This is a genomic window from Micromonospora sp. NPDC126480 (assembly GCF_040302465.1).
Lineage (GTDB): Bacteria > Actinomycetota > Actinomycetes > Mycobacteriales > Micromonosporaceae > Micromonospora.
In genome coordinates, this window is sequence record NZ_JBEORU010000001.1 from 223,796 (window position 1) to 281,466 (window position 57,671).

The 57,671-nt window shown below is 67.9% G+C and carries 41 protein-coding genes and 2 pseudogenes (1 of these 43 cut by a window edge); 27 read left to right on the forward strand and 16 right to left on the reverse strand.

Annotated features, from left to right (window positions below; translation table 11 throughout):
* Positions 1 to 264 precede the first annotated feature (264 nt).
* Both ABTW87_RS01115 and acs read right to left on the reverse strand, forming a co-directional pair.
* On the reverse strand, positions 265 to 3,051 hold the full coding sequence (locus ABTW87_RS01115) for an immune inhibitor A domain-containing protein (protein ID WP_350647309.1): 2,787 nt from the start codon (positions 3,049 to 3,051) through the stop codon (positions 265 to 267).
* Positions 3,052 to 3,324: 273 nt separating this feature from the next.
* A complete protein-coding gene (gene acs, locus ABTW87_RS01120) occupies positions 3,325 to 5,313 on the reverse strand; it encodes an acetate--CoA ligase (protein ID WP_350647311.1) in 1,989 nt (662 codons plus the stop codon).
* Positions 5,314 to 5,574: 261 nt separating this feature from the next.
* Here acs and ABTW87_RS01125 point away from each other — a divergent pair, with 261 nt between their 5' ends.
* Positions 5,575 to 6,321, forward strand: coding sequence for a Fic family protein (locus tag ABTW87_RS01125; protein ID WP_350647313.1), 747 nt, complete (start codon positions 5,575 to 5,577; stop codon positions 6,319 to 6,321).
* Between the two features lie 46 nt (positions 6,322 to 6,367).
* On the opposite strand, the gene ABTW87_RS01130 is transcribed toward ABTW87_RS01125, so the two are convergent.
* From ABTW87_RS01130 to ABTW87_RS01145, 4 genes and pseudogenes are all read right to left on the reverse strand, one after another.
* Positions 6,368 to 6,997 carry a TetR/AcrR family transcriptional regulator gene (locus tag ABTW87_RS01130; RefSeq protein ID WP_350647315.1) on the reverse strand — a complete coding sequence of 210 codons (630 nt, stop codon included), beginning with the start codon at positions 6,995 to 6,997 and terminating at the stop codon, positions 6,368 to 6,370.
* A pseudogene (locus tag ABTW87_RS01135) lies at positions 6,892 to 7,164 on the reverse strand (isoprenylcysteine carboxylmethyltransferase family protein); the annotation flags it as partial. The gene ABTW87_RS01130 and the pseudogene ABTW87_RS01135, both read right to left, overlap by 106 nt.
* 154 nt (positions 7,165 to 7,318) lie before the next feature.
* Entirely contained in the window at positions 7,319 to 8,122 is an 804-nt protein-coding gene (locus ABTW87_RS01140; RefSeq protein WP_350647317.1) for an HAD family hydrolase, read from the reverse strand.
* Positions 8,123 to 8,670: 548 nt separating this feature from the next.
* Positions 8,671 to 9,021 carry a hypothetical protein gene (locus tag ABTW87_RS01145; RefSeq protein WP_350647319.1) on the reverse strand — a complete coding sequence of 117 codons (351 nt, stop codon included), beginning with the start codon at positions 9,019 to 9,021 and terminating at the stop codon, positions 8,671 to 8,673.
* Between the two features lie 550 nt (positions 9,022 to 9,571).
* On the opposite strand from ABTW87_RS01145, the gene ssd reads away from it, so the two are divergent.
* Both ssd and ABTW87_RS01155 read left to right on the forward strand, forming a co-directional pair.
* Positions 9,572 to 10,627 carry a septum site-determining protein Ssd gene (gene ssd / locus ABTW87_RS01150; RefSeq protein ID WP_350647593.1) on the forward strand — a complete coding sequence of 352 codons (1,056 nt, stop codon included), beginning with the start codon at positions 9,572 to 9,574 and terminating at the stop codon, positions 10,625 to 10,627.
* A complete protein-coding gene (locus ABTW87_RS01155) occupies positions 10,624 to 11,745 on the forward strand; it encodes a TadA family conjugal transfer-associated ATPase (protein ID WP_502891509.1) in 1,122 nt (373 codons plus the stop codon). Before ssd ends, ABTW87_RS01155 begins: the two co-directional genes overlap by 4 nt.
* Positions 11,746 to 11,950: 205 nt before the next feature.
* Here the strand turns inward: ABTW87_RS01155 and ABTW87_RS01160 are convergent, their stop codons facing one another.
* The 3 genes from ABTW87_RS01160 to ABTW87_RS01170 form a co-directional block, all read right to left on the reverse strand.
* A complete protein-coding gene (locus ABTW87_RS01160; protein WP_350647320.1) occupies positions 11,951 to 13,054 on the reverse strand; it encodes a hypothetical protein in 1,104 nt (367 codons plus the stop codon).
* Positions 13,051 to 13,242: a hypothetical protein gene (locus ABTW87_RS01165; RefSeq protein WP_350647322.1), complete on the reverse strand. Its 192-nt coding sequence runs from the start codon at positions 13,240 to 13,242 to the stop codon at positions 13,051 to 13,053. The genes ABTW87_RS01160 and ABTW87_RS01165 overlap by 4 nt, the downstream gene beginning before the upstream one ends.
* A 691-nt stretch (positions 13,243 to 13,933) precedes the next feature.
* Complete coding sequence (locus ABTW87_RS01170; RefSeq protein WP_350647324.1) at positions 13,934 to 15,871, reverse strand: hypothetical protein; 1,938 nt, start codon at positions 15,869 to 15,871, stop codon at positions 13,934 to 13,936.
* A gap of 325 nt (positions 15,872 to 16,196) precedes the next feature.
* Here ABTW87_RS01170 and ABTW87_RS01175 point away from each other — a divergent pair, with 325 nt between their 5' ends.
* Complete coding sequence (locus ABTW87_RS01175) at positions 16,197 to 17,183, forward strand: PIN domain-containing protein (protein ID WP_350647326.1); 987 nt, start codon at positions 16,197 to 16,199, stop codon at positions 17,181 to 17,183.
* A 342-nt stretch (positions 17,184 to 17,525) separates the two neighbouring features.
* Here the strand turns inward: ABTW87_RS01175 and ABTW87_RS01180 are convergent, their stop codons facing one another.
* Positions 17,526 to 20,828 (reverse strand): NACHT domain-containing protein, encoded by a 3,303-nt coding sequence (locus ABTW87_RS01180; RefSeq protein ID WP_350647328.1) that lies wholly within the window; start codon positions 20,826 to 20,828, stop codon positions 17,526 to 17,528.
* A gap of 116 nt (positions 20,829 to 20,944) precedes the next feature.
* Here ABTW87_RS01180 and ABTW87_RS01185 point away from each other — a divergent pair, with 116 nt between their 5' ends.
* The 11 genes from ABTW87_RS01185 to ABTW87_RS01235 all read left to right on the forward strand — a co-directional run bounded on the left by ABTW87_RS01185 (position 20,945) and on the right by ABTW87_RS01235 (position 36,907).
* A complete protein-coding gene (locus ABTW87_RS01185) occupies positions 20,945 to 21,727 on the forward strand; it encodes a hypothetical protein (RefSeq protein WP_350647329.1) in 783 nt (260 codons plus the stop codon).
* A 76-nt stretch (positions 21,728 to 21,803) separates the two neighbouring features.
* Positions 21,804 to 22,493 carry a hypothetical protein gene (locus tag ABTW87_RS01190; RefSeq protein ID WP_350647331.1) on the forward strand — a complete coding sequence of 230 codons (690 nt, stop codon included), beginning with the start codon at positions 21,804 to 21,806 and terminating at the stop codon, positions 22,491 to 22,493.
* Positions 22,490 to 24,493, forward strand: a complete 2,004-nt coding sequence (locus ABTW87_RS01195; RefSeq protein WP_350647332.1) for an ATP-binding protein — start codon at positions 22,490 to 22,492, stop codon at positions 24,491 to 24,493. The genes ABTW87_RS01190 and ABTW87_RS01195 overlap by 4 nt, the downstream gene beginning before the upstream one ends.
* 69 nt (positions 24,494 to 24,562) lie before the next feature.
* A complete protein-coding gene (locus ABTW87_RS01200; protein ID WP_350647334.1) occupies positions 24,563 to 26,593 on the forward strand; it encodes a hypothetical protein in 2,031 nt (676 codons plus the stop codon).
* Positions 26,594 to 26,694: 101 nt separating this feature from the next.
* Positions 26,695 to 27,255 (forward strand): hypothetical protein, encoded by a 561-nt coding sequence (locus tag ABTW87_RS01205; RefSeq protein ID WP_350647335.1) that lies wholly within the window; start codon positions 26,695 to 26,697, stop codon positions 27,253 to 27,255.
* Positions 27,256 to 28,179: 924 nt separating this feature from the next.
* The gene (locus ABTW87_RS01210; protein WP_350647595.1) at positions 28,180 to 29,961 is read left to right on the forward strand and encodes a TniQ family protein; all 1,782 of its coding nucleotides are present in this window, start codon (positions 28,180 to 28,182) and stop codon (positions 29,959 to 29,961) included.
* Positions 29,958 to 30,731, forward strand: coding sequence for a TnsA-like heteromeric transposase endonuclease subunit (locus tag ABTW87_RS01215; protein WP_350647337.1), 774 nt, complete (start codon positions 29,958 to 29,960; stop codon positions 30,729 to 30,731). The genes ABTW87_RS01210 and ABTW87_RS01215 overlap by 4 nt, the downstream gene beginning before the upstream one ends.
* On the forward strand, positions 30,728 to 32,821 hold the full coding sequence (locus tag ABTW87_RS01220) for a hypothetical protein (RefSeq protein ID WP_350647339.1): 2,094 nt from the start codon (positions 30,728 to 30,730) through the stop codon (positions 32,819 to 32,821). Before ABTW87_RS01215 ends, ABTW87_RS01220 begins: the two co-directional genes overlap by 4 nt.
* A 176-nt stretch (positions 32,822 to 32,997) precedes the next feature.
* Positions 32,998 to 33,921 carry a TniB family NTP-binding protein gene (locus ABTW87_RS01225; protein ID WP_350647341.1) on the forward strand — a complete coding sequence of 308 codons (924 nt, stop codon included), beginning with the start codon at positions 32,998 to 33,000 and terminating at the stop codon, positions 33,919 to 33,921.
* Between the two features lie 205 nt (positions 33,922 to 34,126).
* Positions 34,127 to 35,308 (forward strand): TniQ family protein, encoded by a 1,182-nt coding sequence (locus ABTW87_RS01230; protein WP_350647596.1) that lies wholly within the window; start codon positions 34,127 to 34,129, stop codon positions 35,306 to 35,308.
* A 645-nt stretch (positions 35,309 to 35,953) separates the two neighbouring features.
* Positions 35,954 to 36,907, forward strand: a complete 954-nt coding sequence (locus ABTW87_RS01235; protein ID WP_350647342.1) for a hypothetical protein — start codon at positions 35,954 to 35,956, stop codon at positions 36,905 to 36,907.
* Between the two features lie 327 nt (positions 36,908 to 37,234).
* Here the strand turns inward: ABTW87_RS01235 and ABTW87_RS01240 are convergent, their stop codons facing one another.
* A complete protein-coding gene (locus tag ABTW87_RS01240; RefSeq protein ID WP_350647344.1) occupies positions 37,235 to 37,852 on the reverse strand; it encodes an HNH endonuclease family protein in 618 nt (205 codons plus the stop codon).
* A 343-nt stretch (positions 37,853 to 38,195) separates the two neighbouring features.
* Here ABTW87_RS01240 and ABTW87_RS01245 point away from each other — a divergent pair, with 343 nt between their 5' ends.
* From ABTW87_RS01245 to ABTW87_RS01260, 4 genes are all read left to right on the forward strand, one after another.
* The gene (locus ABTW87_RS01245; RefSeq protein ID WP_350647346.1) at positions 38,196 to 38,468 is read left to right on the forward strand and encodes an ATP-dependent DNA ligase; all 273 of its coding nucleotides are present in this window, start codon (positions 38,196 to 38,198) and stop codon (positions 38,466 to 38,468) included.
* On the forward strand, positions 38,450 to 38,728 hold the full coding sequence (locus tag ABTW87_RS01250; protein ID WP_350647348.1) for an ATP-dependent DNA ligase: 279 nt from the start codon (positions 38,450 to 38,452) through the stop codon (positions 38,726 to 38,728). The genes ABTW87_RS01245 and ABTW87_RS01250 overlap by 19 nt, the downstream gene beginning before the upstream one ends.
* Positions 38,704 to 39,171, forward strand: coding sequence for a hypothetical protein (locus tag ABTW87_RS01255; protein WP_350647349.1), 468 nt, complete (start codon positions 38,704 to 38,706; stop codon positions 39,169 to 39,171). The genes ABTW87_RS01250 and ABTW87_RS01255 overlap by 25 nt, the downstream gene beginning before the upstream one ends.
* A 265-nt stretch (positions 39,172 to 39,436) precedes the next feature.
* Positions 39,437 to 40,342, forward strand: coding sequence for a thermonuclease family protein (locus ABTW87_RS01260; RefSeq protein WP_350647351.1), 906 nt, complete (start codon positions 39,437 to 39,439; stop codon positions 40,340 to 40,342).
* Positions 40,343 to 40,425: 83 nt separating this feature from the next.
* Here ABTW87_RS01260 and ABTW87_RS01265 read toward each other — a convergent pair whose 3' ends face one another.
* Positions 40,426 to 40,563, reverse strand: coding sequence for a hypothetical protein (locus tag ABTW87_RS01265; RefSeq protein ID WP_350647353.1), 138 nt, complete (start codon positions 40,561 to 40,563; stop codon positions 40,426 to 40,428).
* A gap of 549 nt (positions 40,564 to 41,112) precedes the next feature.
* Here ABTW87_RS01265 and ABTW87_RS01270 point away from each other — a divergent pair.
* Genes ABTW87_RS01270 through ABTW87_RS01280 form a run of 3 tightly spaced genes read left to right on the forward strand, consistent with a single transcriptional unit; the run spans position 41,113 to position 42,826 of the window.
* Positions 41,113 to 41,445 carry a hypothetical protein gene (locus ABTW87_RS01270; RefSeq protein WP_350647355.1) on the forward strand — a complete coding sequence of 111 codons (333 nt, stop codon included), beginning with the start codon at positions 41,113 to 41,115 and terminating at the stop codon, positions 41,443 to 41,445.
* A complete protein-coding gene (locus tag ABTW87_RS01275) occupies positions 41,442 to 42,545 on the forward strand; it encodes a hypothetical protein (RefSeq protein WP_350647356.1) in 1,104 nt (367 codons plus the stop codon). The genes ABTW87_RS01270 and ABTW87_RS01275 overlap by 4 nt, the downstream gene beginning before the upstream one ends.
* Positions 42,542 to 42,826: a hypothetical protein gene (locus ABTW87_RS01280; RefSeq protein WP_350647358.1), complete on the forward strand. Its 285-nt coding sequence runs from the start codon at positions 42,542 to 42,544 to the stop codon at positions 42,824 to 42,826. Before ABTW87_RS01275 ends, ABTW87_RS01280 begins: the two co-directional genes overlap by 4 nt.
* Before the next feature lie 308 nt (positions 42,827 to 43,134).
* Here ABTW87_RS01280 and ABTW87_RS01285 read toward each other — a convergent pair whose 3' ends face one another.
* The 4 genes from ABTW87_RS01285 to ABTW87_RS01300 form a co-directional block, all read right to left on the reverse strand.
* Positions 43,135 to 48,072: an NAD-glutamate dehydrogenase gene (locus tag ABTW87_RS01285; protein ID WP_350647360.1), complete on the reverse strand. Its 4,938-nt coding sequence runs from the start codon at positions 48,070 to 48,072 to the stop codon at positions 43,135 to 43,137.
* Between the two features lie 91 nt (positions 48,073 to 48,163).
* Entirely contained in the window at positions 48,164 to 51,385 is a 3,222-nt protein-coding gene (locus tag ABTW87_RS01290) for a tetratricopeptide repeat protein (protein WP_350647362.1), read from the reverse strand.
* A 206-nt stretch (positions 51,386 to 51,591) separates the two neighbouring features.
* Positions 51,592 to 51,888, reverse strand: coding sequence for a trypco2 family protein (locus ABTW87_RS01295; RefSeq protein ID WP_350647364.1), 297 nt, complete (start codon positions 51,886 to 51,888; stop codon positions 51,592 to 51,594).
* A gap of 408 nt (positions 51,889 to 52,296) precedes the next feature.
* On the reverse strand, positions 52,297 to 54,684 hold the full coding sequence (locus ABTW87_RS01300) for a tetratricopeptide repeat protein (protein WP_350647365.1): 2,388 nt from the start codon (positions 54,682 to 54,684) through the stop codon (positions 52,297 to 52,299).
* 144 nt (positions 54,685 to 54,828) lie between these two features.
* On the opposite strand from ABTW87_RS01300, the gene ABTW87_RS01305 reads away from it, so the two are divergent.
* From ABTW87_RS01305 to ABTW87_RS01325, 5 genes and pseudogenes are all read left to right on the forward strand, one after another.
* Positions 54,829 to 54,966, forward strand: coding sequence for a hypothetical protein (locus tag ABTW87_RS01305; protein ID WP_350647367.1), 138 nt, complete (start codon positions 54,829 to 54,831; stop codon positions 54,964 to 54,966).
* A 246-nt stretch (positions 54,967 to 55,212) separates the two neighbouring features.
* Positions 55,213 to 55,560, forward strand: a pseudogene (locus ABTW87_RS01310) (TadA family conjugal transfer-associated ATPase); the annotation flags it as partial.
* Between the two features lie 32 nt (positions 55,561 to 55,592).
* Entirely contained in the window at positions 55,593 to 56,810 is a 1,218-nt protein-coding gene (locus tag ABTW87_RS01315; RefSeq protein ID WP_350647369.1) for a hypothetical protein, read from the forward strand.
* Positions 56,807 to 57,577: a type II secretion system F family protein gene (locus ABTW87_RS01320; protein ID WP_350647370.1), complete on the forward strand. Its 771-nt coding sequence runs from the start codon at positions 56,807 to 56,809 to the stop codon at positions 57,575 to 57,577. The genes ABTW87_RS01315 and ABTW87_RS01320 overlap by 4 nt, the downstream gene beginning before the upstream one ends.
* A gap of 19 nt (positions 57,578 to 57,596) precedes the next feature.
* Positions 57,597 to 57,671: the start of a DUF4244 domain-containing protein gene (locus ABTW87_RS01325; protein WP_350647372.1), read on the forward strand. It continues 99 nt past the right edge of the window; the window shows 75 of its 174 coding nt (coding positions 1-75); the start codon lies at positions 57,597 to 57,599; its stop codon lies off the right edge, out of view.

Here is a 57,671-nt window from a genome sequence, read left to right on the forward strand (position 1 = left end):
GCCCCACGGGGGTACGGGCCGGTGAAGAGTCGATCCCCACTAGTGGGACCAATGGTGAACATAGACATCTGTGTGACGGGTGGGAAGACTGCCACGTGAATTTGTTGCAAGATGTTGTTGGGAATGCTTTTCACTGTCACATCCTCTGCTCTCGTAAGAAGGGCGCTGAGCAGGGGTTACGTCAGGGAAGCGCGAACAGGAAGCGGGGCCCGGCGGAGCCGTTTCGCTCCGTCCGGGCCCCGCTGATCGGGGACGGTTGTCAGGTCAGGGAGTCGCGGGGGTCACGTACACCGTGGCGTACGAGTTGTCCTTCGCGGCCCGCTTGATGGTGATCGAGACGCCGTACGCGGCGCCCGCGTCACCGGGGTTGCCCGAGCCCAGGACGGTGAACCCGAGGTCCGTGCCGTACAGGGCGGTGGCCGGGCTGCCGTCCGGGTTGGTGATCCGGGTGGTGTAGGGCAGGTGGTCCTTGGACGGGATCACCACCGACGCGTCGGCGTCCCGGGCGTACAGGGACGAGCCGCGCACCTCGATGCCCGGGTACCAGCCCCTGGCGTCGGTGAACGCCGGGACCGCCGGCAGGGCGCCGAAGTCCGTGCAGTACTCGCTGTACGGCTCACCCGTCGCCTCCAGGCACTCCTTGAAGGGGTACGTGGGGTTGAGCGAGAAGGCCGCGTTCGAGGACTGCGGACGGCTGGGCAGGTTGTCCAGCACCGACGGGTCCTTGTCGGCCGCCGCGCCCTGGCGGCGGAGCGGGTCGAAGTGCGAGTCCACGATCAGCAGCCCGCCCTTGGCGCCGTAGCTCGGCAGCGCCGTCGCCTGGGCGGTCACGTGGTTGACGTCGCCGAGCGCGGTGTCCCGGTACCAGACCAGCATGCCGGGGGCGTTGTAGGCGACCTTGTCGACCTTCCAGGCGTCCCGCGAGTAGACCGTGTCGTACGCGTACTTCAGGCCCTCGTCGAAGCCGTCGAAGTTGCGCCACTCCGCCAGGTAGTAGTGCACCTGTACGGAGGTGCCACCGTCGATGTGCCAGCCGGCCCCGGTGGAGTCGACGAACGTACCGCCGGTGGCGGTCCAGCCCGCCGTGCCGTTCTCGACGTCGTCGCTCCACGTGGTGGCGCCACCACCGGTGACCGAGAAGTCGTCGGCGAACCAGCCCCGCTCGACGAACGCCTCGTCGGTGGCGTAGCGGAGGCGGATCTGGATGGTCGTGCCGGCGTACGCCGACAGGTCGACGTAGTCGTGCCGCCAGCCGTGGGTGTCACCGCTGAGCCCGTACTTCTTGTTGCCGAAGTCGACCATGCGGCCGTTCGGGTCGGCGTAGCCGTCATCGGTGGAGACCAGCTTGCCGGTCGAGTCGTAGACCTTCTGCTCGGCCCAGGTCGCGCCGCCGTCGGTGGAGATCTCGACGAAGCCGAAGTCCCAGTCCGCCTCGATGACGTAGTTGTTCCACATCCAGAACTTCGCGTCCGCCGCCGCCGGCACCGCGACCTCGCGGGCGATCTTGACGTCCGCCCAGTCCTGGTCGGCGCCGGAGTACCACATGTTCTCGCCGCTGTGCGGCTCCGCGAGGGTGATCACCTTGTCCGGCAGGTTGATCTTGATGCCGTCCTTGGTGCCCTTCGGCGTCCGCGAGGTCTGGCCCAGCTGCACGGCCCGCGGGTCGTCACCCGGGTTGACCTCCAGCGGGTCGGCCCAGCCGAGCACCCACTTGTCCCAGAGACCCATGTGGGTCGGCAGCGCCTGGAAGATCTCGCCGGAGTGCGAGCCCGAGGCCATCAGATCCCAGAAGTCGACGTCCGAGTCGGCGTTGCCGGAGGTGTCGTAGAGGTCCGGCAGGCCGAGGTCGTGGCCGTACTCGTGGGCGAACACCCCGAGGCCGGCGTCCTCCGGCTGCACGATGTAGTTCGACACCTTGAGCTGGGTGCCCGGGATCGTGTAGCCGCCGGGAACCGACGACGAGTGCGCCCAGACGGCGTACGTGCCCTGCGCGCCGCCGCCGCTGGACTTGCCCTTGCCGGCGTGCACCAGCACCAGGTGGTCGATCACGCCGTCCGGCTCGAAGAAGTTGCCGTCGCCGTCCCGGTCGCCCTGGTCCTCGATGTCGTAGTCGGCCCACGGGAAGTCCGGGTCCATCGCCGCGAGGGCGTCGATCGCGTCGGTGGCCAGCCGCCCGGCGCCCTGCGGGTTGTCCGGGTGACCGTTCATCGCCTGCTGCCGCCCGGCCACCCAGGCGCCGTTCTCGTCCTGGAAGCACCGCGAGGCCGCGTACCAGCCCTCCGAGTGCGGCACCTTGATCCACGGGCTGGCCTGCCCGTCGACCGTGTACGCGCCCTTGGACATCTCCAGGTACATGTTGCGCATCGTCCGGCCGGCCAGGCTGATGCCCGGCTTGCCGTCCGGTCCGGTCAGGTCGGTGCGGACCCGTTCGGTGATGCCCTCGGAGGTGTAGAGCATCTTGTTGTAGTGCTCGGGCGAGAAGTCCGGCACCCACATCGTGTTGTTGTCCTCGCGGGGCAGGTCCGCGGGGTTGGGCAGGTTGTTGTGCAGCGGTCCGTTCTGCACGGTGCCGAGGACACAGCTCCGGTCCTCGAAGACCGTCTTGGGGACGTACACGTCGGTGAAGTCGTCGTTGGCGTTCTCGTTGAACTCCACAAGCAGGGTCAGCAGCCTGGCGGTCTGCGTACCCTCGGCCTGCTTGATCTGCCGGGGGCTCTTCCCCGTCTTGATCGCCTTGGCCTCGGTCTTCGCCAGCTGGCGGGCGGCCACCGGGTTGCCGCGGGCGAACTTGCGGTCGTACGCCCGCGCCTTGTCGACGGCCGGAGCGTGCACGCCGCCCTTGCCCTTGACCTCGCGACCCTCGGTGTCCGGCTGCACCGCCGGCTCTGCGTAGTTGATGTAGAACTCGTCCGCCCCGATGGTGGCCGGGGCCGGACCGGACTGTGCCGACGCCGACCCGCCAGTCACGGTCAGTGACGTGGCGGCGAGGGCGAGGGCGGGCAGCGCGACGAGTAGGCGTCGACGCGACCCGGATTGCGATTTTCTGTTCATGCCGCTCCGTTTCTCGGGCATGGGCGAGGAGGAAGTCGGGCGCTGCTCGTCATCGATGTGACGGCCTTCGAACCGGCCCGACCTGCGTGAAACTAAATCAGAAGGAAGATGAACGACAGGGCTGGGACCAGCCTGTGTCCGTTCAGCTTCTCCTGCCTCCCCCGACCGACCGATGTGACGCCGGGCGACACGGTGTAGTGGGTGGGCGTCAGATACGACGACGGGGTGACGGTCCGCGAGGACCGTCACCCCGTCACGGGGGTACGCCTGCCGTCAGTCCTCGTCGGACTTGCCGCCGCCCATGCCCGCGGAGATCAGGTCCATCACCGACGAGTCCTGCAAAGTGGTGACGTCGCCGAGCGACCGGTGCTCCGCCACGTCCCGCAGCAGCCGCCGCATGATCTTGCCGGACCGGGTCTTCGGCAGCTCCGGAACGAGCATGATCTGCCGCGGCTTGGCGATCGGCCCGAGCGTGCGCGCCACGTGGTTGCGCAGGTCGGCGATGAGCTGCTCACCCGCCTCGCCGGAGGTGTCCGTGCTGCCGCGCGGGATCGCGAACGCGACGATGGCCTGCCCGGTGGTCGGGTCGGTCGCGCCGACGACCGCCGCCTCGGCCACCGACGGGTGCGACACGAGTGCCGACTCCACCTCGGTGGTGGAGATGTTGTGGCCGGACACCAGCATCACGTCGTCCACCCGGCCGAGCAGCCAGATGTGCCCGTCGTCGTCCTTCTTGGCGCCGTCACCGGCGAAGTAGACCCAGTCGTCCCCGGTGTTGGCGCCCGCGCCGAAGCGCGACCAGTACGTCTCGATGAACCGGTTGTCGTCGCCCCAGATCGTCCGGAGCATCGACGGCCACGGCTCCTTGAGCACCAGGTATCCCCCGCCACCGTTCGGCACCGACTGGCCCTGGTCGTCCACCACGTCGGCGCTGATCCCCGGCAGCGCGGTCATCGCCGAGCCCGGCTTGGCGTGCGTCACGCCGGGCAGCGGGGAGATCATGATGCCGCCGGTCTCGGTCTGCCACCAGGTGTCCACGATGGGCAGCGCGCCGTGGCCGACATGCTGCCGGTACCACATCCACGCCTCGGGGTTGATCGGCTCGCCGACGCTGCCCAGCAGCCGCAGCGACGACAGGTCGAAGCCGGCGGGGATGTCCTCGCCCCACTTCATCATCGTCCGGATCAGCGTGGGCGCGGTGTAGAGGGTGGTGACCCGGTACTTGTCGACGATCTCCCAGAACCGGCCCTTGTGCGGGGTGTCCGGGGTGCCCTCGTACATGACCTGGGTGGCGCCGTTGGAGAGCGGACCGTAGACGATGTACGAGTGACCGGTCACCCAGCCGATGTCGGCGGTGCACCAGTAGACGTCCGTGTCCGGCTTGAGGTCGAAGACCGCGTGCGTCGTGTACGACACCTGGGTCAGGTAGCCGCCCGTGGTGTGCAGGATGCCCTTCGGGCGGGCCGTGGTGCCGCTTGTGTAGAGGATGAACAGCGGGTGCTCGGCGTCGAACGGCTGGGCGACGTGCTCCGCCGACGCGGTCTCCACCGTCTCGTGCCACCAGTGGTCCTTCTCCGACCAGGCGACCTCCTCGCCGGTGCGGCGCAGCACGAGCACGTGCTCGACCGACGGGCACTTCGCCACCGCCTCGTCGACCGTGGGCTTGAGCGCCGAGGGCTTCCCCCGCCGGTAGCCGCCGTCGGCGGTGATGACCACCTTCGCGCTGGCGTCCTGGATCCGGTTGGTCAACGCGTCGGCGGAGAAGCCGCCGAAGACCACGCTGTGCGTGGCGCCGATGCGGGCGCAGGCCAGCATCGCCACCGCCGCCTCCGGGACCATCGGCAGGTAGATCGCCACCCGGTCGCCGGCGGTGACCCCAAGGTCGGTCAGCGCGTTCGCCGCCTGGCAGGTGAGGCGGTGCAGCTCCGCGTACGTGATCGTGCGGGTGTCGCCCGGCTCGCCCTCCCAGTGGATGGCGACCTTGTCGCCGCGGCCGGCCTCGACGTGCCGGTCCAGGCAGTTGTACGCCACGTTGAGCTGGCCGCCGACGAACCACTTGGCGAACGGCGGCCTCGACCAGTCGAGCACCTCGTCCCACCGCTTCGCCCAGGCCAACCGGTCCGCCTGCCGTTCCCAGAAAGCCAGCCGGTCGGCGTCCGCCTCGCCGTACGCGGCGGCGGTGACGTTGGCGTTCGCGGCGAGTTCGGCCGGCGGCGGGAACTGGCGTGTCTCGTTCAGCAGATTGGCCAATGCCTCGCTCATGCCGTACTCCCTCGTCGCTCGGGGTGACCTGCGTCTCTCGCTGGAGAGGTTAGCGGTGCGACCGTGCGCAGGCGACCGTCGGCGGCGAACCGTCGCGCCGAGCGGCCCCTGACGCGCGCCAGGCGGCGGCTGATGCAAGGAAGGGCCCCCTGTTAACGCCTGCGGTAGAGGAAGGGCCCCTTGTTAACACCCGCGAGTGGCGACCGTCGCGTTCCGGCGGCTCGCCCGCTGGCCGTACCCGCCGGTCGATAGCGTGGCGGGGTGACCGACGACCCGCTCGCCCCGCTGCTCGCGCTCGCCGACGTCGCTCCCGCCGTGCAGCGGGCCCGCGAGCGCTTCGACGAGGCGCTGCGGCACCGCGCCCTGCGCCGGCACGGCGGCCAGGTCGCGGCCGAGGTCAGCCTCCGGTCCGCGGTGGCCAGCGCCGCCCTCGAGGGGTACGCGCACGAGCGCGAGGAGGTCCGGGCCGGCACCGTCACGGAACCCGTGCTCCAGGGGACGCTGCGGGTCGCCGGGGCGCTGCCGGGGCTGAGCGACCTGTGGCCGAAGGCCCCCCGCCAGGCCCTCGCGAAGCTGCACGTGCTCGCCGCGCGGGACGTCGTACCCGAGGCCGACCTCGGCCGCCCGGTCAACGACGCCGTCGTGGCCGCGCGGCTGGACGGGTTGGCCGCCCTGGCGGCCGGCGGCACGAAGGTGCCGCCGCTGGTGCTCGCCGCCGTCGTCCACGGTGAGCTGCTGAACCTGCGGCCCTTCGCGGGGCCGTCCGGAGTGGTGGCCCGGGGTGCCGCGCGGCTGGTGCTGCTGTCCAGCGGCTTCGACCCGCGTGGCCTGCTCGCCGTGGATGTCGGCCACCGGGAGCGGGAGCCCGAGTACGTCGGCTCGGCCGGTGCGTTCGCCACCGGTACCCCGGACGGGCTGCGCTCGTGGCTGCGGCACTACATGAGCGCCGTCGAGGTGGGTGCCGACCAACTCACCGCCATCGGCGACGAGGTGCTGGCCGCCTCCTGACGCGGGTCGTGCCCGCTGGTGGCTGAGCCGCGGCGGGCCGTGCCCGCTAGCGGCGCGCCGCCCGGCTGATCTTGCTCTGGAGGGCGCGCCGGGCGATCGGGCCGAGGTCGTCCACGATCTCGATGAGTACGGCGAGCTGGTCCAGCGCCGCCATCGCCTGGTCGGCGGCGGGCCGGTCGACCCCGTCGTACAGCTCAAGGCCGATGAACGCGGCCGACACGGCGCGGGCCAGTCCCGGCACGTCGGCGACCTCGGCGAACGGCGAGCCGGCCAACAGCCGCCGCAGGACCCACTCGATCTCGTCGACCCACAGTTGCAGTGCCTCGGCGGTCGGAGCGACGAGCCGTTCGTCGGCCTGCGCGCCCGCGAGCATCTGGGCCAGCACCGAGACGTTGCCCAGCGTCCGCTCCTCCTCGTGCAGCGAACGCCCGACGTCGAGGAGCTCGCGCAGCGACCGGACCTTGCGCAGCCGCGGCGACCAGTGCGCCACCCGTTCGGCCGTGCCCGTCCGGCAGGCTGCCGCCAGCAACTCGTCGACGCTGCCGAAGTGGTAGAAGACCAACGCCTGGTTCACCCCGGCTGTGGCGGCGATGGTGCGGGCCGAGACGCCGGCGATGCCGTGCTGCCCGATCGCGGTGATCGTGCCGTCGAGCAGCCGGCGCTTGGTGTCGGACATCGCTCCCCTCCCGCTGGTGGTGGCGGTGCGATCATCGCATCGGTCGCCGGCTGAGCCAGCCAGGTCACCCGCGGCTGGGCCGTCCGACGGAGGACCGACCCAGGTTCAGACGCTCTCAGATCGAGGGCGGCGACGGCCACCCCCCGTTCCGCGTGGCCGTCGCCGCCCCCGGGTTCCGAGGCTCTCCGCTTGAGCGTCTGCTCAATCGGAGGGTAAGGTGATTTGAGCGACCGATCAAGGGGGATGAGACGACGCCGTGGTTCAGCCGGAGGGTGCGTCGGAGCGCGGCACGGTCTGGTCGTCTGGGCTGCGGCGAGGCCGTCAGGCGACGGGGGCGGTGCGGGTGCGCCGGTGGCGGCCGTACCAGGCGATGCCGATCGCGACGCCAACCCCCACACCGAGGGCGGCGGCCGCGACGGGTACGGCGGGCCGATCACGGAGCCGCCGGCCCAGCGGGACCGGATGCCGGAACTCCAGGACCGGCCAGGCGTTCTCCAGGGCGAGTTTGCGCAGCTGGCGGTCCGGGTTGACGGCGGTCGGGTGGCCGACGCACTCCAGCAGCGGGCGGTCGGTGTACGAATCCGAGTAGGCGTACGAGTCGGCCAGGTCGTACCCCCGCTTGAGGGCCAGCTCGCCCACCGCGTCAACCTTGGCCGGGCCGGCCGCGTAGAACTCGATCTCCCCGCTGTAGCGGCCGTCGAGCACACCCATCCGGGTGGCGATCACGTCGGTCACGCCGAGCAGCTCGCCGATCGGCCGGACCATCTCCTCGCCGGACGCCGAGACGAGCACCACGTCCCGGCCGGCCGCCTGGTGCTCCACGATCAGGGCGGCGGCTTCCGCGTACACGTAGGGGTTGATCAGCTCGTGGAGTGTCTCCGCGACGATCTGGCGGACCTGTTCCACCTGCCAGCCCTTGCACAGGGTGGCGAGGTAGTCCCGGGTCCGGGCCATGGTCTGCTCGTCGGAGCCGCCCAGCCGGAACATCAGCTGCGCGTACGCCGACTTGACCACATCACGCCGGGTGATCAGGCCGTCCCGGTAGAACGGCCGACCGAACGCCAGGGCGCTCGACTTGGCGATGACGGTCTTGTCCAGATCGAAAAAAGCGGCACTTCGGCCCACGGCGCGAAAGTCTAGTCCGATGGTCTATGGTCTGCGGGTGCCCGGGGTCCGCCGACCCTCGGACCTGCGGGCCGGCCGACGACCACGTCTGCTCTGCGTGACCGCGATCACACTCTGCGAACAGGATTTCGCAGGGAGTGGAGGCTACACCACTCGACGTAGCCAGGTTCACTCAGGCAGACTGTCGGCACGACGAGCGTTCATGTCTCGGACAACCAGCAGACCCTCGGCGGTTGCACCCCCCGTGACCGCTGAGTTGGTTCGGCTCGACCCCCCGGAGCCGAACCTCCCGACGACCCCCGTCTCCCCCCGGCGGGGGTCGTCCCTATCTGCCACCTTTGCTTCCGCCGCAGGTCACAGGCCCTCCCCATCCTCGTCGGACACGCCTTCCGGGGCTGATTCGCCGGCTGGAGGCAGCGGAGTCGTTGAAGGCGGCCAGGACGCGAACGGGATGGTCGTCCGGGGTGTGCGTATAACGATTCGACGTCGTCGACGCCTGCTCGTGGCCCATGACCCGGCGGTGCAGGCGTGGTCGGCTCGCCAGGGTGTCAGTGAGTCAGCGTCGTCCCGATGCCCTGTTCCTCCAGCCATCGCATGTGCGTCTCCCATGCCGACTGCTTGCTTGTGGCAAGAGCGGCACCGATCTGCGTCCATGAGGCCCCTGTTGAGCGCGCGGTGCGAACGGTCAGTTGGCGACCGTAGCTCGCCTTACGGATGATTACCTCGCCCAGGGCTAGGAGTTCCAGCGCCTCATCCTTGGTCAGCGGGCTGCCCTCTCCGTCGCTGTCAGCTGGGTCCTGGCCCGGGGGTGCCAGGGCGTCGCGCAGGCGAAGCTCCTCGTAGCGAACCACGGCCGTCTGCAGGGTGACCTGTCGTTCCACTTCATCAGGTGTAGGCATGTGGCCAGCATGGCGTCAGGCCGCCCTGACGTCAAGTTGGCCTGACGAATTGCTGACTGAAGGCTCGTGCAAGAGACATCATCACTTGGGCAGCAAGAAGGCAGCCCAAGGTTTGACGTAGGCCGCAAACCGAACACCGGCGGACGTCGCTGAGCGCCGTCGGCGCGGCCGGCCGGACGGTCGATGACTTCCCCCTCATGGCCCGAGTTCTCGATCCCGGGCCGAGGCGGCCGGTCGTCCCGCGCCCACTGCGGTCTTTTTCGCCTCGTGCGTTGAGGACGGGCACCGTCCCCGTTTTGCGTACGCGTGGACCGCGATCCGCTGGCTGACCTCGACATACGGGTGTTCTCACGGCGGCGACGCATAGCAGATCAACTGTCGATGCGGGCGTTGTCCACAGGCGCCTCCGTTGTCCACAGGCAGCGCCGCGGGACCGACGAGCGGCGGACGGGACGGGCAGGGTTCCGAGTCAGCGAATCCGAGCCGACGCCTGGAGGCCGTGATGCCACCCCGCACCTCCGTACCGCCCCCTCGGCGGCTGCCCCTGCTCGTGACGTCCGACGGCGATCTGCTCGACGACCTGCTTCGGCTCGCCGCGGCAGGTGGGGTCGAGGTCGACGTCGCACCGGACCCGGTTGCGGCCCGGTCGCGCTGGTCGCCGGCGCCGCTGGTGCTGGTGGGCAGCGATCAGGCGCAGCCCTGCCTACGGGCGCGGTTGCCGTACCGGCGGCGGTTGGTGCTGGTAGGCCGGTCGGGGCAGCTGGACCCGGGCTGGGAGGTAGCCGACCTGATGGGGGCCGAGCACGTGGCCACCCTGCCCGCCGCGGAGCCCTGGCTGGTGGACCGGTTCGCCGAGTGCGGCCCGGACCAGCCCGTAGCGGGTGGCGCCCGGACCGTGGCCGTGCTCGGCGGGCGCGGCGGAGCCGGCGCGAGTGTGCTCGCCGGAGGCCTCGCCGTCACGGCGGCCCGCTCACGGCTGCGGACGCTCCTCGTCGATGCCGACCCGCTCGGCGGCGGGCTGGACCTCGTGCTCGGCTGGGAGCAGCTCGACGGCCTGCGCTGGCCTGCGCTGACCGACGCCGAGGGACGGGTCGACGCGCCGACGCTGGTGCGGGTCCTGCCGAGCCGGGGCGACCTGGTGGTCCTCTCCTGGGACCGGGGTGACCTCCTGCCGCTGCCGGCTCCGGCGATGGCGGCGGCCCTCGACGCCGCCCGCCGGGATCGGGACGTGGTGGTCGTCGACCTGCCCCGGCATCTGGACGACGCGGCGGTGACCGCCCTGCAGTCGGTCGACCGGGCCTTCGTGGTGGTGCCCGCCGAACTCCGCGCGACGGCGGCGGCCGCCCGCGTGGTCGCCGCCGCCGCTCCACACTGCGCCGACCTCGCCCTGATCGTCCGTGGGCCGGCGCCCGGTCGGCTCAAGGCCGCCGAGGTCGCGCGGGCTCTCGGTCTTCCGCTGGCCGGAACGTTGCGCCCGGAGCCCGCGCTCGGCCGAGGACTGGAACGCGGTACCGCGCCGGCCGCGGACGGGCGTGGATCGCTGGCCGCCCTGTGCCAGCGGCTCGTCGGTGAGCTGACCGGCAGGTCGACGGCGGGTGCGGCGTGACCCCGGACGGAGGCGGCCTCGCCAGACGCGTCCGGCAGCGCATCGCGTCGTCGGCCGAGCCGGTCACCCCGGCCGCGATCGTGTCCGCCGTACGGGCCGAGCCGACCGCCGCCGTGCTCGGCGACACCACGCTCCTTCGCCTGGCCGACCGGGTGCACGACGACCTCGTCGGTGCCGGACCGCTGGCCCCGTTGCTGGCGGACCCCGAGATCACCGACGTCCTCGTCAACGGCGTACGCGTGTGGGTCGACCGGGGGCAGGGCCTCCGGCAGGTGGCGGTACCGATGGGCTCGGTGGACGACGTACGCCGCCTCGCGCAGCGACTCGCGTCCGGCGCCGGCCGGCGGCTGGACGACGGCTGCCCGTACGTCGACGCCCGCCTCGCCGACGGCACCCGGTTGCACGCCGTGCTGCCCCCGGTGGCGACCGACGGCCCGTACCTGTCCCTGCGGACCTTCCGGCAGCGCCCGTTCACGCTCGACGAGTTGGTCGGCCACGGCGCGGTGCCACGTTCGGTCGCCCCGGTGCTGGCCGCGGTGGTGGCGGCCCGGCTCGCGTACCTCGTCGTGGGCGGCACCGGATCCGGCAAGACGACGCTGCTCAACACGCTGCTCGGTCTGGTGCCCGCGACGGAACGCATCGTGCTGGTGGAGGACGCCGCTGAACTCCAACCGGGTCACCCGCATGTCGTGGGTCTGCAGGCCCGGACGGCCAACGTGGAGGGTTCCGGTGCGATCGGGCTGACCGACCTGGTCCGGCAGGCTCTGCGGATGCGCCCGGACCGGCTGGTGGTCGGCGAGTGCCGGGGCCGGGAGGTGGTCGACCTGCTGGCGGCGCTCAACACCGGCCACGAGGGTGGTGTCGGTTCTCACCGAAGGCTGCGGTACCTCAAGATTCTTTTCGGTAGGAGTTTCAGCATTCCGCCCAAGATTTCAGGTCCGAGCCTTGCCTGCTTGGACGTGAGGGGCGGAGCTCTACCGAACCGGCAGCATGTGCCCGCAGGCCCGCACCCTCTCCAGTCAACGGCCGGCGGGATCCTCGGCTTTCCTCTCCCGGGACAGCGTGTCCGGCTCGACTTTCGGAGGCGGTCCGGCCGGGTTCAACCGCTGGGGCACTGACTAGCTGGGTTCGCCGGAGCTTCCGGCCGGGTTGTACGCGGGCTGCAGGTGCCCGTTGGTACGGTGCAGCTCGTCCTCGTTGGCGGCTAGGTCGATGACGGCGGGTATCTCAGCGGGCGGTCCGGGACGGAGGACCACGACAGGCGTTGGTCAGGGAGACCAGCCACTGCCCTGGTCGAATCCTGCGGTCGGGGCAGGCCTCGACCTACAGCCCGCCCAACGAGCGAGCCTCCTCGACCGCGGCTTGGCCCTTTTCGCGCCGCAGCTGGTCCTCGGCTGTGGGTGCGGTGAGGAACTGGTGGATGGCGTCCAGTGCGGGCCGGTCCAGCGCGGTGTCGTTGACGGTGAACAGGGCGGGCATGACCTGTCGGTTCGCCCATCGGTTGTCCCGGTCGCCGACCTTGCCTGTGCGGAAGTTGCGCCGAGGGTCGCGTGCCCGGTCGACCAGCCGGAAGCGGTGTAGCAGCTCGGTTGACCTCCATGTCGCGCGAGTGAGCCGGAAGCGTTCCTCGCGGTCGTCTGCGCGCAGGTAGACGCCCTGCTGCTGGTGTCGGGCGGGGAACTGGTCGCGCAGCATGGCCAGCGCGAGGTACGCGGCGAGCTCGGTGTCGGTGAGGGCGAACACCCAGAGGTTGGTGAAGAACGCCGGCGCGATCCGGAACGCCGTCCGTGGCTCGGGTACGACGTATCGGGGGTGTTCCTCTGCGGTGCTCGATTCGGCGTGCAGCTGCCAACTCGCCCCGTTGGCGTCGGGGTCGTAGCGGCGGCGCGCTCCGTCGGGACGCTGACGAGGTAGCTGCAGCAGGTGCTCGTCCTCCAGGGCGCGCATCGCCTCGGTGATCTGGCGGGCGCGCAGGGCGGCCGCCGTGCGGGCGGTGCCGGTGGTCGGCAGTGTCTCGGAGAGGACGAGCTGCCGCCACGGCTCGTACTCCTCGGCCGGATTCCCGCTGATCCAGCGAACGTTGCGGACGGTGTCGCCCGGCCCGTACCGGCATTGCGCGTCGAACAGCATCAGCAGGAACAGGCGCAGCTGCAACCCGCGTGAGTTGATCAGCCGGGACATCGCCGGCGTCGGCCCGTCGGCCGGTTGCACCACGAACGACTTCCGGATGTAGATCCACTCCGGATTCCTGCCGGGCCCGTTGTCACCCTTGCGGCCGCCGTGCTGCCACAGGTGCCGCAGGTTCGCCCGAACCGCTGTGGCCAGCGGACGGGACGGGTCGGCGTCGTACGCCTCGCGCAGTGCCTTGACCAAGCCCGCCCGGGCACGGTCGGCGGCCGACACCTCCGCCGGCGCGGGCGTGGTCACCGCTCGCCTCGCAGCGCGGTGACGTACCGGGTCAGCGAGGCGAGCACGCGCAGGTAGTGGCGGCGGGTGGCGGGTCGGCGGGCGGTGAGGGCGGCCAGCGCGATCAGGACGACGCCGATCGTCACCGTGGCCACGGGCAGGGCGAGGACGATCACGCTCCACCCGAGCTGGTCAGCGAGTTCGTTCATGTGCGACGCTCCAACTGCTACGGCAAGGGGTCCGCCCCTCGGTGCTTTCCAGGGCGATCGGGGGACGGGCCCCTCGTCTGTCTCGCGCCGGTCGGCGCGACGAGGCCAAGGATGGCTGACTTTTCGCCCGCTGTCGCGCCAGCGATCTTGGAGCGTTTCCCCCCTCAGCGACCACACAGTTGTAATGGTGATACCAGGACTGTGTGGTCGCTGAGAGGTCGTAGCGGAGAGGCGGAAATTCCCCGCGACCACCGCTGTGGCGATGGGCGGAGTGACGCCCGGCGCAGGGCAGTCCGCAGGTGCGCTTGTGGTCGGGGCAGCACAGGTGCTCGTGGTCGACGTTGAGCGGAGCCGGGAGATCGGCGACCGCTGCCGCAGGTGGCGCAGACCCCTCCTGCGTCACGATCTTGCGCCAGGACTCCTCGGAGGCCATGCGGTAGCCGCGCAAAGCGGTGCGGGGTGGCAGGAGGCAGCAGTACGCGCCGTAGGCCGGGCAGATGTAGTCGAGGTGCGGCCCGGTTGTGGTGGCATCGAGCAAGCCGGGCGTGGTCACAGCAGCGTCCCTCGAGGTCTGGGCTGGTCAGCACCCCGGGTAAGAAGCGACGCCGCACGTCGGCGTGGGGGTAGGTGGCGCGGCGACGGCGGTAGGCTCAGTCACCGGACCACGCTGGCCGGCCGGGGCCATGCTCGGTCATTGCCGACCTGGTTCGGCGTCGTGCCGCTCGAGGCGGTGACCGGACGCTCGCACGTGCCGCCGGCGTAGGGCCTCTTGGTCGTCGTGTGCCCACTGTTGGACGTCGGCCCACGACAGGCGCAGCGCTCCCTGGCTGGCGGTGATCCGCTGCCAGAGCCGGCTGTGCGGTCGGCCCGGGTCGTCGTTCGCGTGGTCGGCTACCTGCTGGACCCAGCTTTCCTGAGCCGCCGCGTCCCACTCGCCTAGCGCGCACCGCACGAGGGCCTGGTACAGGGCAGCGGGTGAGTTGCCGCCGTAGCCGAAGGCAAACCGGGGCTCGTCGCCTGGGTTCGGGACCGGTTGCGGAGGCAGCAGCGTTCCATCCGGACCGGGCGTGACGGCGAACAGTCCAGTGGCGGAGTAGGTCTTGTCGGCGGCGATCACGGTCTGTGCCGTCCAGCCGGCTGGTGGCATACAGGTTGGCCACTCGATCAGCAGTTCGTCGGCGAGGTGCGAGGCGCCGGCGGCCAGGTGCGCGACGAGGCGCCCATCGGGGTCGCGGTAGAGGTTGACCAGGCGCTGGCGGGCACGGTCGAGCAACTGGTGGCCGGTGACGACGGTGTCGTGGGCGTCCTCGGTGAGCAGGCGGACCAGTCGGCGGGTGGGGCGGTCCGGGTCGCCGTGGGGCTCCGCGGGGGTGAGGCGGATCAGGTGCCGGCGGTACTCGTCGCAGATCGGGCCGTGGGCGTCGGGCCAGCTGTAGGCGACGGGGAAGGTGTAGACCCGGTCGGGGTGGGTGGCGGCGAGCTTGCCGCGCAGCAGCAGGATCGCCTCGTGCAGTGCGCCGGCGTACGGGTCGTCGGACTTCCAGGGCAGGTCGGCCTCGACCTCGGTGAGCCGGTCGAGCTCGGCGGCGGCGGCGTCCGTGTCAAAGTCGCGGCTCGCTGCGATGGCGGCGCGTTGTTCCACCACGGCGGGCCAGGTTGGCGGTTCGGGAGCTGCAGCCAGGTACCAGCCGTCACCGGTGGTGGGATGGCTCAGGGACGTAGTCACCTCCTGATGTACGGCACGGGTCTGGCGGGCCAGCAGGGCAAAGGCCTGCGGATAGGTGGTGTGCACGGAGCCCTCGAGCGCGGCGACGAGCCGCCTGACGGCGGACGGCCAGTCGGTGATCGTGTCGGGGATGCGCAGCGGGGTCGGCTGGTCGAGCAGCCGGACGGTCCGCACGACCTGCGAGGTAATGGTGCCCGCCCACCACAGGGGCACGGGTCGGCCCAAAACCCGGGCGACCTCAGAGGCGAAGACGCTGCCGGCGTACTCCGGCGTGCCCGGCCGGCGGCGCCTGCCCAGCAAGGGCGCCGGCGGTATCACCGCGACCGGCTCACGGGTGGGCAGCAGTCGACGCAGGAATCCGGGCAGCGGAACGGAGGCTGGCTCTTGAGCCGGTTCGGCCTGCTCGGGCATCCGCCATAGCTCCAGATGGGGATACGGTCCGTCGGATCGGGGGTCGAGCAGATAGGGCTGCACGACGACCGCGCCGGGCCGGCGGTCCGGGTCGAGCTGCGCGATGGCGGCCTCGGCAATGGTGTCGCGGCTGACGTCCTGGCCGGCGTAGCCGACGGCGTAGATGACGGGTTGACCGGCGCCGTCGAAGATGGTGACCGCCGCGGAGTGCCCGCGCGGCAGCGGGATGTCGCCGGTCCAGATGACCTCGGCGGGCTCGGTGGCGTCAGCCCACCCGAACGGCCATACCGCGTCGTCCGGCACCGTCCGGCCCGTGGCGCGCAGCCACCGGTCGATGGTGGCGGCGGTCCACACTTCGTTGCCGTCGGCGTCGACGTCGTCCGGGGCGGGCAGCCGCCGCTCGCCGTGCAGAACCCGCAGCCGCTGCGCGCTCATCCGTGCCCGACGGGCGAACTGCGCGAGGGTGTGTGGCCGGGAACGTGCGACTGTCATTTCTAAACCCTTCTGTTGCGCGAATGGTAACAGTCCAGTAAGGACATGCAAACCCAGCCACGCTGCCGGGCAACGAGGTGCGTTGTGGCTGAGCGTGTCGTCTCCCGTCGGACATCCGCCGCGCTGGGGCAATGGCTATCGAGGTTTCGCAATGCGCCTCGCTGGCCGGCGCTGGCCCGGCGCTGGCCCGGCCTCCCCGCGCGTCGGCCGTGAACGCTCCTCGATTCCACAAGGTGTGGCAGGGAATACCCCGGGGAGCGAAGATCCGCAACAATGGATGCCCTTATGCTGGCGCGCGAGCACTCTGCGAGGCAGGATCACCGTCGTGCTGATCACCCCTGTTCCCGGCGTGAACCGGGAACACCTGCTCGACACGCTCAACAGCTTGCACAACTCACTCGTCTCCATACAGGCCGCTGGTCCGATCTCCGCCGTGCAACGAGCCCAGCGTTACTTGGAATGGACGCATGAGATCCGCCGTATGCTGCGGCGCCAGATCCACCCGGACAGCCTGGAGCACCTGATCCCCGGCAGGAACTATGAGGTCGTGCTGACGGCGGCCGCCGCACTACGCGACGTCAACCTGGCAGCCGCTCAGGATCCGTACGGCGTGGAGTCCTACCCTCAATCTGCATCCAAAGATGGTGCGCGGCAGCTGAACGGGCTGCTCGGGATGCTGATGGACGAGCATGTCGAAGCGTTGAACGCCGCCCGTGAATCTCTGACCAAGGAGATGCAGCGGTTCCAACGCGACGCCGTCCTGGCCGTGCTCGACACAAACATTTACATGGAACACCCGCAGCACATCGAGGACATCGACCTCGCCGCTCTCCTACACGCCGGTTTCGAACCGATCCACATCCTGGTGCCCCTCGTAGTCATCGACGAACTCGACAAGGGCAAGCGGTCCGGCTGGAACGGGTGGAAGGCCGCCTACTCGCTGGCCTACATCGACCGGATCGACCAGCAGGGCGGCCTGATGCGGGAGAAGGACATGAGCCACGACGACACCGCGCGAGGCCAGGTCACTATCGAGGTGGTCCTCGACCCGCCCGGCCACGTCCGGCTGCCGAACAACGATGACGAGATCGTCAGCCGTGCTCTCGCGATAAAGACCCTCGCCGGCAAGCAGGTCCGACTGCTCACCTATGACACGGGCATGGCGATGCGCGGCCGAGCTGCGGGGCTCCAGGTACGTTGGCTGGAGCAGTCGCCGAAGGACAAGAAGCGGCAGGCGCGACGCCGCCCCGGGGGAGAGGCGGACGACGGAGAGCGGCGAGACGAACGGGGCCCGGCAGGCGTCTCCGGCTGACATCCGCGACACCGAATGCTCGGCATCCCGCTGGCAAGGATGTGCAAGATCCAATGAGCGAACCCGGCGAAGAGCGAAGGTCAGTCGAGCCGACCCAACTGCCGGACGTGATCGTTTTCGAGGTGGCCACCGCGCGACGAGTCGGTGCCCAATTGCGCCACGGCCGCGGGCCGCAGCGTCGTGGTGGGCTCAGGCGCCGGGCGGGTAGTGGACGGCGCCGTGGCGTAGTGGCCAGCAACGGGGTAGTCGGCGCCAGGCCGTGCGGCCGATGGTCAGGGCGTGTGGGCGCGCGTCGACGGGACGGCCGCCGGGGGGCCCGAGCCGACGAACCTCCCGCCGAGCTCACTCCCTCGTTCGTCGCTCGCGCTTACGGACGCGCCGGCAGGCTATGAACAGGCGCTCAGTAAGGTCCGGCCAGGCCGGCCAGCCGTCGACATGATGATCGTCGGCGAAGTAACCGAGTTCTGCCAGCCGGACCCACGTTTGGGCAACCGGCCGAGGGTCCTGTTCCGACGGCCAGGAGAGCATGGCGATGAGAGCCTCGGCTACTCGTTCGTCATGTGGGGCTTGCTCGGATAGTGGAAAATTAAGGAAAGCCAAGCCGCAGCGTGCGAGTGTCGCTTTCGCTTCCTCGCTGGTAGTTAGAACGTGTGAGGTCATGAATAGCTCGAGCACCTCGGCGACCAGAGCGGCGGACGTGTCGGAATCCGTTATGAGGCGATCGACCAGTAGGCGGGCAAAGCGAGGCTGCTCATCGTCCTTCAGCACATGGCTTACCGCTATTTTGGCGCAGCGCAGGTAGGTCCGTTGCCGTTCATCGCTGGTCGTCTCGCGGAGTGGCAGTAGCCAGGCGGCCAACAGCGCTTGCGCGGCGGAGCCGTAGCGGTCGTCGCCGAACGCGACGAACGCGTTTACCGTGCTGCCAAGGTGGTCGAACAGCGGCGCGAGGGTATACAGGGCGATGTCGTCCAGGTTCCCGCACTGCAGGTAGCCCTTGCGGGACAGCACCGCCGGGCTGTGCTGCCCGTACACATCGATGCGATTAGTCGCGTTAGCCAATGCATACGTCCAGGCCGGGTCGATCGGTGGCGGCTTGATTTCGCCGGCGGCCAGTTCAAGCTGGATGTCCCGCAGGTCGCCGTCCCAGATCCGGTGCAGCGTGAGGGTATGCCCGATCCCCGACCAATCCTCGCTGCTGAGCTGTGATCGCCAGAGGAGGGCTTCACGGTGCCAGGCGGCCACACGGTCGGTGGTAGCGCCGAATAGTTCTGCCGCGGTCAGTTCTCTGGCCAGGCAGACGGCGAGTAGCACGAGGTTCGCGCTGTACGCCGCGTGCCGGGTGGTTAGGGCCAGGCGGCGGGGTTGGTACTCGGCGTGGCTGCGAGGCGGCCGTGGGTCGTGGGCTGCCCGGAACAGCTGGATCACCACGTCAGTTAGCTTGCTCCGGTCGGCAGCTGGCATTGCGTCTGCTCGCTCGGTGAGGAAGCTAAGGATGGGTGCGCGGCTGGAAAGCGGGGCAAATGAGAGCAGTGCGTGCAGCCGGTCATCGTCGCCCTGATTCGAACCGAGCGCGAACGCCGTCGCGGCTTGCCGAGCGGCAACCTCGTGCAGTGCCAGCCAAACCAGCCAGGCCACCAGGAACTCGCCGAAGGTCGCGTGCAGGAACTCGTACGTCCTCAGCTCGGCACCGTCGCGGGAGGCCCGTGAGCGGTGAATGAAGAAGAACCGGCCGAGCGCACTCTCTGCCGCCCCGAGGGCCGCGCGTAGGTCTCGATGGTCAGCCGTCGGCGCCGGGCCGAACAGGGTCGCCAGGTCGGCCTCCAGTTCCGTTTCGGTGATCCATTGAGTGCCCCGGTTGAACATGGCTAGGCCTACCACCGCTAGTCTGTGCAGCTCCTCGTCTATGGCCCGGTCCAGGTCCCGTTGGCTCAGCGAAGGGCAGTGCTTGGTCACCTCTCGCGCCGCGAAGTTGCGCAGCAGCCGCTCGTATAGCTCTCCACGGCCTAAGTCCCCAGCGAGTCGCTGCAGCGCATTGTCGTCGGCGTCGTACAGGGCGAGCATCAGCAGCAGCAATGGTTGACCGGCCAGGTCTCGGTGCCGCAGGACCGCAGACGCTGGCAGCGGTTTGAGACCACGAGCGGTCAGTTGGTCTGTGTTGGTGGAGTTCCAGGTATTCAGCCACGCCGTTACGCGTTCATCGTCGAACGGCTCCAGCCGCAGCGCTACCGTGTCCTCGGGCGGTCGCGCTCGATCTGCGACGCTGGTGCGGCTGGTCACCACGACCGCCAGCGGCCGGCCCTGGTCGGCCTCCCGGCGTTGGAATCGGGCGATATTCACCAGGTAGTCGGTCTGACTGACTCCGGTTGCCTGGAGCAGTTCGTCGAACCCGTCCAGCATCACCACTGGCAGCGCGTCTGGGGCCGATCGGACCAGTTCCGGCCACTCCACTCGCTCGCCGGTGGCCGACTTAATGGCACGCTCGATTTGGTCCTGCAACTCCGCGTCTGCTGGGACCTCGCGCAGTATCACCCGGATCGGCAGGAAGTCGGCGGCTGGCAGCGTTGCGGCTAGCACCTTGGTCAGCACGGACTTCCCAGACCCGGGCTGGCCGAGGACGAGCAGCGGCGCGAGAGCCGCTTCCGGTGAGGTCAAATGGCCGGTGATGAACTCCTCTAAGTCATCCCGGAGCGGCTGCTGAATCCACCACAGCTCCTCGCTCGCCTGGACATCCGGGTCTACCTTCGCCGCCCGGAATAGGGGCTTCACGTACGCCTGCGCCAGCGTTGGGATCTGTAGCCCTCGGGGAGCGTCGGTGCTGTCCACAATCGGCCGGTCTAGCGCTGCGTGATAGGCGTTGGCCAGGCTGGTCCGGCGCTCGCCGGGCACTCGCCCTGTAGAGATGTCACTAAGCAACCGGTGCAGGGTGGCCAGCGCTGTACCAAGACCGTGTATCTCCGCTCGGGTGGCGGCGTGGTCCCGGCTAGACGACCACAGCGCCACCTCGGGGAAGTCGACCGCGAGCTGGCGGATCAGCTCGGCATACCGCTCAACGGCCAGCTTGGGCAGGCCGCGGAGCACGGCGCCGGCCCGCTGCTCCGCGCTTTCGCTCAGCAAGTCCGCGAGGTACAGGCCCCGTATGAACGCGACCATCCCGGCCGAAAGCTGGCTGTAATAGCGCAACAGACGCTCTCGAAACTGCTCCTCGGGCTCATATGGCCGCGGCAGCGGCACCGGGGAGCCCAAGCCCGACGTGGCAACAGTGCCGATCGTTTCAGTTGCGGCAGCCGCCGCCAACGACTCCTGCTCCGCGCGGGACAGGTCGAGGTCGGCGAAGCGGAACGGCAGGTCCGCTGCCGCCATTGCCTCGAAGTACGCGGTCACCACCAGCACCGAGTGGGCAGCCTCGATCCGCTGAGTCCGGCCGTATCGCGACAGACCGCTACGCCGCTCGGCGAGTCCTCGTACCAGATCCTTTCCGAGCCGGACAAACTCTACCTTTGCGTCGAACCATCCGAGTATCGCCGGAAAGGCCGGCACCGCGGCCAGCATGAGCCCTCCAGTGGCCCGGTCCAACGCGGCGACTACTGGGCTGTCCCGTCCGCCAAGCAGCAACGCGGCGTCGGCGTAACTGAGTGTCTTGGCCATGCGACGGCTCCTGAGGACGAGGGATCGGAGCAATTCATCATTGTGCACACCCGTCAGTCGGGCACAGCTACACACGGCGTATGGCCGGCCTTCTCGCGAGAGCGGGTCCGGGTTGCGTGACGAAGACCGAAGGTGCCGTCGCCAGCGCAAAAACACTGACGCGAACGTTGGTGATCACTAAGGCGGGTGTCGCACGCGTTCCTTACCCTCAGCCTGTGTTACCGCCATGCCCCTGGCTCGCCGTCTCGTTGACTAGGGCCGAACTTGGAGACGTCGCGACGTGGATCGGTTCGATCGCGAATGTCGCCACCCTCGGTCTCGCCCTCGTCGCGGGCATCGTCGGCTTCCAGGTCTACAAGATCGAGTCCGACCGTGACATGCGGGCCGAGGACGAGCGGCGTGAGCGCGCGCTCGATGAGCGACGCGCACAGGCCGAACTGGTGTCGACCTGGTTCGCCAAGGGCGAGCCCTCGGCGCTCCGGACCAGGAGCGGGAGCGGGAGCGGGAGCGGGAGAACCATACTCTGGGGGGACGGGTGGTGGGGTGCCAACATCTTCAACGCCTCCAACCTGCCGATCTACGACGTGGTCGTCTTTTTCCGCCCCAGCGAGATCGCTGGCCACCCGGACCGGGTCGACGAGTACGCCATTCCAAGCGAAGCGATACGGGTAGTGCCCCCGCACCAAGGGGAAGTCATGGTGCCAATGCCGAATGAGCTGCATGAGGCGGTGCCGGCGGAAAACCGGCAGCACATGGTCGACGTCAGCATGGAGTTCCGCGATGCGGCGGGGCAGCGCTGGCTGAGGGACTGGGAGGGCTTCCTGATCGACATCACGCCCAAGGCGGGGGACCTGCGGGGACGCTCCCTGCAGGCCCTCCGCCGCCGGTATTTCAGGTGACCCGGTCGGCCACATCGGCACCGCACGGTGAGCATTGGTCTAGACACCTAGCGCGGTGGTCCGGTTGGCTGTACTTGTGACTGATGCGATGGTCCGACAAGCCAGCCTCTGGCAGGACGCCGTCCGGCTGCTTCTGCTGATCAACGCAGCGGCCAAGCCGGTGGGCGGGGACAGCGAAGCCCCGATAGACGCCGTGGGCGTCGTCCATACACAGGTGCGGCTGCAGAAGCTGGACTTCTGGGTCCGCTATCCGGACTACCTCGCTAACGAGTTGCTCAACGAGTACCAGGCCAACCCCGACTCGCCGGGCCTGCTGGACGAGGCAGAACGCATCTTGTCCTCGCAGGAGCCGGACCTCCGCCGCTTTCCCATGCTGCGCCACCGGTTCGGCGCCTTCGAGCAGTTGGACAACGCCCTGTCCGTTCTCGTCGAGAAGGGACTCGCGCGCAAGCACGACCGCCTCGGCGAGAAGCGGGTCATCCAGCACAACTACTACCTGCTTGAGAAGGGGCAGGCGACGGCGGGGGGCCTGCTGGCGGAGGCGCCCTCGCTGGCCTGGTACAGCGAGCGGACCAACACCGTGGTAGCCCTCGTCGACGGTCTGGGCGGCAGTCACATCAAGGACCGCCAGTACCTGCAGCGCGAGTACGCCGCTACCCCCATCGGCTCGTACATCCCGCCGATTACTGAGCAGGCACGCCGCCGGCTCACCGCGATTCGAGCCACTCTTCCGGCCCAGCCGAGCGTCGGGGAGCTGATCCGATGACCGCCACAGCGAGCACGGCCACGCCAACCTGGACACCGCCCAGCCCCGGCGAGCTGCTGGCCGCCGCAGCGGCGAAGTCCTCAGCGACGGTCGAAGAGGTGGAGACTGTGCTGCGGGAAGCCGGCATTCGGCTCCCCAGCCCGATCCCGCCGCATCGACGTATCAAGGCACTGCGGCTGCGCGTCGACGGCGTCAAGAAGAACGGGGAGCAGATCAAGGTCGACCAGCGTCTGGATACCGGTGTCTGGGCGATCATGCACCCGAGCAACTCCGCCGGTAAGACCAGCTTGCTGGAGTTTCTCGTCTGGGCGCTGCGTGGACGCCCGCGCGATCTCCCTAAGCACGTCAAGGCGTGGGTACGGCGCGTCGCTGTCGATGTCATCGTCAGTGGCCAGTACGTCCGCGTGGTGCTGACTCAGGACGTGTCGACAGGGCGGCCCCACGTGAGCGCGGTGCTGTTGTCGGCAGATACCGAGGATCAGCTGCTCACCGTCGCCGACGACGCGCTGCACACATTGGTCGCCGCCCGTGGCGAGGAGCCGGTGGAGCAGCTCCTCGGGGCCTTCATGCGCGAGTCCCTCGGGTTGGACTACACGGAGCTGTGGGACAAGACCGGAGGGCTCGACGGCGAGGGCGCCGGCCAGGTGCACGGCTGGCCGGCCTACTTCGGCGCGTGCTACCTCAACCCAGGTGGGGACAAGCTCCTATTCGGCGACGTGCAGTCGCTCTCGGCGAAGCTGCTGGAGCTGTTTATCGGCATCCCGTACGCCTCGCTCCTGACTCACCTCTCAGCAGCAAAAAAGCGGTACACGAAGTCGACGAATCAGGCCGCTCATCGGGCAACCCAGGACCGATCGGCACGCCGGGAGGAGCGCGAGCGTTGGCAGCGGGAGCTGGACGATGCTCGCCGCCGGTTGGGCGAAGTGCAGCAGGCTGTGAGCCCCCGAGCGGAGGCGACGCTAGCGGCCGTCGACGCCTCCCTCGCGGACCTACGCGCCGCGAGAGAGGCGCACGCGGCTGCCGAGGACGCGCACCGAGCCGCTGAACAGGTCTGGTTGTTGGCCGAACAGCAGGTGATGGACGCCAAGGAGACGGAGGAGGCTCGGCGCGTGCTGGGCCGGCTGCGACCGACCTGCTGCTCACGCTGCGAGATGCCCTTCGAGGCGGACCGATACGCTGGCGAGCGCCAGGATGCCTCCTGCGCTGTCTGCACCCGTCCGCTGCCATCGGTGGACCCTGAGCTCGCCGCCGCTAGGCTCGCCGAACTTGAGGCGCAGTTGGAAGCCGGCCGGGAGGCGCGCCAGCAGGCCAGGATGAAGCTCGATGCCCACGCCGATGCCTTGGCGCAGGCCCAGCACCGCCACGCAGTCGCCGTCGCCGACCTGAACGAGGTCAGTGTCGGCCGGGCGTATCAGTCGATGCGCGAACTCGAACTCACGGTGGCGCGGCGGGAGGGCCAGCTACAGGCCACTGGGTCGGACTATGACGGCGTGCCGACACCACCGGATCCCGCCGGCAAGATCCTCAACGATGTCCACACCGTGGTGGAAGGCGTGGTCAAGACCGCGGCGCAGCATCTCTTCCCGGACCTGAACCGTCATATCGTCGATCTCGCGCGCAGCTTCGGAGTCGCAGACCTCGACTCGGTGAACGTCCAGCGCAACGGCAACATCAACGCGGTTAAGGACGGTGAGAGAACACCCTTCGATGACTTCAGCCGAGGCGAGCGCCTGCGCATGCGGATCGCCACCGTGATCGCCCTGCTGCGGATCAGCACTCGGCGAGGTGCCGCGTCCCACCCCGGATTGTTGCTCATCGATGCTGTCGGGGCGGAGGAGGTAACGACGGAGCCGGGACGCAAGCTGATAAAGGCACTGGTAGAGCTGGCGGACGAACTGCCCACGCTGCAGATCGTCCTCACGACGGCCACCCCGTCGCTGATCGAGGGTTTGCTGCCCGACGACCGGGTCATTACCACCGACAGCGACCATATGTTTTAGCTGTGGAACATGATTTGCTAAGCCGGGCGCCCGAACCCGACCAGCGCCGTCAACCCGGGGGAGCGTGCGATGAGTATCGTCGAGAACGCCCTCGCAGAGTGGGCTAAAGCAGCCGCCCCCGAGCAGCTAGACCGAGGCCCAACGATCACCGACCTCGGCGGTCTGGGTGTCCTGCTTGACGAGGCGCCGTCCCTGGCACGCGGACCTCACTTGCCTTACCTGCTCCGGGCTGTGGCGCAGGCCCCGACGCAGCTATCTGAGGCCGCGCTCAAGGCGCTGACCGCTGCCATCGAGGCAGGGATCCGCGACCCCTTTGCGGCCTGGGTTCTCGCCGAGGCTCTCGACACCTTGTACCAGCATCCCGACCTGATGAGCCGGTACAGCAAGAACACCGCTGCCGCCCTGGCACGCCATGCAGCCGACGCTCTGCAGGGCAACCGCGACCCGGCGTACGCCCACCCCGCGATCGCCGGGTTGCTGCAGCTGTCCATCAGCGGGCACGCCAACCCTCACCGGGTTCTGCTGGTGCTCACCGAGATCGACGGCACCGAACCCATCGAGGCGTTGGAACGCCTGCCCCTGCTCATCGGGGTGGCGCACGACCACTACGGCGAGGGTCAACTCATCACGGTGTTGCAGACACTTGAGCAGCACCCTGGCCTTCCGCCGGCCGCCCGCAACGACGCTCGGTACGAGCTTGCCGTGGTCGCCCTGCGTGCCGGCCTGCGCTCTGCGGACCGGGCGGAGGTGACACGACTGCTGCGTGACGCCGCGATGCTCATGCACCGCGTCGACGCCGCACAAGAAGCTCGTCTCGACGCGCGAGCCTATGGCCTCGCCCTCGACGCCGTGCTCCTGTTCGCCGGCCTCGACTCAGGCCCCGCGCCGGCCATCCGCGACCGCATCGCCACCAACGCCCACTCCCTCAGCGCCGTGGTCACGCAGCGGGCCGCGTGGTCTTGCCGAATGCACCAACCGCGCTGGCTAGAAGCGCGCGGAAACATCGAGGCAGCTTGGGCTCGGCTCGTGACGACTCTGACGAGCGCCGCGACGCACCTGCACGAGCCTAGCTGGTACCACGCCAGCACCGTGCTCACCGGCGTCCTACAGGTCTACGAAGCCAGTCGGGCCGTCTACAGCCACCCCCCTGAGATGGGTGGCCTCGAAACCCTCGTATCGCCTCCGGTGGAAGCCGCGTTCATCCACGAGCTGGGCCTGCTCCACCACCTGGATCAGGCGCTCGAAGTCGATCCCGACCTGGCGGCGCATCCCGACGCCCGCCGCCTGGCCGACGCCATCAGCGTTCGCCGAGCCGCCCTCGGCACCGGATCACCCGCGGAGCCGCCGGGAAAACCGGCGGCCGAGCAGCCGGTGTTGGAGCTGCTCGCCGCCGTTGAGGACCCAGACCTTCAGCAGCGCCTACGCAAGCAGGTGCTCGACTGGGAGCGCGGGTATGCACTCACCGGCAGCATCACGCTCGATCGACAACTCCAGCGACTTCACGCCGAGCTTAGCCGGAGCTCCGCATGGACCCCACCGGCAAGCATGCACTTCACCGTCCTCCTGACGCACATCCTGCAATTCCTGTACGACCGCTTCGACGCCCAAGCTGACGTGCTGGGCCAGGTGACGGCCTACCTCGGTCCCGCCCCACCAGGAAAACCCTGGAAGGAAAAGGCATTGCAGGACGACTGTCTGCAGTACCTGAAGAGCAGACTGCCGATCGGCACGGTGCAGCGCGAGCTGGTGGATGTGGCATCCGGCCGCACCGACATCACCTACACCCCGGAACCTGGGATGCGATTCGTCGTCGAGGTGAAACGTCACCTCACCGCTTGGACGCCGACCAGCCTGGAGGACAAGTACATCGCCCAGGCGGCCAACTACACAGTCACGGCCGCGCCGTTCAGCATTCTGCTTGTCGGTGACCACAGCAGCCACAACAGCGGCTACCGCGACGTCGAGGACAGTGTGTGGATCCGGCCCTTCGCACGGACGCCCACCGAGACCCCACGCCTGATCATCATCGGCGTACTGCCGATCGGCCGGCCAACTCCCTCTGATCTGCGTGTCGGCAGTACACAGACACTCTCGCGCTGATCGATATCGCCACCTGGCGAACACTTCCTCCTGTGGCCGCTCAACACCTTGTCGGTGGTCGTCATCGCCAACAGAGGCACCACGAGACTTAGTATTCCGCAGTGGCAACGATCTCGGAGAACGCTGACACCTTCTGCAGGATGGTCGAGGCGCGTTCGCGCGAACATCACCAAGCAATGCAGGTCGCCCTAGGAAACGGCTGGTTGGCGATCGCTGGCAGTGTCCTACGCATGGAGTTGGACTCCATGATCCGAGTCATCTACCTCCGCCAGACTCCAAACGCACGGGAGCGCATCCTTGCCTCCTGCATCGCAGGCGAGGGGTTCAAGGATGGCCAAACGCGAATTCCCGATAGAGCGATGGTCGAGGTTGCTACCCGTGTCAACGGGTGGGTCCGAGCGGTGTACGACTTCGGAAACATGTTTGTGCACCTCACCAACATGCACGATTACGCCGCAGTCGACCCGTTTCAGGTGTATGAGTGCCGCGGAGATGTCCTTGGGTTCCTCAACCACTACCATCGCGGCAAAGCCGCCAGCGGGCCGCTCGGCGACAACGCCACGCTTCGCGACGTCGCCGCGTATGCACCGCACGTGTTAGACAAGATCACTTCGAATCTGGTTGGGTACGCGGAGGATCTACGTGCACAGGTCTCACGCTAGTTGTCAGTGCGGTGGCTGGGTCCTTGCTTCGGCTTGTAGGTCGGCCCGCTAGGTCCGGGAGCGTGGCTCTCGGCGCAGCTGCGCAACGGATTGTCAGGGAGGAAGCTTAGCCTCGACGACCGGCGCGCGACGGCCGATCATGTTCCGGCCGTACCCGCTCGGCTACCGGACCGCCCACCGCTTCGTGGTCGGCCAGGACACGTCATGGCGTTCTGGCGCGGACCGTTTGGCGGAGCTCGTCCATTTCGGTCGGTCGATGCGGCTGCAGCGGCACAACTTCGCAGCTTAGAGTTCGACCATGCCCGAATCAGCAGAACGTATGTACGAACCTCCGGACCAGGCTGTCGCGCTTGGTCTCGTGGACGCCTTGATTGGGCGGACGCTCCGGGATCTTGAGGAGCTAGTGCAACTGAGAGCCGAGCTGACGGGCGAGGACCCCTTTGGTGATCGGCATCGGCAGCGCGTTCAACGAGAGGAGGCCTACGCGGATCTTGAGCGCAGGCGGGTTGAGGCCAGGCAGCGAGACCCCGAAGGGTGGGCCGCGGCCAATGCCTGGGCCCGGGAGATGCTGCAGCGCGCTCGTCGGCGCAGGGACAACACGCGTCCCCCAAGCGTTCAGATCGCTACGGATCTGGTAGCCCGCTTGCGTCAAGTGCGTCAAACGGAAACCGACGCGCAGCGGGCGCGGTTGCGGCGTATGCGCTCCGAGACTGGACCGTGAAGGAGATCCACTAGGCCGGTCAACGCATATAATCGCATATTTCGGAGCCGGTGATTATGCGTCTTTATGCGACCGACCTGGCTGGGTACTTTGTCCGGCTCAACCACCTTTGCCAAATTTGAGCGAGACGCTAGAGCTTGCTCGTATCGTCGCATTGGCACGTACGTTTGGCTCTATCGGAGGCAGTGGTGAGGGCTGTCCAAATGAGGCACGGTCGCAGGTTGGCGCCCGCGTTGCGTAGCGGGGACGGCAGCCGCACTGCGGTACTCCGCCGTCGAAGGTTGGCTGCAGTGGTGCTTCCTCAGGACGGTGAGGCATTCGGATCATGGCTTGAGCGCTGCGCCTGCGACCAGGGCGTCCCTGCCGGTATCGCCGCCATCTCGCTCGGCATACCGCTCCGCACTGGCCGCGGCGATGTCTATCCTCGCTTCTTCGGCATCCTCTTGACGGGTCCAGCCCAGACGGAGGCGGCGTTGGCCACGGGACTGTCCGTAGAGACTCTCAGGGCGATGCACCTAGCACGGTTCTCCGGCACCGCCTTGGACCTCGCTGGCCTGAATATCGACGACGAACGCAGCGTGCAGCCGGTGGCTAACCGAGAGTGGGCGTTGTTTCATGCGAGCCGAGCGTGTCCACCGTGCTTGTCCGAGAGCGGCGGCGCATGGAAGTTGTGGTGGCGCCTAGGTTCTGCCGCGGTTTGCCCCGCTCATCGCCTGCTGCTCGTCGACACCTGCGCCGCCTGTGGCATCAGGCTGCGTCGGGGATACCAGGGACGGCCGCGCGGCTTGTCGATGGTTGCTCCGCCCGATCCTCTTGTGTGCGGCAATCACACCAGCGCCGGCCGTTGTTCTCAGCAGTTGGCGGACCTGCCGGCAACTCCTGTGCCACATTCGCTCGTCGCAGCCCAGCTCAGGGTCCTGAACGCCGCGTTTGGACAAGAATGCTCGATCGGCGGCGCCCCAGTTACGCCGGCTACCTGGTTACATACCCTTCGCTACCTGGCCGCGTTCGTCCGGTTCGCCGCCACCGATGAGGAAGTGGCCGACGCCTGCACCGACGATCCCTACATCTTGGAGGAGTTCCTCGCCGAGCGGGAGGCCCGCGAGAAGGTGAGGGCTGGATCGCCGGCGGTCCTGAGCCAAATGCCCGCCACAGCAGGCAGGGCGGCGGCGTTGCTGGCAATGGCGGATCGGGTGCTGAGAGCACCAGACAATCAGGGTGCCCTAGCGTCCCTGCGCCCCCTCGCGCAGGCAGCAGCAAACCGTCGTCGGGCTGACCGCCACAACCCGCTTCGCGCCCTGGCCCCGCCGCGGCTGTTGGCTGGTCTCCTTGCGCAAGTCACTCCGACCGCGTCGCGCGTAGCGGGCAGGGCCGTCCTGGCTACCGCTCAGCGGCCGCGGGACCTGGAGTTCCGACACATCCCACACGTGGTCCCTCTAGGGGACTACCTCTCATTCATCGCCCCTCAGGTCAAACAAGGAGCAGCCATCAAGGGGCAACAGCTGACCGCACTGGCCCTTGCTCGGCTCATCGGGGCAAACAGCTGGGCAGACGCTGCGAGCAGGATCGGCACTAACCGCCGGACTGCGGTAGTTGTTGCCGACCGGGCGGTACGCCGGGTCCTCGATCCCCCAGCCTTCTGGACCGCAGTCCTCGCGCTAGCGCAGGCCATGGCAGACCGTGGGTTGACCGACTATGCCGCCCGCCGAACAGCGCTGGCTGGCATCATGACGGTCCCCGCTCACGTTCTTCAGCTGAGCAGCGGGTGTGTGACGGATGAGCGCCGACGTCATGCTGCCGCCTGGGTCTGGCAGCGGTTGACAGCCGGTGACGTCCGAGAAGCGCCCTCCTACTCGAGCTGGCCGGCTGCGGGCGCCTCTCTGAGGGAGGGCTACCGACGGTTCCTCGGGCGGCTAACACCTGACACAAGCGCTGCTCTCCTTGCCTGGGGTGGGCAACTCCTCGAGGGCGAGCGTAGCCAGTGAATCCGCAGAACTCTCGCCTCCTGCGGCGAGTCAATCGACGCAGCCCGGCGCCAACAATCACCTACCGGGACCAGGGCGGTGTTGAGCGAACCATCTCGATCGCGGAAGCAGCCAATGTGCCGTTCGAAACGTGTCAGCCCATCCGTCGAATTCCCCGCTACGAAAACTCTAGACACACTCCAGGTCGATACTGGTCGGCAACGACTCGTACCCTCATCGGGTACGAAAGCTATTTGGAGTCGAAGTGGATGACCTTGCTGGACTTCGACTCGGAAGTGGCCGCATTCACTGGGCAACCGTTTCGGATCGAAGGCCGCGACCCAGGCGATGTCTGGTCCCATACCCCGGACATATTTTCCCGGAAGGTCGACGGCTCGGTGCAGTTGATCGACGTGAAGAACCCGCACCGGCTAGATGACTCAGACGTTCTGTTGCAAGCGCGCCGCACGACAGCGCTGTGTCAGGGTCTGGGTTGGGAATACCAACTTGTGGGCGATATGGAACCCCAGCGATGGGAGAACATTTACTGGCTATCCGCATTTCGCCGACCTCTACAGGCTTCGGCTGAATTGATCCCCGCTCTCCTCGCGAGAGCAAGCAAGCCCATCTCTATACGGTCCCTACTGGGTCAAATGCCGGTCCCGGACGTGGCCCGACCGGTCATGTTTCATCTGTGCTGGCGCCAGAGCCTGGTCTTCGACCTCGATGAGCCGTTACGTCAAACCACCTTGGTCCACACGTCTGAAGACTGCCAGGAGGTGGCGGAGTGAGTTTGCCGCTTCGTCTGGTCCTAGGAACGTGGATCGAATTCGAAGACGAACGCCACTGTATTGACGGATTCATCGACTGTGGGGTTCGGCTACGCGGTGAAAGCGGGCGCTTCCAGATCATCATCACGGCAACACTCATGTCTCATCCAACCTTCCGCGCGGACGTTGCCCAGCCGCCTCAACTTGAGGATGCAGCAGGACTCGAGGCGCACGCCGTCCTGGATGGGCTTCCTGACAACGAACGCGCACGTGCTTTGGTCCTTGAAGCGCACCTGCAGGAAGTCACAACCGGCTACCGCTCTGGTGATGAGGAAACGAGGCGGCCCGACGAGCCCCGGCCGCCGTACGCGCCGGATCGCAGTCAGAGTGAACGCGTGACAAGCAAGGCGGAGGAGCTAGGCATGACCTCCCGGCGTGTGTGGCAGCTGTTGACCGCTTGGCGTCGCTACGGGCTTTGGGGGCTGGTCGATAAGCGCAAGGTCAGACCCCGCAACCCAATTGCAAACCTGGACGCGCGGGTAGTTGAAGCGGTGCGCCAGCAGGCCGCTGCCGAGATCGAGGACTCTGCGGCGACTATCGGCAAGCGCTTCCGGCGGCGAGTTCAGAACCGGCTTGACGCCATCCATGGCGCGGGAGTGGTTGCCATGCCGCCTGAGAGCACCTTCTACCGAGCCGTCAAGGCCCTACTCAGCCGTCCACCGTCCGGCCCAACTGCCACTCGTCGCACGCAGGCGAACCAGCCCGACCGCACCTTCGGCCACGTAACCGCGCAGCGTGCTGGCGAGGTGGTCATGATGGACACCACGCGTCTCGACGTGATTGCGTACGACCCAGGGGCTGACATCACGGTGTCCGTGGAACTCACCATAGCCCTCGATGTCGCAACCCGATCGATTCTGGCCTGGCGGATCACGCCCATCGGCACGAAGGGCGTGGATATCGGGTTGCTCCTCGCCGACGCGATGATGCCCGAACCGCTGCGGCCCGGATGGCCCGACTCGCTCCGCTTCTCGATGCTGAGGGTGCCGTATCAGCGTTTGCTTGAAATCGACGAGCGACTGAGGGCTGCCGCGGCCCGGCCAGTCATCTTCCCGGAGACCATCCTCATAGACCTCGGCAGGAACTACCAGTCGGACGTTACGATCCGCGCATGTGAGCGGCTCGGCATCAGCGTGCAGGACGCGCGCAAGCTCAAGGCGACCGACAAGCCCGAGGTCGAGAGCTGCTTTAGAACGATCCGGCAGCAGTTCAGCGAACACGTTGCCGGCTACAAGGGCTACGACGTTGCCCATCGAGGTCGCAACGTCGAGGACACGGCACGCTGGAGCATCGCAGAGCTCGAGGAGTTCTTCGCCGAGTACGTCGTGGCGGTCTACCAGCGACGGCACCACAGGGGTCTCGTCGTACCCGGGCATCCAGAGCTACGGCTCTCACCAAACGAGGCCTATGCCCGAGCCGTCGCCAGCACCGGCTACGTCGCCTGCCCCCGCGACCCGAACACCTACTACCACCTGCTTCCGATCGAGTGGCGCACGATCCAGCACTATGGCGTCGAAATCGATCACCTGACCTACGACGGGGACATACTCCTTCGCTATCGCCGTACGGAATCGCCCTACCCCGGCAGGTACGCGGGCAGGTGGCCGATCCGCCACGATCCACGCAATCGGCTGCACGCCTACTTCCATGACCCGGCCGACGGCACCTGGCATCTCCTGCGCTGGACCCACGCGACAGACGACCACCTACCGTTCACGGACCTCAGCCTGCGCGAGGCAAAGCGGCTCCTGGCCTCCCAGGGCCGGAGACCACAAGATCAAGAGGAGGTGGCGGCGGCGCTGCGCGACCTGCAGAACCGAACCGATGCACCGGAGTCGTGGACCCGGACAGACCGACGACGCCAAGTCCGCGACGCCGAGCGCGCCCGCGCCCAGGCTCGTGATCGTGAGCGGGCGGCCGCGACTGTGAACGAGAGGACGCAAAGCGACGCCGCTGTATCCCCCAGTCCAAACGCCGAGGACGTCCTGCAGCTCGATGACCTCGAAGAACTGAACACCTGGAGCCCGCGTGACATTGGGCGGGTGAACTGATGCACCCTGTGGCCCACGCCGAGCCACGAACGAAGGAAGAGTGGCGCCACTACATCGACTCTGCTCCGCCCGCCCGGCCGGACCTCCCGTCTTACAGCGGCTACCGCTCTCTTTCGCCAGCGCGCCGGCGAGCCCTTAATGAAGCACGAGACCTGTACCACAGCGCACTTGTCATCGTGAACACCAAGCCGATGCAGCGCCTGCACGAGGCCATTAATCGAAGACTGCGAACAAATGCCTGTCAGCCGGCCGGCGCCCGCAGAGGGCTCGTAATCGACGGACCGCCGACCGTAGGAAAGTCGACTCTGGTAAAGATCTTTGCCGCCAACTTTGAGGGGGGCTTAAGAAGCGCACACCCCGAGCGCTTCACACCCGAGCACGTCAACGAAGGGTATCTGGTCGACTACGTGCCTGTGGTCTACATCAGCGTGCCGGCGGAGGCAACCCCCAAGGACCTCTCCATCGCGATCGCCGAATGGCTCAACCATCCCGTCCGGCCTGGCGCTACGAAGACCCACATCACGAACATGGTCCTAAAGGCAATGCGACTCTGTGGCACGGAACTCGTGATTATCGATGACGTCCACTTCCTGAAGCTCTCATCTAAGGAAGGGCAGGTCGTGAATGACCATCTCAAGTACCTAACGAACCATGCGACCGCCACCTTCATCTACACCGGCCACGACTTGAGTGAGTCAGGCCTCTTCCTTGAGGGCCGCGCACGGCACCGAGCGACCCAGACGTCCGGACGGAATTCTCTGTACCAACTCCAACCGTTCCAGATATCAACCGCCGAAGAGCGGCGAGAGTGGGCGTCGGTAGTCAAGGCGATGGAGGATGCGCTCCTGCTCTACCGCCATGAGCCTCGATCGCTCGCGCTGAAGCACTGGCGGTATATGCATGAACGGACCGGTGGAAGTATTGCTGGACTTGCGGAACTGATCCGTGAGTCGGCGATTTATGCATGCGATACCGGAGTGGAGGCCGTTACGCCGGAATTGATGAATGACGTGGTCATCAACGAGGATGCCACTAAGCGATACGCAGAGCTTCTTAAGCGCCGGACCGGAGGCGGATCCAGCCCAAGGCGAAAGCGTTAGCGCACTCAGCAGCATCGTTCCTGTATCATCGGTTCACGACGGAAGCAACAAGGCCAGTTGGTCTGACACAAATGTCTCGACAGGCCCATGCGCCACGCATGCTTCAACCTGAGCCAAAGCTGTGGGATCACCGAAGACCCGCGTTTACCTTTGGGTCGTGGCCTTTGTTGACGCTCCTCGTCGAACCGCGAGTGCTCCAGTCCCCATGGAAGGGGAGTCGTTCGCATCCTGGCTTACGCGGACTGCCGCTCACCTGGAACTGCCGCCAGGCATCGTGGCTAAGCTGCTGGGCCTCGATAGGTTGAAGGGCCCAGGCTTCTGGCCCAGGCTTTTCGGAGTCATTCTGACTCCCGCCGCTCGAGCGAGAGCCTCGGCCGCTTCTGGCCTCTCGCATCGGGAACTCGATGAAATGCATCTGAGCTCATATCACGGCAAAGTGCTCGACCTGGGGGGAATTGTCCCCGATGGGCCGCCTGCCTTGCATCGTTTGTTGCCGTTGCCAGGCGGCGGCGGTTTGAGGTTCATTGAATCCGCCGCACCCGTGCGTCGGGGGCACTACGAGTCGTTTCGACGCTCGGACTGGTGGCTACCGAATGGAACACGTGCCTGCCCCCAATGCGTAGAGGAAACCGGAGGCGCTTGGAAGCTCTCTTGGCGGCTAGGTGCTGTATGCGCCTGCCTCACACATAACGTCCTGCTCTTGGATTTATGTCCAAGTTGCCAACAGGGTTTGGGCTGGAGCGACGGTGGGCGTCCCCGTCTGTCATGCCGCCAGCCCGCCGAGCCGTTCCTGTGTGGCAACATTCTCAGCTCGCAACGGCACAACTCTGGACAGCGGTGTCGGTGCCAACAGAGAGTGGATCGGTTGGCTACCGTGCCGATGCCGGATGCTGTGTACAAGCCACTCCAGACTTATCTCCGCGCCGCCCGCGGACATTCGATTGCAGTTGGGGGCATGGAGGTGCCGGCCCGACAATGGAACCAAACATTCTTGCTAGTTGCTCAGATGGCGTGGAGGGCTCTTCTCAGTGCTCCTGAAAAATGCGGAGCGAAGTTACCCGAGTTGTGCGTTAAAGCGTTAGCAGCCATGCCGAAACCGTCTTCTGCGGGCACCGTGCAAGCTGCCTCCCTCCTGGAGGGACCCCCACCCAACACCGCGCTCACGGCCGCGGTCGTGGCGATAGCAGGTGAAGTTTTGTCCTTGCCGAACCAGGATGATGTCAGCGACGGAATCGCGCAGTTGGCGGAGTCCGCCTTCAAAACTCCGATGAATCAGGTGCTCCGCGACCTAGCTCTCCTGCATCGGTTGCCGCCTAACGAGCGCGCCGCGTATCGGAAATCGGTCGGATCCATGTACAGGCGGGCTAGTGATTGGAGGAGCCAGTAGCTCAACACAGCCACCGTGAGTCGCGGCATGTCGCCGCCGGACACGGCTCATCCCAGATTGGGTCCAAGTAGCACCAGGCCGGGAGACAACCGCGCAGCTCTCATTCGCGAGGCCTGTATGCCCATCCCGACGTTCCCACTAGGCGGTGTCCGGAAGGCGTCGAACACGCCGTCGATGCTGCCGACTGCGGCCAACAGGTGGCCGAGGTGCCTCGATTCGGCGATCTCAAGGCTGGATCGGGTCGCCGTAACTCGGTCCCGGGTGGTGGTGACCGTCGCCGAGAGGGTGTTGAGCTGCTCGTCGGCCCGCCGTACCACGCTGGGTAGCGGAAGCGGCCGTGTGCCGGTCAGAGGCCGGCCAGCGTCGCCTCGACCTTCTTCGCCAGGGACGGCTTCACCTTCTCCGACACCCGTACCACCACATCCTGGTATCCCACGGTGCCGTAGCCGCCGACCGCGCAAGGGCGCCCGAAGGCTCTTCGTTCGGAGGGTGCAGCGTGCAGCGGGCTACTGCGCTCCTGCCCGAGTACCGGCTAGCCTCAAGCCGCGACGGTCGGCGTTACTCCGGTCCGTCGTCACCCGGACGATCCGCTTTGGACGCGCCCCCGTCGACGAACTATGTGGAACCGTAGGCGACAATGTACCTGTGACCGCAGATGACCGGCTGATTTGCATCTATGCGTTACCCCAGGCCCTCCTCATTTCCGATGAGATACTTGGCGATACATATCAGGTCCAAGTCGGTGGCAGGAGTGCCGTACTGCATCTGCCCACCCAGGCACCTGATTCAGACGACCTTGCTGCACCAGCCGTACTGGGCGCCGAGGAGCAGATAGCGGATTTGCAGGCAAGGCAAGACATCTGGGGCACCCTGCTGCCCGGCGAGCCGTTCACGAACGACGGCGCACACTTGCGCGCGGTAGTGATCATCGTGAGTTGTTCGACGAATGAGGTGCAGCCGGTCGCCGAGGAATTGCCTGACACACTAACTGAGTGGTTCAAGCGGCTTCGGGCGTGGGTTCGGGTGCTAGTGAACCAGCCCTTGCGACACACTCCACCGATTCATAACCGTGGGCACGGACTCACGGTTTTTCACAAAGCCGGCACTGAGGCCGTGGAACGCGTGTCATTCCGTCAGTGGATCCGAGCGGTCCGCCGTGAACGCGAGGCCTTATCGTGTGACCTCTGGACCGTCGCTTTGAAAGCCGTCTCGGCTAGCGAGCTGCCGGCCCCCGCTCACACCTTTCTTGCTGATGCTCGTGAAGCCTTAGATGCCGGAGATCCTCGAAGGGCAGTGCTCGATGCCGCGACCGCCGCAGAACTTGCGCTAGCCCACCTGTTCGACAGCGCTCTGGACGCGCTTGATCCTCGCATTCGAGGAGCCATCATCGGCGAACGCCGCACGCTCGGAAGCTACGTTACCACGATCGCGAATGCCGGTATGTTGCCTCAGGGGGTTACGCGAGATGTGCTCTCGGCCGGGCTGACGCAGGTTCGTAACCTGGCGATTCATAAAGGGCGACCACCAAGCCGCGATCAAGCGCAGACCGCAGTCAACGTCGGAGCCGCTGTGGTCAGTGCCGTCTTTCCTCTCGCTTGAGGGATGTGGGCGTTGATGGCAATTACGGAAGCGCTTGGCTGCTTCGGCAGCCAGATCCTCGGTCCGTTGGGTGGTGATGGTGCTGCGGATGTCCGCCGACCTCAAGGGAAACTCCGCGGTGGAGCACCTCTACGTCGTCGGACGCCGGGTTTGGTGGCCTCAGCATCAGAAGGCAAACAGAAGCCAGTGACTGAGGTCCCCGCTCCTGGGGCTACCGGACGTTGATGAGTTTGCGAGGTCTTCAGGGTCTGTGGTGGTAGGGGGCCGCAGACGCGCACTCCTGCGGCCCCCGTCGAAGTGACGCCGAGCGGGCCGCTGCCCCGGTGGTCAGGAGCTGCAGGTGTTGAGAATGCTGTGCAGGGCGGACTTCTCGGATGACTGGAGGGTGAGGCCCCAGTTGTACTTCACGGTGATCCAGATTTTGCTGTAGGCGCACCGGTACGCCGTCCGGGGTGGCTGCCAGGTGGAGGGGTCCTGGTCGCCCTTGGCCTGGTTGACGTTGTCGGTGACGGCGATCAGCTGGGGGCGGGTGAGGTCGTTGGCGAAGCTCTGTCGGCGGCTGGTGGTCCAGCTGCTTGCGCCGGATCGCCACGCCTCCGCGAGGGGTACGACGTGGTCGCTGTCCACGTCGGAGGCGGCGTACCAGGTTGCGCCGTCGTACGGGCTGTACCAGCGGCCGGAGGTGGCCGCGCAGGAGCTGTCGACCACGACGGAGGTGCCGTCGCGCTTGAGGGCCTGCTCGCGGGTGTTGCACGTCCCGCTGATGGTGATCCAGTGCGGGAACAGGTCGCGGGAGTAGCCGCTCGTCGAGCCCTGCGCCCGGACCGTCAGCGCGTTGAGCTGTGACTGCGCGGTCGCCTCGGACGGAATGCCCGGGGGCGCGGCCAGGACCGGTTGAGCCTCCACCGCCACCAGGCACGCTCCGGCGAAAGCGGCGACAGCCATCGCGGCAACATGCCGCCGCAGTGAGGAGCGAACGAACTTCCGGTTGAATCGCAAGCGGGCCTCCTCGCAAAGGATCGTGGAACGCGACGATCTCCGAGGATCATGTCCATCGAAGGCTGTGGTGGTAAAGAGGCGACGACGCTTTCGCGAAGGCGTTCCTGCCGGCAGCCCGCCCTGCATTGGCAGGTCGACGCCTTGGCCGACGGCTAAGGCGACGCCGAGATTCCAGTAACTGCAGCCTGTCGGCATTCGTTGTCGTGGATCTTTGCTCGTCCGCGACAGGCGGTCCCGCACGATGATCTGAGGGGGCGGACATGACGAGCGTTCACATCTCGCCTGGGCGGTGAGCCCGGCCCGGCGTCGGGCCGAGGCGGCGGAGTCGGTGCTGCGCCGGCCGGTCGCGCCGATGCTCGCCGCGCCGGTTGACGAGGTGCCCGAGGGCCCGCAGCTGGTGCATGAGCCGAAGTGGGACGGGTGGCGGGCGGTCGCCTTCCGGGAGACCGACGGGGTGTACCTGCAGTCCCGGGCCGGCCGAAATCTGACCACCTATTTTCCGGACATCACTCGCGTGATCCGGGAACCATCCCGCCTGGCGTCGTGCTCGATGGCGAGTTGATCGTGTTGGAGCGCGGCCGGACGAAGTTCGCGCGGCTGCAGCAACGCATCACCGCCGGCCGCGGCCTGCTGCGCCTGGCCCGCGAGTGCCCCGCCCACTTCGTGCTGTTCGACCTTCTCGCTGACGTCGGCGGACTTGTGATCCTGGACCTGCCGCTTTCGCAGCGGCGGGACCGGCTCGAGCGTCTGCTCGCCGACGCGCCGGCTCCACTCACCCTCACCCGCAGACCGCGGACATGCGGCAGGTGTCGGACTGGCTGACGCACTGGACCGTCGCAACGGGTGTTGAGGGGGTGGTCAGCAAGCGGTTGAGCGGCCGGTACGAGCCCGGACGGCGAGGCTGGTGGAAGTACCGGACCCACATCACCACGGAGGCGATCGTCGGCGGAGTGACGGGCAGCATCCACGGCCCTGACACTGCGCTGCTGGGCCGGTTCGACCGCCGAGGCACCCTGCGGTACAGCGGTCGCACCCATCCGCTGAACCCGCAACTGCGGGCGGAACTCGCGGCGATGCTCTCCCCCGTTCAGGTGTTGCCCCGCCGCGGCGCCCTGGTCCATCCCTGGCCGCAGCCGCTGCCGGCGTCCTGGTCCGGTCAGCTGGACCGACCAGAACCGTTGCCGTACACGCAGGTGGATCCACCGTCGTGGTGGAGATCGACGCTGACGTGGCGTTCGAGCACCAGCGGTGGCGGCACCGGGTGAGGTACGCGAGGACCCGGCCGGACATGTCGGCCCACGACGTGCCACTGCTGCTCGGCGAGGAGGAGGGGTACTTCGGCGAGCGATGAGGCCCGGACCCGCAGCTGCGCAGGACGCCGTCAGGCAGCCTCATGGCTGCCCGACGTGACGTCTGGCTGCACCAGCTACTCGCCGTCGGATTGTTGCCACCCGCATGGTGCCGCCCGATGGGCGTGGTGGACTTGCTGTCGGACATCGGCTCCCCGCGACTGGGTCTTGGGAGGCAAGAGTGACCGAACCCGTGCAGATCTTCTGGGCGCCGGCGGGCGCCAGTATGCCGTCGCTGGGATCCCGCGCCCTGGTCGACGTGACCGACGGAGACACACCGAACCTACGGATGCCGGTGCGGATGCTCTCGGTGGACACCCCAGAGGTGACCGCCCGGACTGCGCAGCGGGCGAGCGAAATCGACCAGGAGCTCGTGCAGCTGGCGGAATGGATCCACCAGGGCAAGGCGCCGATCGGCTCCGGGCTGGCCGAATTCCTGCTACCCAAGCTGGAGACCGGTCGAGCGGCAAGCCTGCACTTTCAGCAGGGCCAAGCCGCCTCTGCCTTCGGCAAGCAGAACGTCACCACCCGCTTGGCCAGGCCGGGCGGCAAGCCGCGGGGGATCTTCATCCGGATAGCCGACAGCCCGTTCGACAGCAACCACCGATTGCTGGCCTATGTCGCCCCCGACTACAGCGAGAGAGAACGGCGGGAGATCCCCAAGCAGCAGCGACCGACCTTCAATCTCGACCTCGTCAGGGCGGGCTGGGCCGCACCGTTCGTGATCTACCCGTCCATCCCCGGCGCCGAGGACCTTGCCCTGCTGATCCACGCCGCAGCCGAAGCCCGGACTAGTGGGCTGGGAATCTGGGCCAAGGTTGAAACCTTGCTGGCCTACGAGTATCGGGCCATGGAGAAGCTGTTCCAGATCACCCGCCAGAAGGTCGCCAACCAGCCACTTGCGGTTGACGAACGATCCTGGCGCGAGCGGTACTGCGCCGACATGCGCACCCGCACCCTGCACGGCCCCGAGGACTACTTCGGCGTCGACCCGGAGTACCGGCTGTGGATCTGGCCCCAAGACGTCCGCAATGCTGTCAGCCGCCTCAACCTCACACCCGCACCCCGCCTGGTCGCCGCCAGATAGGTTCGGCCTGCCCGTTCGCGCTCAACCTCCGACGGCCTAGTGCCGCTTGGACCTGCTCCTCGTCAACCCGGCCGAAGCCGGCGCTATCGCCGGTCGTACGCGAGAGCGTCAAGGCGGCGGTTCGAGTAGCGGCCGATCTTGGGATCGAGCTGGACCAGCCGATAGCCAGCAGCCTGCAGCTTGGCGCGGATTTCGGTACGACCTTCCCGTTCCTTAGCCATCCGATCCCCCTCCTCCCGGCTCAAGCAAGCCGGGGATCGTATCACGGCACATCTGCCGCTCGGCAACGCAGATCATGGGGGCTGAGTTCCGCCTTGGGGAGTCCGTCACGCACATGCGACGCGACCTCGGCCCGTCGGAGGGCGGCGAGGCCCCGGATCCGGTCCAGCTTCGGGATGGCCAGTAAGGTGACCGATCTCGATCGGCCGCCGGCGACGAGATCTAGCCGTCTTCCGACCAAGCTGTCCCTTGCTGCCGCTCCGCGGCTAAGCACCCAGCGGAGCGCAGGCAATGCCGCAGCCGGACGGATCGAAGACGTATATGCGCTAACCCTGCCGCCCGGTCCTCGGCGACCTCGGGGCCACCGGAACCGGCATCATGGACGCGGTCGCCGGTTTGGCTGCTGTGGCCGCTGGTTCTGGCTGGCTCGTTGGCGTGCCGCGTCCCTCGCCGTGAGTTGGATTCGGGACAGTTTGCGGCACCACTCGGTTGCTATGGTCGCTGGCATGGCTACGGGGAGCAACAAGAGCGGGCGAAAGCCTCGTAGGGCTATGTCCCCTGAGGAGCGGGCACAGGCAGCACGCGACATCCGGGGCGCGGTCTCCGATTTCCAGGACACCGCCTACGCCAACCTCCGCAAGGCCATCGCTAACGTGGCGATCTTCTTTGGCTTCGTCGGGGTCTTCGCGATGGTTGTCGGCGCGGCGGACGGGCTCCGTCAGATTCCGATGGTTGTCCTCGTTCTCGCCGGACTGGTCGGAGTCGCCTACTACCCGGTACGGCAGCGCGGGAAGTTGGCCGTCCGGCTGCTCATGGCGTCAAGTGCGCTCGTGGTGATAGGGCTGGCCGGGCTCGTCGTCGTGGCGACGGTGCTGGAGAAGTGAGCTTCTTCGTCGAGCCGGCCGCCTTGGTCAACTACGCGCGGCAACTGGACCGTGCCAGCGACGATGCCTCTGCGATCGCGGGCTACGTCGGCACGTATGCCAAGGAAGCTACCGGCGGAGAGCTAATCGCCATCGCGGCTGAAGGGCACCGGCACGCCGTCACCGTCATCTCCGACACCTTGCGACGGCTCACGACCCTGCTCGACGCGTCCGGGCCGGAACTCGCCGCCGCCGCCGCCTACTACCGGCAAACGGACCTCGCGGCCGCGGCAAGCCTGGATCGCACCCTGCTGGGCGCCGCCCCGTGCCAGCCGTCGACGGCAGTGGAACAGGAGCTGGCTGCGATCGCCTGTCCGCCGCCGTCCTTCACCGACACGCGAGATGCCACCGGTCATCTCACCCCGCCGCCGGAACCGGACGCCCCGCCGAACGCCCTGGCCTGGATGGACTACCTCAGCCCCACCTCGTGGGCCATGAAGGGCTTCGACATCGTCTTCGGCTTCGACCCCATCTCCTGGCTCCAGGAGCGCATGTTCGGCAACTGGGAAACCCTCGCCACCATGCAACCCGTCCTCGCCAACACCGGCTTCGCGTTGCACGACCTGGCCCTCAATACCCAGAGCGGAGCGGGCAGCCTGCGCCAGATGTGGCAGGGCCAGGCGGGAGAAGCCGCCTACAGCTACTTCACGCAGCTCGCCAACGGGGCGGCCGGGCTGCGCGGACCGCTCAACGACATCGGCCACGAGTACAAGGTGATGGCCGACTCCGTCTGGTCCATCAATGAAGCCCTCGGCGGCGTCATCAAAGGACTCGTCGACGCCGCCATCATCGCCGGCATCGCCGCCGCAGCAGGCACCGCCACCTCCGCGACCGGCATCGGCGCTGTCGTCGGCTATGGCGTCGCCGCCGGCGAGATCGCCTACATGCTCAAGCTGTGGGCTCAGGCCACCCAGCTCTACCAACACGCCACCGCCGCCGTCCTCGCGTTCCGCTCCGCGCTCGCGCACCGAATTGGCGACCTCGAATCCGTCAAACTGCCCGCGATGCCTGGCAACAGCGGATACAACCACCCCCTGGCATCGACCGGAGCCGCACGATGAGCGACCTCGCCGACATTGCCGGCAACGATCCCCGCCGACTACGCGCACTGGGCGACTGCCTCAACCAGCTCGCCGACAGTCCGCAACGCGAACTCCGTGAACTGGCACACGCCGTCCTCAACGGCGAGATCACACTACGGACAGCCGCACTCAGCAGCGTCTACGCAACCGCCCTTAGCGACGCCTTCGACAGGTTCTGGACGCACTACAGCGAATTGACCCTAGACGAGCGCAGCGAACTCGAAGCCTCGGCCTACAGCGACCTTCCAACCTTCAGCTGAGACAACGCCGACGTGGTCCAGGCCCGACCACGTGGCCGCGCGAGGCCGGACCGGCAGCTGGCCACATTTGCGAGCGCATCAGGCGCGTAGCCTCGGCGGCTGGCGTTCGCACCAGGACGTCAAGGATCTCCTAGTCGTCGGGGAGGAGCTCGCGAACCCCGACGAACCTGATGTCCATCCTAGGCGCCGCCGGTGAGCCGATCACGCCGCGATGGCGCCAGCATTACCGGCGGCTCGTCCACCGGGGCCTGGAACGTCCACCATTCAGGCGGGTCTCGACCGCTCTTCACCGCGAGCCCACTCAGGGGTCATCGCTCAAGGGTTTTCCCCGCGCTCGTCCTAACGAGCGCGCGGACCTGGCGCAAAAGCATCGACAGGTGGGCCAAATCCTCGCCGTGCTCGCCCGGGTCGTGCGCGTAGTCCCGGACCCGGGCGATCGCTGCGGAATTGGACTGTTCCCACCGCATTACCCGCTCCGCGACGTCACCCTGGCCTATCTGAGCCTCGGACACCATCTCGTCAGTCAATGCGGTGAGGGCGTCATAGAGGCCGTACCGCAACGCCGCACGGGACATACTGTCCCAGGGATCGGCCTGCGGTAGCGCCGCTACCCGAATGAGCAAGTTGTCCAGGTCGATCCGGTCTGCAAGCAGGAAATATGAACGGGCTACCTCTGCGACATCCGCCTTCAGCCCGAGTGCGAGGCCCACGATGTCCACCGCGCTGTACCCGTCATCCAGTGCGGCGAGACGATGTGCCAGGAAAGCTGGCAGCTCGAGTTCGATAAGCCTCTCCACCTCCTTCTGGCGGCGTGCCCTCCTCGGTTCGCTCGATACCGCGTCGAGCGAGACAAGCAGATCGCGGACCGGGGCACGGAGCTTGTGCACCTCGGCCGAGACGTCGATCGGCGAGTGGCGGTTGACGAGCAGCCATCGGGCAACCCGCTGCAGCAGCCGGCTTGTGCGGACGTGGACTGCCTGCTGGAGGTCTCGGTCGGTGATCTCTTCAGCCTCGTCGGCCTGCCCCCAGAGACTCGACAGGTCGTAAATTTCACGCGCCGCAACGTATGCGCGAACAATATCCTCCACGCGGCTGCTCGTTTCCAGCCGTAGGCGCTGGATGAACGACAGACCGCCCCTGTCCACCACCTCGCGGGCGACCTCGGTAGCGACGATTTCACGGCGCAACGGGTGGCTCAATATCTCCGTGCTGCTTTCTAGTGCAGGGCGCGGGAAGTACTCGGCTAGGATGGCCGTAGCCCACGCTTCTTGTGTGAACTGGCCCGTAGCGAGGTCGGCCCGTAACCCGGTCAAAACAGCCGCCCGCAACCCTGCCAGCTCCGGTGAGCATAGCCCCTCACCGTGTGCCGACCGCCGGTCCAGGTCGCCGTCATCGGGCAGTCCGATCTCGGCAGGGGCAAGACCTGCGGACGCCTCCAGCTCCGCGATCATCCTGCGGTGTGTGGGAAGCAGCCAGGCACTCTGGGCCGCTTCGTCGCTGATGGCCCGCACTTGGTCTCTGCAGGCGCGCAATGCCCGCTGGATGAGATCGTCAGCGCAGTCGGCAAGCAGCCTTTGGCCTGCGGCTGCCTCAAGCCGTCCGGTGCTGACGGCGGCGTCCACCAGGATCCGGGTGTTGCGTCGAAGATCGTCATGGATGAGCGGGGCGGAGGTGTCGACGTACAGGGTCCACACCCTGTCCCCGTTCCTCGCATACTCCGTGCGGGCCTGCGGCGTGAGTCCGCCGCCGCCCTCGCAAACCACCCGACACCGCAGGTCACGCGCATCCGCCCGCGCCGGGACGCGGGTTTTGTCATCTACATCCTCGTCGCGTTGGGTGGATGCCTTTACCCAGGTCCCCGGCTCCGCGATCCATAGCAGATCGACCGCGGCGACAAGGATAGCCTTCACCAGCTCCTGCGGGGGAAGCTGATCGGCGTCGTTCTCTAACCCAATCGCCTCCCGGACCTGAGGGCTTACCGGGATCACATCGGCGCTCCGCAAGTAGATGCCGCCTCCGCGCGAGATCCGGTCGGCACGGTAGTCGGCCCAGGTGCACTTTGGCAGCTCAGCTAAGCGTCGCCGCTCAGCGGCGGCGACAACGGGGTCCGGGTCGGGGTCCAGAAAAATGTGGTCACCGTCAAATGCGGCCAACAACCGAAGCGGCCCGAGCAGAGGCGGTCCATGCCGCAGGACGTCGTTGTGGGCGCTGCCGACGACCACCACTGAGCAGTTCTTCGACGGGGCGTCAAGCCCGATGATCCGGAAGTGCCGCTTGACGGACTCCCAGGCGCCCCGGGCGGTAATGCCCATCTTCTTGTAGCCGTAGCTGGCGGAGCCGCCGGAGGCGAACGCGTCGCCCAGCCAGAAGTTGTGCGCGGCGGAGATCTCGTTGGCGATCTCAGAGAAGGTGGCGGTGCCCTTGTCGGTGGCCACCGCCAGGTAGGGGTCGTCGGCGTCATGCCGGACCACGTCGTCCGGCGGGACGATCTCGCCGGAGACGATGTTGTCGGTGACGTCCAGCAGCGCCGAGACGAACTGCTTGTAGCAGGCGATCGCCTCGTCTCGGTCGCCCGGCTTCTGCTTGAGCACGAAGCCGCCCTTGGCGCCCGCGGGCACAATGACGGCGTTCTTCACCATCTGCGCCTTGACCAGGCCGAGCACCTCGGTGCGGAAGTCCTCCCGCCGGTCGGACCAGCGCAACCCGCCCCAGGCCACCGGCCCGAACCGCAGGTGCACACCCTCGAACCTCGGCGAGTACACGAAGATCTCGAACTTCGGCCGGGGCGCCGGCAGGTCGGGGATCGCCTGCGGGTCCAGTTTGAACGCCACGTACGACTTGTGCAGGCCGCCCACCGGCCACTGGTAGAAGCTCGTCCGCAGCGTGGCCTGCATCAGCGTCAGGTACGACCGCAGGATCCGGTCCTGGTCGAGGCTCGTCACGCCGTCCAGCGCCTCACCGATCGCGGCTACCAGTCGCCCGCCGCGCTGTCGGCGCTCGTCCAGACTCGCCGTCCCGGGGGCGAACCGGGCCTCGAAGAGCTCCACCAGCAGCCGCGCGACCCGTGGGTACGCGATGAAGGTCGCCTCCATGTACTCCTGCGAGAAGACCGTGCCGGCCTGCCGCAGGTACTTCGCGTACGCCCGCAGCACCACCACCTGCCGCCAGGTGAGGCCTGCCCGCAGCACCAGCTCGTTGAAGCCGTCAACCTCGGCCGCGCCCCGCCACGCCGCCGCAAACGCGTTCTCCACGTGCGGGCGCACCTCGGCCAGCTCCTGGTGCCCGTTAGGCAGGAGCAGGCCAAACTCATAGAGGAAGACTCGGCCGTCCACCCGGTCCACCTGATATGCGTGCTCGTATACCACCCGGACGCCGAGCGAGTGCAGCACCGGCAGCACGGCGGAGAGCATCATCGGCTCGCCGTACCGGTAGACCTTGAACCGGACGTCCATTGCCACGGCGATGGCCGCCTCGCCTGGTCGATCACCGAAGCGGTGGGACAGGTACATCTCGAGCTGGCCGGGCTCCTCCAGCAGCTCCAGCTTCGCCAGGTCCTTCATCGCCTCGTACGGCGTGTGGGTGTCCTTATAGCCCTCCGAGAACACGTCCGCGTACCGGGCGAACAGGTGCTTGGCCTGCTCGTCGCCGAGCTTGCGCTCCAGCACCAGCCGGTAGTCGTCGTCCCAGAGGCGGGTGGCGTCGGCCAGCTCCTCGGCGAGCAGGTCCGCGTCGATGTCACCCGGCGGCTTGGTCGGGTCGGTCCGGACGATGAAGTGCACCCGGGCGAGCACCGACTCGGTGACCCGGGTCGTGTAGTCCACCCCGATGCCGTTCAGCTCCCGTAGCAGGATGTCCTGCATGCGGAGCCGGTTCTGGGTGGTGAACCGGTCCCGCGGCAGGTAGATCAGGCAGGAGATGAACCGCCCGTACGCGTCCCGCCGCAGGAACACCCGCAGCTGGCGGCGGCCGGCCATCCGCAGCACGCCGATCACCGCGTGGTACAGGTCGTCGGTGTTGATCTGGAACAGCTCGTCGCGCGGGTAGGTCTCCAGGATCTGGAGCAGGTCCTTGCCGGAGTGGCTGCGCGGGCTCAGGCCCGACCGTTCGAGCACCTCCGCCACCTTGCGCCGCACGACCGGCAGTTCCCGCACGCTGGTGCGGTACGCGGCGGTGGAGAACAGGCCCAGGAAGCGCCGCTCCCCGACCACCTCGCCGGCCTCGTTGAACATCTTGAAGCCGATGTAGTCCAGGTACGCCGAGCGGTGCACGGTGGCCCGGGAGTTGGCCTTGGTGATGATTAACAGGCGCTTCTCCAGCACCTTTTCGCGCGCCTCGGGGGTCATCGAGTTCAGCGACCGGGCCTCCCGTGAACCGGACCGGAGGATACCCAACCCGGTGCTCAGGACCGCCTCCAGCGCTTGGCCGCCGTCCGCGCGATCCGGCTCGACCAACCGGTACTCCCGGTAGCCGAGGAAGGTGAAGTGGTCGTGGGCGAGCCAGCGCAGCAGCTCCACCGAGTCGGTGATGTCCTTCTCCGGCACCGGCGGCCGGTTGTCGCTGGTCCGGGCGGCGGCCAGATCGTCGGCGAAGGCGAGCGCACGCTGGCGCATCTTCGGCCAGTCCTCGACCGCCTCCCGCACGTCGGTCAGCACCCGCTGCAGCTCCCGGCGCAGCTTGTCCCGCTCCGCCGGATCCCGGACCGGGTCGATCTCGACCCGCATCCAACTCTCGACCAGGTCACCGCCGACGGCGTCGTCCGGCTCCACGTCCGCGGCCACCTCGACCAGCCGGCCCAACGGCTCCCGCCGGACCACCACGAGCGGGTGCACCAGGAGGTGCACGTCCAGGTGGTGCGAGTTGAGCAGGGCGGTCACCGAGTCCACCAGGAACGGCATGTCGTCGGTGACGATCTCGACGACCGTGTGGTGCTGGTCGGCATCCGGGTCGTGGATGCGCAACTTCAGCTCGCCCGGTACCCGCTGGTCGGCCAGGTCCCGGTGGGCACGGGCCGCGTCGAGCATCTCCTCGGCGGTGAAGCCGATCAGCTCCTCGTCCGGCGCGAACCGCCAGAAGCGGCCGACCAGCGTCGCCACGTCGTGATCGTCGCCGGCGAGCGCGACCGCCTGGGCCACCAGGCGCTCCGCGCTGGGTACCGGTTCGTCGAGTTCCGAGTCCTCCACGTCGTCGGCCAGCGCCTCTGCCGGCAGACCCAGGTCATAGAGGGTGCCGATACTGGGACTGTTCATATCGCCCGCTACCGTGTCGATAGCGCTCGCCCCGGCATCCTCGATCAGCTCGAAAACGACCTCCGGCTGCCGGGGTCTACGTTCGGGTGTGTCATGCATCCGATACCTGCCCTGCCTCCATGCGTACCGACAAATCGAGCAAAGCGGAGGATTCCTCCATGAAGCCCCGCTCGCGGTGCCGGTTGCCAACCGCACGCAGTAGCACCATCAGTTCCTGTGACGAGTCCGCCCTGCCACCGGTTGCCCTCCGATAGATGCGCATGGCGTTGGTGGCCGCCGACTCCGCTTCGCGGTGCCGGTTCAACGCAGCAAGGTAAACACTCCGATTTGCAAGCAGCATTGCCAGACCGACGGCCCCGCTACCATATCGGGGAGGACGACGCCCCCGGTGTAGAGAGATGGCCTCATCGACGACGACGAGGGCATCTGCGTAACGGCCAAGATCGGCGAAGAAGTTTGCGCGATTCCCCAACGACTGAATGAGCCGCAGTACGTCTACCACATCGTCGTCCGGCGCGAGTGATCGGCGGATGTCCACAGCCTCGGTAGCGCGTTCTAGTGCCAGATCGGGCCGATTCAGATCGCCGTACCGCAGTGCAAGGTTATTCAGAGCCGTGGCTAGCTCTCCTCGCCAAACGGCTGGGTTCACCCCGACCAGTCGACGATAAAGTTCGACGGATTCGGCGCTAGCGGCCGCAGCCTCCTCGTACCGTTCCATCGCTGCTAGTCGGATGCTTAACCAGTTGAGTGAATTCGCGTGGTCCGGCAGCCATACCGCCGGGCTTTCCTCGGCGCTCGCTTGGGCAAGTCGCTCGGCCTCGACGGAGATCGTCAGGGCCTCCGCAGGAAGTCGCAGTTGGGCCAGCAAATCTCCGAGGGAGTTCAGGGCGGAGATGAGCTCTCCTTTCCAGCGCGACGAACTGGCCGAGAGTTGGCAGTAAAGCAGAGTCACTTCCTCAATTGCGGCAAGAGCGTCGCGGCGCATGCCTAACGATGCCTGCTGTACGCCGAGGTTGTGAAGTGTCGTGACGAGAAGTGGAACCCAACTGGCTGGGTCGTCGGCGCTCAACGTCCGGTAGATAGCGACAGCTCGTTCGGCGGCGCGTACCGCCTGCTCGACTGCACCTGTCGACGACAGCAGTCGAGCCTGCGTGTCCAGGGCCGCGGCCTTGGCGGCGAGCAGTCGTACCTCGGGCACGCCCGCCGTCTCCTCACATATCCGTAACGACCGGTCAGCCTCGGCCCACGCCTCCGCAAACCTGCCCACGGCGGCGAGTCGAAGCGCGAGATTGTTCAGGACAATTGCCAGATCAAAGCGGACCACATCTGCGTCGCCCGCCTCGCCGTCGCTGAGGCGCAGCTTCAGCCGTGTCGCCCGCTCCTGCTCCACCGTCACGGCTAGGTCAAGCAGGCCGGTGTGGAACGGCGGAAGCCGTTTAGCGGTGCGGTCCAGCACGGATAGTTCGGCGGTACGGGCTGCATTCGCCGCGAGATCCGATAGTTCGGACGCATGACCGATCGATTCGGCGACCACGACCGCGGCGGGAAGGGATGCTTCGGGCTGTTGCTCAAGGAAGTGCCGAACTACCTCTGTCACCCCAGGAATTGATGACGGGTCGGCCGACGTGCGGTCACTGAAACCGGCGACTCGCGCGAGAACGGTCAGGGCGTGGATGGCGGTCTCCACGGAGGCGCCGTCGAGGAGTTCGACGAATTCCCGGCCAGCTGTGTCCAGATCGTCAGCCGACTTAATGATGTCGGCGACCAACGCCTCGCCGAGGCGGTCGGGAACAATTGCTCGCCAATAGTGTATCCCGTCGTCCGCCGGATAGAGCTCCCCAAGCAGCCGAGTCAGTGTTCTCGTAGATGAGGACAGGCTGTCCCCTACAACCCGCTTAACGACGCCGTGTGCCTCATCGAACGTACTCGCAGGATGCAGTGTGGGTGCGGCCAGCAGACGATCGAGCAGGGGGTCAGCGGGAGAGAGGTCGACCCGCTCTTGAAGTAGTGCCAGAAGCCAGTAATGGCGTTCATGAGAAAGCACAGCCTCAAGCGGGGCTCTCTGGCCCGGCGTGTCCACCCCAACGCGTTCATCCAGGACGTGCGCCAGAGCAGCGGCGTGCAGGTCGAGGATCCGAGGATGGGGGAGATCGGGGGGAGCAGGCACCCTCTCGTCCTTACGGTCCCCAAGCAGCCCTCGTCTAAACTGAGTATAGGCCTCACGGAACACGCGGCCAGCATTGCTCACGTCGACAGTGGTAAGCGAGAAGGGTTCCCGGTTCATCATGTTGTAGGCGGTTGCCCCCACCGGAAAGCGGTCCCACCATCGCCCAGGGGAGCGTGCGAGCAACAGCACGCGTACCAGTCCGGAACGCAGCGTTGCGAGCGCGGTCAGCAGGTCTCTCAGCCGGTCTATACCGGTTTCGGCGTAGTCGACAGCCGCGAAGATGTGCATCCCGTCCTCGGCCGCATCCCGCAGATGCCGCACAAACCGTTCAAGTTCGTCCTTGGTCGATACGATGCCAGCCGCCCAGCCATCGCTCTCCAACGCGGCGACAAGTTGGATCGCGAAGCGCGTCTTGCCGGTCCCCCCAGGCGCGTACAGCAGCCGAACGGGAGGAGATTCCGCGACGTCGTCGGTGCACCAGTGCAGCATCTCCTCGAACTGAACCGGGGGATCGAAGTCGACGGCGAGGTTACGTGGGTCCAGCCACCATGAGGGCAGCGGATTGGTGGGGCGCGTCGGAGCCTTTAGCGCTGCGCCACCAAACAGGGCTTTTCGATGTCGCCGCCTCGCTGCGGTTTCGGCTGGGTCGTCAGTAGCGCTGTGCGGATCGATCGGATTGCCGGTATCCGCCAGCAGGTTTAGGCCTGAGACGCCATCCGTGTCGAGAGTTGCCAGCGCGTCAGGCAGCAGCGGCCGGGCGCTGAGATAGCCCGGAAGTGATTGTTGTGGCTGCGATACTTGCACCGCAACCACCGCGTCTTCGCAGATAACAGCCGCCCCGGACATCCCCTGCCAGTAGCTGCCGTCGTCCAGCGACGGGTATCTCTCGTCGGGCCGAAGCCGGAGCAGCCCAGTTTTCGAGCCGGCCAACTCGGCGGGCCGGATCTCCCCGTGGACTTGTATCGGATCCCGGCGGGCGGCCGCTGTCCCTTCGGGGATGTCGCCAGCGCGGGGCCAGCCGTACATCATGAAGTCGACGCGAGCGGCGATGGTGTGCGAGGGAAGGACCCGAATCGGCACTAGGGGCTCTGGTAGCAATGTCGGATCGACCAGCCGCAGCAGCGCCAGGTCGACGATGCGACTCACCCACGCTGGGGACGCGGGTAGCCGGCGACCGGTCGTGTCGCGTAGGACCAGGTCGTAGGTCGCCCTGTTCGCTGGCAGGATGTGCGCACATGTGAGCACGAGACCACTGCCGATGCCGTATCCCGACCCGTATCCCGGTTTAATGCCCCGCACCTTAGGGACGGCGAGTACCTCCACCGCACGTAGATGGTCGAACATTGCAACCTCTAGTCCGGCAGTCGGTGCTCTCCAGTGAGAACCGGACGTCCGTCGGCGCGCGTAGGTGTGAGCGGCACGGTGATCCGGTGGGTGTGGCTGCCGGTGCGGGTGTGTTCCCCTCCCGCCTCGACGACCCAGAACTTCAGCCCACCGCGCCCACCCGACGTACGTTCAACAGCGATTTCAAACTCGACGCTCATCTCGCCGACCCTGAAACGCAGGTCCTCCGCGCCCGCCGCCTCGATGGCCGTCGTCAGTTCCTCGCGCAGGGCAGTGATAGCGTCCGCCAAGCCAATCTTCTGCACGGCTCCTCCGATGTTTCGCGCGGTCGACCAACTTGAGGGGGCAGCAGAGGGCCACCAGGTGCTCGTTGTGCTGCGGGTTCGTGGAAGATCCAGGGATTGCCACCTTAATGCGAGTACGGTGCTTCGCAGGTGGGCAGTCGGGTAGCCGACAAATTGACCTTTGGAAGATGCTACTCACCGCGCTGCAGTCACTCGCCGAAGCGGAAGGACTGATCACCGGAGACGTGTCCGTGGACTCGACCAGCGGTCGTGCACTAATGGCGGTCACTCCCGGCTCGGCCCTACTCGGTGTTTGTACGCCACGGCCCCCTCGTCGAGGCGCCGCCAGCCCGTTGTCCGGGAGGGTCAGTCGAGAAAACTAGCTGGTGAGCCATCGTCATCGAGACCAACCGCCCCAGGGCTTCCGCGCTAGCCGGGCTGCCGGCCTGCCCTCCGCAGCCGGGCCAGAATCTGCCGCGCGCCGGTGTCGCCTCGGTCGGCCGCCTGGATGGCGAGGGCTTCCGCACCGGGCGGGTCGCCGGCCTGCTCCCGCAGCAGGGCCAACGCCCGCAGCGCGCCGTTTTCGCCTCGGTCGGCCGCCTGGATGGCGAGGGCTTCCGCACCGGCCGGGTCGCCGGCCTGCTCCCGCTGCAACGCCAACGCCCCCAGCGCGAGGGTGTCGCCTCGGTCGGCCGCCTCGCGCAACAGTGCTTCGACGGCGCTAGCCGGGTCGCCGGCCCGCTCCCGCAGCAACGCCAACTCCCGCAGCGCGAGGGTGTCGCCTCGGTCGGCCGCCTCGCGCAACAGTGTGTCGGCGCTAGCCGGGTCGCCGGCCCGCTCCCGCAGCAACGCCAACTCCCGCAGCGCGAGGGTGTCGCCTCGGTCGGCTGCCTCGCGCAGCAGTGCGTCGGCGCCAGCTGGGTTGCCGGCCTGCTCCCGCAGCCGGGCCAGAATCCGCAGCGCGCCGGTGTCGCCTCGGTCGGCCGCCTGGATGGCGAGGGCTTCCGCGCCGGCCGGGTCGCCGGCCTGCTCCCGCAGCAACGCCAGTTCCCGCAGCGCAGGGGTGTCGCCTCGGTCGGCTGCCTCGCGCAGCAGTGCGTCGGCGCTAGCCGGGTTGCCGGCCTGCTCCCGCAGCCGGGCCAGAATCCGCAGCGCGCCGGTGTCGCCTCGGTCGGCCGCCTGGATGGCGAGGGCTTCCGCGCCGGCCGGGTCGCCGGCCCGCTCCCGCAGCAACGCCAACGCCCGCAGCGCTAGGGTGCTGCCGTGGTCGGCCGCGACCTGATAAAGGGAGGCGGCGCGACCGTAGCGGCCCCGTCGCTTCACCTCGGTAGCGAGGGTTTCCAGAGTTCCTGGGTCCGCGATAGTGGCGGCGATCGCGTCCCAGAAGCCAGCTGGTGGGAAAACGCCGGCGCGTTCGATGCGGCCGATCTGGTCAAGATAGTCGGCCAGGTGGTAGGCCGGCTGCCCATCCGCGGGTGGTGGATCGCCGGGACGGGGCTTGATGCGTGTCACCGGTCCGCGGGCACCCTTGCACGGCTTGGCGGTATAGGCCAAGGCCTGCTCCAGCCAGTCCTCACCGGTCTGCTCCCACTCGTGGTCGGTGAGGTAGCCGGGTGCGGCCTGGGCCAGCAGAGCATGTGGAATCGCGATGAGTTGGCCGAGGCGGCGGGCGTCGATCGCCACCTCGATGACCGCCCGCGCGGCCGGCGGCGCGTTGCGGTAGCGCCGCAACAGTTCTGGCACACCCGCCAGATACTGCGCGACTCGGTTGGCCTCGGCATTCTCGATTGCCTGGTGCAGCCGAGGATCACCACTGGCCCTCGCCACATCACGCAGGTCCGCGTCGCTGGTGAACGCCTCCGGCACCCGAACCTCGGTACCGTCCAGCAGCACGCGCGCCTGCGCGTACGGGTCCGGCTGGCCTGCTGGGGGGCGGCTGGTGAGGATGTCCCAGTACTCCTGCCACAGCGTGGCCAGGACCAGCACCGGCCCCCGGTCCGGGTCCTCCAACAAGGTGCGTAGTCCGGCGGCGATCTTCTCACCCAACGCGGGGTTGGCGGTGACGAGGAGGTAGTGCTGGGCCTCGTTGAGCCACACCACCGTGAACGATCCGACCTCACCGATCTCCTTAGCGGCGGCATCCGGCCGGGACGGGTCTTTCGGATGCCACACCCGCCACCGGCGGTCGGCCTCGGCCAGCGGCTGGATCGCCTCCCAACACGCTCGGGTCTTCCCCGTCGACGACCCGCCCACCAGCGTCACCAACAGGCTCCCCCCAGCAGCCACCTCGTCGACGACCTGGCGGATCTGGGCATCGTGCGCCCGTGGCACATACGCCGGTAACGGCGGCAGCGGCGCACCGTGATGCGGCACGTCAATTGCCTGGTGCACCTCCAACCCGCGGACCGGATCGCACTCACTGATCGGCTTACCCAACCGCGGCGTCGGCGCCGGCGGGGGCGGTGGAGGCGTTCCTTTCGCAGCCACCCACAGCTCCCGGACACGGTCGGTCACCACGGCGACCTCGCGGTCCCGGCCGGCCAGGCGAGCAAGAGCCGCCGCCACGCTCACTACGTCTTCCTGCTTCGCCGCCACCTTCTTTCCGGCGATGATGTCGCCGATCACGTCCGACCCTGGAGCGCCCGGCAGATCCTCATCCGCCGCGATCCGGTCAGCGATCTCCTTCAACGTGATCGGGCACGCCCGCAGATACAGGTCGTGGACCATGTCGCGCAGCTCGCGGGCCGGCCCCGCCGGCAGGTCAACCCTCGCGACCTGCCGCGGTCTCCGCTTCCGGCGTATCTCGTCGGCACTCATCGCCGCCCAGCATCCCGCATCCGGTCCAGACCGTGCATTCGTCGGCACTCACCGCAACTGAAGTGGATCTCCCGGGACTGCCCTCACCTTGGGAGGAACAACCGGCGCCGGCCCACCAGACGTTCCGGGATCGAGGAGCATCCGATGCCAATGCAGCAGCGCAACCCCGACGACAAGCCGCGCAACAACCTCACCGCCGCCCTCATCGGCGGCGTGATCTCTGGCGTCGTTCGGGCCGTCACCGATCGACTCATCCAACTCATCGATAGCGCCGGCAACTGACCGCCACAGGTTGCTACTCCGAGGCCGCCCAAGACAACGTCAGTAGCTGCCGACGGGCCACCCGCCGGTGAAAGCAAAGCCTGTCAACACCAGCGCTCCTATGGGGGCTCCGGACAGCCATCAGCGCCCGGCAGATGTGCGTACTGAAAAGTTGAGCGGCGGAAAACCCCCGGAGCAGGCCGACAGGGAGATTTCACAGCCCAGGTCACAGGCACCGGCCACTGAAATGCTCAGAGAGACCCGACAGGTGGGGCCGGAACCCTGCACGCCAACGCGCCGTCCGACGTGCCCGCCCGGCTGGAGGCGCTCGGTCTGCTCGGCGGATTGCCTCGGCCGGCGCTGCACGCCCAGGTGGCCGCGGCGCTCCAGGTGGTGCTTCACGTCCGCCGCGCGACCTCGGGGCGGGTCCTGGAATCCATTTGCCTGCTCCTCCCGGACGGCGCTGATCGGCTGGTCACGGCCGTGCCCGCCTGGGTGCGCGGCGGCGGCCCGGGGCCGGCGGCCGGTCGGTTGGCCGAGCTGCTGCGGTCCAGGGACGTGGCCGTGCCGCCGATCCTCCGAGGGCCCTGGCCCGGATCGGCGGGCCCCGAATGAGCCGCCCCTACCTGCTGACTGTCCTGGTCCTGGTGACTCTGACGGCCGTCGCGGCCGGGCTGCTGCTCGGCCAGCGCCGCCGCCGGGCCGCTGCCGGCGGCGCGTCCGGGACGGCCGAGGATCCGCTGATCGAGTGGGTGGCCAGCCTGCGGCATCACGCTCCGCCACCCGCCGGCTGCGGACGCACGGGTCGGGACACCACGCCGCCGGCAGGCCCGCCGACGGGCGTGATGACCACCGCCCGGGCGATCGGCGCGGTCCACATCTCGTCGGACCGGTCCGACCCGGCGGCGGAGCGACCGCCGGCTGAAGTGGCGGAGCGGCCGTCGGCTCGCGTGTCGGAGCGGCCGTCGGCCGGGAAGGCGGAGCTGTCACCGGACCGGTCGGGGCGAGCGGTCGCTCACCGGAGGCCGCAGGAGCGGCGACCAACCGGCGACCGCAGCGCGCTCGACCCGATTCGCTCAACCGGTCAGGGCAATCCGACGGGCCCGCCGACCCGGCGGGACCCGCGACGGCCGGGCGGCGCGCCGCCGCCGGCTGCGGGCGGATCCCGTGTCCCGGCGTCGGCCGGCGCGCTGGTCACGCGGACGGAGCCGGCGCCGGCACGGCGATGGGATGCCGCCCCGCTGGCGGCCTTCGCGGACGCTCTGGTTACGGCGCCGCGTCGGGCCCTGCTGGTGGCCGGGGTGGTGACCGCTGCGGTGGGTGCCGTGCTGGGTGGCCCGGTAGCGGCGACCGCCGGCGGTGCGTACGCGGCGTTGGGTGTCCGGGCGCTGCTGCGACGGCGGGCGGCGCGCGACGCCGCGCGGGTCCGGCGTCGCCGCCTGGACCAACTCTGCGATCTCGCCGCCGACCTGCGGGCCGGCCTGCCGGTGAGTCAGGCCGTAGCGCTCGCGACAGAGGGTGGGCCGGCCGGGGCGCTGGTCCGGGCCGCCGTCCAACTCGCCGACCGTACCGGCGCACCGTTGGCCGAGTTGCTCGAGCGGATGGACGTGGACGCTCGGGCGGCCGACCGGGGGCTGGCCGCGGCGGCGGCACAGGCGGCCGGCGCGCGGGCTACCGCGTGGCTGCTCGCGGCTCTTCCGCTCGGGGGCATCGGCCTGGGGTACGGGATCGGCGTCGACCCGGTCGCGGTACTCCTGCACACCCCGGTCGGCGGTGGCTGCGCCGTACTCGCCGTCGCGCTCCAGGTCGCCGGCCTGCTCTGGGCCGAACGGCTCACCTCGTTTCCCCGCCGGGACGTCGGATGACCGGGATGACGCTGGCCGCCTGCGCCGTGGCTGGCGGCGTGCTGCTGGTGCTCGGACGGGCGAGGCGCCGCGCGGTGCGCCGCCTGCGTGGCCTGGACCGCGTCCCGGCCGCCCCCCGTCCGGTGCCACCGGACGCCACGGGGGACCGTACGGCACCGACACCGTCCCGCCTGCGGCCGGATGCGATCCGCCTCGTCGCGGTCCTCGCCGGGGTGTCCGTCGTCGTGGTGGTCGGCGGCTGGCCGGGAGCGCTCGGTGCCCCGCTCACCGCGGTGCTGATCGACCGGATGCTTCGGCGGATCGAGCCACCGGCGGTACGCGAGCGGCGCCGGCGCGAGGCGGAGGACCTGCCGCTCGCCGCGGACCTGCTCGCGTCGGCGATGCGTGCGGGTGCTCCGGTCGATCGCTCGGTGCTGGCGGTGGCGGACGCACTCGACGGGCCGCTCGCACAACGGCTAACCCGCGTCGGCCGCCTGCTCCGACTCGGCGCCGACCCGGAGGAGGCGTGGGCGACCCTCGACGTGGTGCGCGGCGCCGAGCGTCTGACCGCGGCCGCGCTCCGCTCCGCCGCCAGCGGAGCCGCGCTGGCCGGCGCGCTTACCCGCCTCGCCGACGACCTGCGGGCCGATCGGGCCACGGCGGCCGAGACGACCGCCCGACGGGCAGGAGTACTGATCGTGCTGCCGCTGGGGCTCTGCTTCCTGCCGGCCTTCATTCTCGCCGGTCTGGTGCCGGTGATCGTCGCCGTCCTCGGCGACGTGCTGTGACAACACTCGAGAAAGGACCATGCACGTGCGCAGATTCATCGCCCGCCTGCGGGGGGACGCAGGGATGAACACCGCCGAGTACGCCGTCGGCACG

Coding starts and splice junctions, on each gene's coding strand:
- ABTW87_RS01115 (WP_350647309.1), bottom strand. CDS start 3,051: ATGAACAGAAAATCGCAATCCGGGTCGCGTCGACGCCTACTCGTCGCG.
- acs (WP_350647311.1), bottom strand. CDS start 5,313: ATGAGCGAGGCATTGGCCAATCTGCTGAACGAGACACGCCAGTTCCCG.
- ABTW87_RS01130 (WP_350647315.1), bottom strand. CDS start 6,997: ATGTCCGACACCAAGCGCCGGCTGCTCGACGGCACGATCACCGCGATC.
- ABTW87_RS01145 (WP_350647319.1), bottom strand. CDS start 9,021: ATGCCTACACCTGATGAAGTGGAACGACAGGTCACCCTGCAGACGGCC.
- ABTW87_RS01165 (WP_350647322.1), bottom strand. CDS start 13,242: ATGAACGAACTCGCTGACCAGCTCGGGTGGAGCGTGATCGTCCTCGCC.
- ABTW87_RS01170 (WP_350647324.1), bottom strand. CDS start 15,871: ATGACAGTCGCACGTTCCCGGCCACACACCCTCGCGCAGTTCGCCCGT.
- ABTW87_RS01180 (WP_350647328.1), bottom strand. CDS start 20,828: ATGGCCAAGACACTCAGTTACGCCGACGCCGCGTTGCTGCTTGGCGGA.
- ABTW87_RS01195 (WP_350647332.1), top strand. CDS start 22,490: ATGACCGCCACAGCGAGCACGGCCACGCCAACCTGGACACCGCCCAGC.
- ABTW87_RS01200 (WP_350647334.1), top strand. CDS start 24,563: ATGAGTATCGTCGAGAACGCCCTCGCAGAGTGGGCTAAAGCAGCCGCC.
- ABTW87_RS01210 (WP_350647595.1), top strand. CDS start 28,180: ATGAGGCACGGTCGCAGGTTGGCGCCCGCGTTGCGTAGCGGGGACGGC.
- ABTW87_RS01230 (WP_350647596.1), top strand. CDS start 34,127: ATGGAAGGGGAGTCGTTCGCATCCTGGCTTACGCGGACTGCCGCTCAC.
- ABTW87_RS01240 (WP_350647344.1), bottom strand. CDS start 37,852: ATGGCTGTCGCCGCTTTCGCCGGAGCGTGCCTGGTGGCGGTGGAGGCT.
- ABTW87_RS01255 (WP_350647349.1), top strand. CDS start 38,704: ATGCGGCAGGTGTCGGACTGGCTGACGCACTGGACCGTCGCAACGGGT.
- ABTW87_RS01265 (WP_350647353.1), bottom strand. CDS start 40,563: ATGGCTAAGGAACGGGAAGGTCGTACCGAAATCCGCGCCAAGCTGCAG.
- ABTW87_RS01270 (WP_350647355.1), top strand. CDS start 41,113: ATGTCCCCTGAGGAGCGGGCACAGGCAGCACGCGACATCCGGGGCGCG.
- ABTW87_RS01280 (WP_350647358.1), top strand. CDS start 42,542: ATGAGCGACCTCGCCGACATTGCCGGCAACGATCCCCGCCGACTACGC.
- ABTW87_RS01285 (WP_350647360.1), bottom strand. CDS start 48,072: ATGAACAGTCCCAGTATCGGCACCCTCTATGACCTGGGTCTGCCGGCA.
- ABTW87_RS01300 (WP_350647365.1), bottom strand. CDS start 54,684: ATGAGTGCCGACGAGATACGCCGGAAGCGGAGACCGCGGCAGGTCGCG.
- ABTW87_RS01305 (WP_350647367.1), top strand. CDS start 54,829: ATGCCAATGCAGCAGCGCAACCCCGACGACAAGCCGCGCAACAACCTC.
- ABTW87_RS01320 (WP_350647370.1), top strand. CDS start 56,807: ATGACCGGGATGACGCTGGCCGCCTGCGCCGTGGCTGGCGGCGTGCTG.